The sequence below is a fragment of the Staphylococcus caeli genome (assembly GCF_051413795.1).
In the GTDB taxonomy this organism is placed as follows: domain Bacteria; phylum Bacillota; class Bacilli; order Staphylococcales; family Staphylococcaceae; genus Staphylococcus; species Staphylococcus caeli_A.
The window spans coordinates 1-57671 of sequence record NZ_JBOIRQ010000013.1 but is presented as its reverse complement, the minus strand read 5'-3'; the positions used below and the strand labels follow the sequence as shown (position 1 = coordinate 57671).

The window sequence follows — 57671 nt, the reverse complement described above, 5'->3', positions numbered from 1 at the left end:
TTTAAAATTTGTGCGCAAAGGTGTGTTGTTTCCGTTGTCATATTATGATGGTGATTGGTATGAAAATGAAGCAGTTGCTTCTAGATTTGGTTGTATATGGCATGCAGAGAACAAATCTGAAGTTGAAAATTTAGAACAACAATTTTTACAAGAATTAAAAAGTAATCATGAAATCAGTTAGTTAATAGGTATTAGGAATGGGAATAGAAGTTGCTATAGTAAAGATACGAAATTAAATTGAAATTTCGAATGTCATTTTTACTAATGCGCTCTATTTCTTTTTTAATTTATACTATGAAATTCGTTGATTGACTAGAACTTTACAGTCATTTATATTTTATAGGTAGGTAATTATAATAAATGAATTGAAGGTGTTAGTATGTCTTACAAAGAAAGTTCATTTTATCAAGATATTTTAATTAATGAAGTGTTTTATATTGCGACTAAGTCAAAACGTTTAGTTAGACAATCAGTATCAGGGAAAGATGTTGTAGTTGCATGGACGGATGAAGCAAAAGCTAAGGATTATCTTAATAAAGAAGGTATTGAGTTTGATAAAATTAAAAAGCTTGATATCGATCGATTTGTAACTTATGAAATTGACGATGTGTTTGACGAAAATGACGAAGTTTTAATGAATCCAACAACAGGTAAAGATGGTGAATTAATAAACATTGTAAAAGCATCAAATGCGTTGATGTCAGATTTAGATAATATTCGTTTGAAAGAATTCGTAAAAGATGTGGCTAAGGAAGACGCAGTGTTTGGATTAACGAATAAAGATGTGAAGCAATTTTTAATGATTAGTGATGAAGCGCATCAAAAACCTAACATCATGCCAGTATGGAGTATTAAACGTAGAGCTGAAAAAGTAAGAGATGAAGACTTTGAAGAGTGTGATATTATTGAAATAGAAGGTGAAGTATTTGCAGAGTGGTTAGATACTTTACGTGATGATGATCATGCTGTTGCTATTGATTTAAAATCAGGTGTCGTTGGGACAGTAGTACCCGCGCAAAAAGTCATTAATCAACTTACATTTTAAGTTTTAACATATGTATTATAAAAATATATTCATGTTTTAATAATTATGTTTAATTAAAAAGGCAAGAGCCTGAGACATCTATTTATGTCCAGGCTCTTGTCTCTTTTTAAAGAATTTATAAATGTATCGAACCTAATGCACCAGAAAAGGCACCATGCTCTATATAATAAGGTTTGAATCCACGAAGGACAGTATAATCTTTAACTACTTCTTTTAATAAATCATTGTTGTGGAACGAGGAACCAATATAGGCTACATGTTCAGTTTGATGTTCTCTTGCAACGGTGATAGACATCGTCGTTATTACTTCTCCAACCACTCCAATCACAGAGGCTAACTTATCGGCATCGGTAAAATCCTTGTCCAAATTATGTAGCACGTGTCCGAAATTTGCTGCGGTTAAATCACCCGAAATAGGTGGCTCGCTATCTTTGTAAATATGTTTTACTTTTAAGTCAATGATGTCACGATTACCATGTTGAGCAGTGTCAGTGAGTGTTTGATAATCATTAATACCAGTCAATAAATAACCAAGTCCTTGAATCATACCACCGCCAGCACCTATACCACCAACACGCTGTTGTTGCTTACCATCAGTATAATGCAGAGAAGTACCAGTACCAACATTTGTAAATATGTAATTATCTAGAAAATGTCCTTGCTCCTCAAGTAACATTTCTAAGCCTTTAGCTGCAGCATCAAATTCTACAAATACCTGTGCTTTACAGTTCAGTTTTTCATTGATTCTTGCTGCGTGTCCCCCTGTTAGGCTGATGTTATTACAGTCTTGTTGATTGAGCCATGCAATAACATCATCGATTTCTGTTGTTAATCGCGTGTTATATGTACGTTTGCCATCGTTTTCTTGGACTATTTTAATGAGCGTACCACCAGCATCGATGCCAATCTTCATCGTCTATTCCTCCTAAGATATTTTCATTATAACTAATAGTATAATAAAATGGAGGAAAATCAAATATCAATTTAAGGGAGTATAAATTTATGATGCAATTAAGTCCTTTTATAAAAGTAGATGACGTGAAACAAGCAATCAACTTTTATCAAAATGCTTTTGGTGGAGAAGTTAAAATTTTAAATGAAAAAAACGAGCAATGGTTACACGCAGAATTACACATTAGTGAAGCAACAGTGATACATATAGCGAGTACATATGGTCGAGAATGGCATAATGATAATACGAATATTATATTGACGTTTGATCAATTAGAAACGCAACAAAAGGTTTACGATGCATTAAGCGAATGTGGTAATCCACACATGCCAATTGAAAAAACATTTTTCGGTGCAATGCATGGTCAAGTAAAGGATAAATATGAAGTGAATTGGCTAATGAATTGTTTTTTGAAATAAATAGTTATTTATAGATTATACTTGATAGAATAGTGGTATTAATAAATAATTAATACGTTTTAAATAGGGGATAGTGAAAATGTTTATTAAGAAAAATTTTGAAAATATTACGGTACAAGTATATGAACCACAATACAAGGATGCACTTTATGATTTTAAATTAAGTGAAAGACAACAAATTTATTCGTCATTACCAAAAGATGTATTACAAGACGCAATCGATGATGAAGATCGAATTGCGAACATCGCGCTAAATGAACAAGGCGATGTAGTTGGGTTCTTTGTATTACATCAATACTATCAACACGAGGGCTATGATACGCCAAATCAAGTTATTTACGTACGCTCGCTATCAGTGAATGAAGATTTTCAAGGGTATGGCTATGGTACAAAAATGATGATGTATTTGCCTGAATATGTCCAAGCTTTATTTCCAAACTTCAATCATTTATATCTCGTAGTTGATGCTGAGAACAAAGGTGCATGGAATGTATACGAACGTGCAGGCTTTATGCATGCTGCTACAAAAGAAGAAGGGCCAATTGGTAAAGAGAGATTATATTATTTAGACTTGGATTCAAAACATGTGTCATCTTTGAAGCTAAAACCTAATACAGATGAACAACCGTACAACATTCATATTATTGATTTAATAAAAGATGAACGGAAAGTTGGATTTCTTGCAATCGAACGCCACGACCAGCGCATGAACATTTCCTCTGTAGAAGTAAATAAAGAGGAGCGTCACAATGGTATAGCTGAAAGTGCCTTGAGACAGCTATCAACTTATGTAAGAAAACATTTTGATGGTGTAGAATTAATAACAATTACATTATATGGGGAAAATAATGAGCTAAAACCATTATGTATCAATAGCAATTTTGTAGAAATTGATGCGGCTGATGATTATATTGTGTTTGAAAAATATATAAATTATTAAATCCGATTGCGAAATCAGACATTGTCATTTATAATTTACATTTGTTAATATTACTTATGTTAAACTTAGTACTGGTTTGTATAAATGCCTTTGAAAGGAAGAATAAATAATGAGAATTCAAGATTATACTAAAGAGATGGTTGATGAGAAATCATTTATCGATATGGCTTACACGTTATTAAATGAAAAAAATGACACAATGAATTTATATGATATCATTGATGAGTTTAAAGCACTTGGTCATTATAAAGATGAAGAAATTGAAAACAGAATCGTACAATTCTACACGGATTTAAACACAGATGGTCGCTTTTTAAATGTTGGCGAAAACATTTGGGGTCTACGTGATTGGTATTCAGTAGCTGATATTGAAGAAAAAATTGCACCAACAATCCAAAAATTTGATATTTTAGATGACGATGACGAAGAAGACAAAAACTTGAAATTACTTGGCGAAGATGATGCGGATGACGATGATGATATTCCAGCAGTAACAGATGACCAAGAAACTTTGAATGATCCAGAAGATCCAGAAGAAGATGACGTCGATGAAGATTTAAATGAAACAGATATTGTCATCGATGAAGACGATGAAGATTTAGATGATGAAGAAGAAGATGAATTTGACGACGAAGAATCTGAAAAATAATTCTGTGAGATTTAATTGACTTTTTGCGTGAACATGATAAAATTTTATTCGGGCTCCTTTAAATAGGACGACGTGTAAAAATATTATACGCTCCCCCTTACAAACATGTGAGAGGGAGCGATTTTTTTATTTAATTTACGATATCAATTGAATTTTAATTTTTGATTTTCAGTAAATATTTGTTCAAACATTATTTACATAATGAAACTTAAAGTGCGTGTGTAAAAGTTTGCAACATAAATGAAAGAGCCACTGAATGAGTAAATGTCAATCAACTGTATTGAATGAAAATACTGTTTTAATAATAGGAGGCAGAACATGACAAAATTTATTTTTGTAACTGGTGGAGTTGTATCTTCATTAGGTAAAGGTATCACGGCAGCATCTTTAGGAAGATTATTAAAAGATAGAGGATTAAAAGTAACAATCCAAAAATTCGATCCATACTTAAATGTCGATCCTGGTACAATGAGTCCATATCAACATGGTGAAGTATTTGTCACTGATGACGGTGCCGAAACGGATTTAGACTTAGGACATTATGAAAGATTTATTGATATTAACCTTAATAAATATTCAAATGTAACTGCTGGAAAAGTATACTCACATGTTTTGAAAAAAGAACGTCGTGGTGATTACTTAGGTGGTACAGTGCAAGTCATTCCACACATAACAAATGAAATCAAAGAACGTTTATTATTAGCTGGTGAAAGTACCAACGCTGATGTTGTAATAACAGAAATAGGTGGAACTACAGGTGATATTGAATCATTACCATTTATCGAAGCGATTAGACAAATTCGTAGTGATTTAGGCCGCGAAAATGTGATGTACGTTCATTGTACGTTACTACCTTACATTAAAGCAGCTGGTGAAATGAAAACTAAACCAACTCAACATAGTGTGAAAGAATTACGTGGATTAGGTATTCAGCCTGATTTAATCGTTGTAAGAACAGAATATGAATTAACTCAAGATTTAAAAGACAAAATCGCATTATTCTGTGATATAGATAAAGCTAGTGTAATTGAGTGTCGTGACGCAGATTCATTATATGAAATCCCGTTACAGTTAAGTAAACAAGATATGGACGACATCGTAATCAAACGCTTGGAATTAAATCCAAAATATGAGACGCAACTAGATGAATGGCAATATTTATTAGACACAGTGAATAGTCTAGATGGCAAAATAACTATAGGCTTGGTCGGTAAATATGTGAGCTTACAAGATGCTTATTTGTCTGTAGTTGAATCATTGAAACATGCTGGTTACCCATTCAAGAAAGACATCGAAGTTAGATGGATTGATTCAAGCGAAGTTACAGATGATAATGTATCAGAAATATTATCTGACGTTGATGGTATCCTAGTACCAGGTGGATTTGGCTTCCGTGCCAGCGAAGGGAAAATATCTGCAATTAAATTTGCACGTGAAAACAATGTTCCTTACTTTGGAATTTGTTTAGGTATGCAATTAGCAACCGTAGAATTTGCTAGAAATGTACTAGGTCTAGAAGGTGCACATTCTGCAGAACTTGATCCAAATACACCACATCCGATTATTGATTTACTACCTGAACAAAAAGATATTGAAGATTTAGGTGGCACATTACGTTTAGGCTTATATCCTTGTCACATTAAAGAAGGAACATTAGCAAATTCAATTTATAATGAAACTAAAATTGAAGAACGTCATCGTCATCGTTATGAATTTAACAATGAATATAGAGAACAATTAGAAGCTAAAGGCTTAGTATTCTCAGGTACAAGCCCAGATGGTCGCTTGGTAGAAATGGTAGAAATTCCTGAAAATGACTTTTTCGTTGCATGTCAATTTCACCCAGAATTCTTATCAAGACCAAACCGTCCACAACCAATCTTCAAAGCATTTATTGAAGCAGCTTTAAAACAACAATCAAAATAATTTAAAAATATATGCGGGATGGGACACTAAATGTTGTCTCATCCCGTTTTTATGTTTATAAAATAATGTATTGTCTGAAATATACATTGTATCGAGGGCAAGATAAGGGTTAATTTTTCAAAGAAATTAAGCAAAAAATATGAAAATTAGGTGAATAGAGTAAAAAAAATCAAATAAAAACGCTTACAAAAATGTTGAAGAATGCAAAAGGTATATGACTTTGATATAATTACATTGTAAAAATATGTGCTTAAAGCACCAAGGAGGAACTTTCATGCCTTTAGTTTCAATGAAAGAAATGTTAATAGATGCGAAAGAAAATGGTTATGCAGTAGGTCAATATAACCTAAATAACTTAGAATTTACACAAGCGATTTTAGAAGCGTCTCAAGAAGAGAACGCGCCTGTAATCTTAGGTGTATCTGAAGGTGCTGCTCGTTATATGGGTGGTTTCTATACAGTTGTGAAAATGGTTGAAGGCTTAATGCACGACAAAGAAATTACAGTACCAGTTGCAATTCACTTAGACCACGGTTCAAGCTTCGAAAAATGTAAAGAAGCAATTGACGCTGGTTTCACTTCAGTAATGATTGATGCGTCACACGAATCATTTGAAGACAACATTGAAATCACTTCAAAAGTTGTTGAATATGCACATGAACATGGTGTATCTGTAGAAGCTGAATTAGGTACAGTAGGTGGACAAGAAGATGACGTTGTTGCTGAAGGCGTTATTTATGCAGATCCTAAAGAGTGTCAAGAACTTGTTGAAAAAACAGGTATCGATACTTTAGCACCTGCATTAGGTTCAGTACATGGACCATACAAAGGTGAACCTAAATTAGGATTTAAAGAAATGGAAGAAATTGGTGCGTCTACTGGCTTACCATTAGTATTACATGGTGGTACTGGTATCCCAACTAAAGACATTAAAAAAGCAATTCCATTTGGTACTGCAAAAATTAATGTAAATACTGAAAACCAAATTGCTTCTGCGAAAGCAGTTCGTGAAGCATTGGATAAAGATCAAGAAATGTATGATCCTCGTAAATATTTAGGTCCAGCACGTGAAGCGATTAAAGCAACAGTAATCGGTAAAATTAAAGAATTTGGTACATCAAACCAAGCAAAATAAATTGAGTATCAATATTGTGGAAGTTGAGGCACGAAATCAAATGAGAAGTCTTTGATTTCTGTCTTGCTTCCATTTTTTTATGTTATAATTTGTTGAGTTTTGTGAATTATCAAGGAATCAATTTATAGATCATAGCATCACGAACGAAAAGTGATATATAAATGCACGGTTGATAATAAGTAGGCACTCTAAATGAACACATTGAAAATAATTTTTTTAAATGAACTTTTGCTTGAAGTAGTGAAGTTATAGGAATTGATAGCTATAGAAAAGAATTATTGTGTGAATATAGTACATATTTTCACCGAAAATATGTTTTAGAAAACTGATGTGCTTTGCAAACTGTAATAATTTAATTTATAATGCAAATGATGTAACAGAAGAGGAATACTGATTGAAAGGCAAAGGAGAACAAGCGAATGGCTCAAGAAGTAATTAAAATTAGAGGTGGTCAAACACTTAAAGGTGAAGTGAACAACCACGGTGCTAAGAACAGTGCAGTAGCAATCATACCAGCAGCAATTTTGGCTGAAGATAAGGTAACAATTGAAGGCCTTCCAGAAATCTCTGATGTAGAAACGTTAGTGAGTTTACTTGGGGATTTAAACATTAAAACAGAATTAGACGGCATGACATTAAACGTTGATCCTAATGAAATTGAAAATGCACCATTACCGAATAATAAAGTGGAATCATTGCGTGCGTCATATTACATGATGGGGGCAATGTTAGGTCGATTTAAAAAATGTGTTATTGGCTTACCAGGCGGATGTCCATTAGGACCAAGACCTATCGATCAACACATCAAGGGCTTCAAAGCATTGGGCGCTAAGATTGATGAATCTAGCACTACTTCAATGAAAATTGAAGCTGATAAATTAGTAGGTGCTAATATCTTTTTAGACATCGTGAGTGTAGGCGCGACCATTAATATTATGTTGGCAGCTGTTCGTGCAGAAGGTCAAACAGTGATTGAAAATGCGGCTAAAGAACCAGAAGTGGTAGATGTAGCGAACTTCTTATCAAGTCTTGGTGCAAATATTAAAGGCGCTGGTACAAGTACTATCAAAATTACTGGCGTAGAACATTTGCATGGTTCACATCACCAAGTCATTCCTGATAGAATCGAAGCCGGTACATATATGTGTATTGCAGCAGCTTGTGGTGAAGATATTAAGATAAACAACATTATTCCAACACACGTAGAACCGTTAACTGTTAAATTAAAAGAACTTGGTGTTGATATCCAGGTGAATGATGACAGTGCTGTTATTAGACGCAGTACACCTTATTCAAGTGTAGATATTAAAACGTTAGTGTACCCAGGATTTGCAACAGATTTACAACAGCCTATCACACCGTTATTATTTATGGCAGACGGCGTATCATTCGTAACCGAAACAATTTATCCAGCAAGGTTTAGACATGTAGATGAATTGAAAAATATGGGCGCAAATATATCTGCAGATAATGGTACAGCGACAATTAAACCGTCAACATTAACTGGTGCGGAAGTATATGCTAGTGACTTACGAGCAGGCGCATGTCTTATTGTAGCTGGTCTATTAGCAGAAGGTGTTACAACAATTTATAACGTTAAGCATATTTACCGTGGTTATACGAATATCGTTAGTACACTTAAATCTCTAGGTGCAGATATTTGGACTGAAGAAGTTTAAAAAGTGTGGTATACTAAATATACTTAATGGTAATTGACTATGGAGTTTGAAAAAATTTAGTATAAAATCGGTAATGAGGTGATGACCATGAAGGTTTGCCCTTATCTAGAAGAGACCTTTAAAATAGTAGGCAGAAGTTGGAATGGTCTTATTATTAATTACTTATCAAGATGCACGGAAAAATCTGCACATTTTTCAGATATGAAGCGTGATTTAAAAACAATTACGCCCCGTGCTTTAAGTATAAAATTAACAGACCTAAGTGAATGGGGACTTGTTGAGAAAAAAGTTGTGTCAACGAGCCCTATGAATATTCTGTATCAACTTACAGATAAAGGTGATGCTTTAGCAGCGGCATTAGAACCAATGGAAAAATGGGCTCAAGAGTACATTGAGCTCGAAAATAAATAAGATTTACATTTTTTTAAGAGGCTAGGACATATATTGTTCTGGCCTCTATTTTTGTATAGGCATATTTTCGTGGTGGGACTAGGAAGCTTTTAGAAAAATTAGATTCCTCTCTCACTCACTTTAAAAAATTGAATTGTAATAATTATTATTAATTAACATGATGATTGAGTTGACAGTCTTTACTATAACATTATTAATCATAGGGGATCATTTTCACCAAAGACTGTGAGCAGTAATGTTTAAAAATTTTAGATGTCGGTTAGAATGTAACTATCAACTTAACTTAAGGAGTGAATGATTAATGAGAAATTTCACTAAACAATATATTAATGGCGCATGGGTTGAAAGCACTAGTGGTGAAACACTTGATGTGATTAATCCTGCTACAGAAGAAGTTGCTGGTACAATTGCTAAAGGTAATAAAGAAGATGTAGAAAAAGCAGTAGAAGCAGCAGATAACGTCTATTTAGAATTTAGACATAGTTCTGTAAAAGAAAGACAAGAACTATTAGATAAAATCGTAGAAGAATATAAAAATAGAAAAGATGACTTAATCGAAGCCATTACTGATGAGCTAGGTGCACCATTATCCGTTTCAGAAAACGTACATTATCAAATGGGCTTAAATCATTTTGAAGCGGCAAGAGATGCTTTGAACGATTTTCAATTTGAAGAACGTCGTGGCGATGATTTAGTTGTAAAAGAAGCGATAGGTGTTTCAGGATTAATTACACCTTGGAACTTCCCTACAAATCAAACAGCATTAAAATTAGCAGCAGCCTTTGCAGCTGGTAGCCCAGTAGTATTGAAACCATCAGAAGAAACACCATTTGCAGCAGTTATTTTAGCTGAAATTTTTGACAAAGTTGGCGTACCTAAAGGTGTATTCAACTTAGTAAATGGTGACGGTGAAGGCGTCGGCAATCCTTTAAGTGAACACCCTAAAGTAAGAATGATGTCATTCACTGGATCTGGTCCAACAGGGTCAAGCATAATGAAAAAAGCTGCAGAAGATTTCAAAAAAGTATCGCTTGAATTAGGTGGTAAATCACCATATATCATTTTAGACGATGCTGATATCGATGGTGCAGCAAGTGCGGCGGCTAATAAAGTCGTGTTCAATACTGGACAGGTTTGTACAGCAGGTACAAGAACATTAGTGCCGGAAAGTATGAAAGCTGAGTTTTTAACAGCTGTAAAAGAAAAATTTAGCGAAGTAAAAGTTGGTAATCCGAGAGAAGAAGGTACGCAAGTCGGTCCAATTATTAGTAAAAAACAATTTGACCAAGTACAAGATTATATCGACAAAGGTATAGCAGAAGGTGCAGAATTACTTTACGGTGGTCCTGGTAAACCTGAAGGCTTAGATAAAGGCTACTTTGCACGCCCAACTATTTTCAACAATGTTGATAACAGCATGACAATTGCTCAAGAAGAAATATTTGGTCCAGTTATGTCTGTAATCTCATATAATGACTTAGATGAAGCTATCCAAATCGCTAATGATACAAAATATGGTTTAGCTGGTTATGTATACGGTAGCGACAAAGATAAACTACACAAAGTAGCGCGTGCTATTGAAGCAGGTACAGTAGAAATTAATGAAGCTGGACGTAAGCCTGACTTACCATTTGGCGGTTACAAACAATCTGGTTTAGGCCGTGAGTGGGGCGATTACGGAATTGAAGAATTCTTAGAAGTTAAATCAATCGCAGGTTACTACAAATAAATAACATATGTGAATGATTTAATGAAAATGCGTCTAACCGTACTATAAAATTAAATATTTAGATTAAATGAAGTGTGTAGATAAGTGATATCAAATTTTGAATTTGTATTACTACCTGCACACTTCTTGTTTTGTGTAGAGGGAAATACGTTTTGTAATTAAATAGGAAATTTGCTATAGTTATAAAAGTAAGTAGCGTAGTGACTACGTTATTTAAAAACTTATTTATGAAATGGGTGCAAGATAATGCCTGACAAAGTACGAACATCACCTCAGTATGAGTCGTTCCACGAATTGTACAAAAATTATACTACTAAAGATCTCACTCAAAAAGCAAAATCACTAAAATTAACAAACTATAGTAAGCTAAATAAGAAAGAGCTTGTGTTAGCCATTATGGAAGCGCAAATGGAAAAAGATGGTAACTATTATATGGAGGGTATTCTTGATGATATCCAACAAGATGGTTATGGTTTTTTAAGAACAGTAAATTATTCTAAAGGTGAAAAAGATATTTATATTTCTGCTAGTCAAATTCGTCGTTTTGAAATAAAACGCGGAGATAAAGTGACTGGTAAAGTTAGAAAGCCTAAAGATAATGAGAAATATTATGGTTTACTACAAGTAGATTTTGTAAATGGTGAAAATGCTGAAGAAGTAAAAAAACGACCGCATTTCCAAGCGTTAACGCCTCTATATCCAGAAGAGCGTATTTTATTAGAAACAAGTAAACAGAATTTCTCAACTCGAATTATGGATTTGGTTACACCAATCGGGTTAGGACAACGTGGTCTGATTGTTGCACCGCCTAAAGCTGGTAAAACATCATTACTTAAAGAAATAGCTAATGCAATTGCAACAAACAAGCCTGATGCGAAATTGTTTGTACTATTAGTAGGTGAAAGACCAGAAGAGGTTACAGATATAGAAAGATCAGTTGAATCGGCTGAAGTTGTACATTCCACATTTGATGAACCACCACAACATCATGTTAAAGTGGCAGAACTACTATTAGAACGTGCAAAACGTTTGGTAGAAATTGGCAAAGACGTCATTATTTTAATGGATTCAATTACAAGACTTGCACGTGCATATAACCTTGTAATTCCGCCTAGTGGTCGTACACTATCAGGTGGCTTAGATCCTGCTTCATTACACAAGCCTAAAGCATTTTTCGGTGCAGCTAGAAACATTGAAGCTGGTGGCAGTATGACGATTTTAGCAACTGCACTTGTTGATACAGGTTCACGAATGGACGATATGATTTACGAGGAATTCAAAGGTACAGGAAATATGGAACTTCATCTAGATCGTAAACTAGCTGAGAGACGTGTATTCCCAGCAATAGATATAGGTCGAAGTTCAACGCGTAAAGAAGAATTATTAATTGATGCAAAAGAGTTAGAATCATTGTGGCAATTGAGAAATATGTTTACAGATTCAACAGATTTTACGGAACGATTTGTTCGTAAACTAAAACGTACTGATAATAATAAGGAATTTTTCGAACAATTACAAAAGGCAGCGAGAGAAAGCACTAAAACGGGCAAACCGATTATTTAATATCTATTTATCACATAGTTATTGAATCAATATGCGATTTAGGGTTGCGTTTTAGAATTAAAGCCATTATAATTATCAAGTATTGGGGTAAAAAACTCAGAAATAACTCTGTTCCAGATGGTCCAGGGCAAAGGAGCTGAAAATAATGAGACAAAATATTCATCCTGAATATCACAAAGTTATCTTTTTAGATACAACTACTGATTTTAAATTCTTAAGTGGTTCTACTAAATCATCATCAGAAACAATGGAATGGGAAGATGGTAACGAATACCCAGTTATTCGTTTAGACATTTCATCTGATTCACATCCATTCTACACAGGACGTCAAAAATTCGCTGCTGCGGATGGTCGTGTGGAACGTTTCAACAAGAAATTCGGAATCAAATCAAACAACAACAACTAATTGTTGGCAAAGCGCATTCTCATTCGATGAGAATGCTTTTTTGTTTTTATATAACGTATTTAATGTACTTAATGGCATTTTAAAAGTTGATTGTAGCTCACTAAGTAAATAGCTATATAGCGTTATTTTAAAACAGAATAATAACTGTGTAGATTGACATGAAGCTAGTTATTTATAATTTTAAAATGCAGATACATAAATTAACCAAATAACTTGGAAATATATCCCATTTCAATGAAAAAAATATGATATAATGAATCGATTATGTTTTGAAAAAGGTGGAACGCATGATGTATGAAACTTATCATTCCGGGTGGATTGAATGTATTACTGGAAGTATGTTTAGTGGCAAATCTGAAGAACTTATTCGTCGACTAAGACGAGGACTTTATGCTAAACAAAAAGTAGTTGTTTTTAAGCCGGCTATAGATGACCGCTATCATAAAGATAAGATTGTTTCTCATAATGGTAATGCAATAGAAGCAATAAATATTTCAACGGCAGCTGAGATATTAAAACACGATTTATCTGAAGTTGATGTTGTGGGTATTGATGAAGTTCAATTTTTTGAACATACCATTGTTGATATTGCTGAACAATTAGCTGAAAAAGGACACAGAGTTATTACTGCTGGTCTTGATATGGATTTTAGAGGGGAACCATTTGAGCCTATGCCACAACTTATGGCAGTAAGTGAAGATGTTACGAAGCTTCAAGCTGTATGTGCCGTTTGCGGTGCATCATCAAGTCGTACACAAAGACTCATTGACGGTAATCCTGCCAAAATAGATGATCCAGTAATATTAGTAGGCGCGAATGAAAGCTATGAACCAAGATGCAGAGCACATCACATTGTTGCTCCAAGTAATTCTGAGAAGGAGGAATTGTAGTGTTTGATCAATTAGATATTGTAGAAGAAAGATATGAACAACTAAATGAATTATTAAGTGATCCTGACGTAGTTAATAATCCTGATAATTTACGTAATTATTCCAAGGAACAAGCAGAGTTACAAAAGACTGTAGATGTATATCGTGAATATAAACAATCTAAAGAAGATATTACTGAAATAGAAGAAATGTTAAGTGATACAAAAGATAGTGAAGAAATTGAAATGTTGAAAGAAGAGCACCAAACGCTTCAAAACAAAATCCCTAAACTAGAGGAAGAATTAAAATTCTTACTTATACCGAAAGATCCGAATGATGACAAAGACGTTATCGTTGAAATCCGTGCAGCTGCTGGTGGTGATGAGGCAGCAATTTTCGCAGGTGATTTATATAGAATGTATTCAAAATACGCAGAAGCATTAAATTATAAAACGGATATTGTTGAAGTGACCGAAAGTGACCATGGTGGTTATAAAGAAATCAGTTTTTCAGTATCAGGTAATGGAGCCTTTAGTAAATTAAAATACGAAAATGGTGCGCATCGTGTACAACGTGTACCTGAAACAGAGTCAGGCGGCCGTATTCATACATCGACAGCTACAGTTGCTGTGTTACCAGAAGTAGAAGATGTTGAAATTGAAGTGCGTAATGAGGATTTGAAGGTGGATACATACCGCTCAAGTGGTGCAGGTGGACAACACGTCAATACTACGGATTCAGCGGTACGTATTACGCATATCCCAACAGGTGTGATCGCTACTTCATCTGAAAAATCTCAAATTCAGAACCGTGAGAAAGCATTAAAAGTTCTGAAAGCACGTTTGTTTGATATGAAATTGCAAGAAGAGCAACAAAAATATGCAGCACAACGTAAATCTGCAGTAGGTACAGGTGATCGTTCAGAACGTATCAGAACGTATAACTATCCGCAAAGTCGTGTAACGGATCACCGCATTGGACTAACTTTACAAAAATTAGACCAAATTATGGAAGGCAAGTTAGACGAAATTATCGATGCGTTGACGTTAGCGGAACAAACAGATAAATTGAAAGAACTTAACAATGGTGAACTATAAAACGTTACTTAATCATGCAAAAGATCAGTGCAAGCGTCATAATATCGAAACAATGCGAGCAGAATGGTTAATGCTTGATTTATTCGAATGGACTAAAGCGGATCTACTAATGCATATGCAAGATACGGTGCCAGAAGCACATGTGACCATTTTTGAAGTGGCGACAAAAAGAATGTTAAAAAACGAACCGATTCAATATATTGTTGGTAAGCAATCGTTTTATGGCGAGACATTCAAAGTGAATGAACACTGCCTGATTCCAAGACCTGAAACAGAAGAAGTCATGTTGCATTTATATAAGCAACTACATACTGGAGATACGATAGTTGATATTGGTACAGGTAGTGGGAATATCCCCATTACACTTAAAAAACTAGATGCTTCATTTAAGGTGTATGCTACTGATTTATATGAAGCGCCACTTTTAGTAGCACAAGAAAATGCTAAAACACATCAAGTTGATATATCCTTTTTACAAGGTGATGCTTTAGCACCACTTATCGAACGTGGTATCAAGGTGAATGGACTGATATCTAATCCGCCTTATATTGATGATAGTGAAGCAGTATTGATGGATGAGCATGTGTTGAAATATGAGCCTCATACCGCATTGTTTGCACAAGACAAAGGTTATCGTGTTTATGACACAATATTAGATCAATTGCCATATGTGTTATTGCCACAAGCGAAAGTAGTATTCGAAATTGGTTTTAATCAAGGTGAAACTTTAAAACGTAAAATTTTAACCAAATATCCTAATTTAGAAGTTGAAATCGTTAAAGATATTAACCAGAATGATCGCATTATTTCATTCGTTTGGTAACGCAAAGATATGTATTGTACATGAGCTATTCATGTGCGTGCATATCTTTTTATTTTGTTTTAAAATAGAAAGCAAGTATGAAAGGACGTGTCAAATGAATACGAAAATATGGGATTTACGTCAAGAACATCAAACGACTGAAGAATTAGATGCGCTCAAGGAAATGAAGAGAATTTTTGAAAATGACGGACTAATCGCACTGCCTACAGAAACAGTCTATGGTTTAGGGGCGGACGCACGAAATGAACAAGCTATTCACAAAGTATATGAAGCCAAAGGAAGACCATCTGATAATCCTTTAATTGTCCATATACATACATTGGATCAGTTGGAAGCATTTACTAGCGGGATAACTGAGGAAATAAAAAAACTTATGAAAGCATTTTGGCCAGGTCCTATTTCATTTATCTTACCTTTAAAGAAAGGATATTTATGTCATAGTGTGAGTGGTGGATTAGATTCTATTGCAGTTCGAATGCCGAGTCATCCAATTGGACGACGCATTTTACAATTTGTAGATTTGCCGATTGCTGCACCGAGTGCAAATTTGAGCGGGCGACCATCACCGACAACGTTTGATCATGTATATCGTGATTTAAATGGACGAGTAGATGGCATTGTTAACGGAGACCAAAGTGAGGTTGGACTTGAAAGTACAGTGTTAGATTGTACTCAATTCCCATTTAGAATCGCACGACCTGGATCGGTTACGCAGTCTATGATTGAAGATATTATACCAAATTGTATTACGACACAAGGGACGTTAGATATTGATAAACCAATCGCTCCTGGTATGAAGTATAAACATTACGCACCGGATACACCCGTTAAAATTATTGAAGTACTTAATCAACCTCCAAGCTCAGATAAAGATTGGAGTAAGACCGCCTTTATCCTTCCACGCAGTAAGCAAAATTTAGTGCCTGATGAAGCTACATTTATTGCTTTATGTAAAGATGAACAAGATATCAAAACTGCCAATCATAAGTTATATCAAATATTGCATCAACTTGATCAAGATGAACACATTGAGCAAGCGTACATCTTAGGGTTTCCTATCAATGACCAGACTACAGCGATTATGAATAGAATGATGAAAGCAGCAGATCAAGTAATAGTAAAAGGAGAGAAACTATGAGAATTATATTTGTTTGTACAGGTAATACTTGTAGAAGTCCAATGGCGGAAAGTATTGCTCAAACAAAATTGCCAGAACATGATGTTGCGTCTCGAGGTATATATGCAATGGACGGTCAAGCCATTTCAGCGCACTCTAAAACTATACTAATTGAAAATCAATTGCCCGTACCAAGAAGTGCAACGTCTTTTACAGAACTAGACCTAGAAGCGGATCTTATTTTGACAATGGGGCAATCACATAAAATGGCGATTCAGCAACAATATGGTTCCCCATCAAATGTATTTACTTTAAATGAATATGTTGAACAAAGCGGTGAAGTTACTGATCCTTATGGTGGGAGCAAAGCAGACTATCTTAAAATATTTAATGAATTAAATATACTGATTGATAGTTTAAAAAATAAAATATTAAAGTAATAAATTAGTGAAATTAGTATGAGACACTTCGTAAATAAGTTATAATAGTAACGTGTAGCAAATTTGCTATCAGTCAATTTTGTATGTTTTAGCGCAACACATATGTCGAGTTTGTTTATGTCAATTGATATAAAGGGGTGGACAAATGGAAGAATTAAATTTGTTATTAAATGAATTGAAAGCAAAGGATTTTTTCAAAGAAAATGAATTATGCGTTATTGGTTGTTCGACTTCAGAGGTCATTGGTGAACGTATTGGTAGTGTAGGATCTATGGAGGTAGCTCAAGAAATTTATGAGGCTTTAAGAGCGATTGAAGACGAAACAGGGGTTTCATTTGCCTTTCAAGGTTGTGAACATATTAATAGAGCAGTGACAATTGAAAAAACGCAATTCAATCCATTAACGATGGAAGAAGTTACCGTTGTCCCAGATGTTCATGCAGGTGGGAGCTTAGCAACATATGCCTATCAACATATGCGCGCCCCCATTGTAGTAGAATACATATCAGTTCCTAAAGGTATTGATATAGGACAAACACTAATCGGCATGCATATCAAGCACGTTGCAATCCCTGAACGTACAAGTGTTAAGCAAATTGGTGAAGCAATTGTAACAATTGCGTCTTCGAGACCTAAAAAAATTGGTGGCGAACGAGCAAAATATAACTAATACAGAAACGAGGGAATTACCAATGTCATTTATTCAAAAGCAAGATAAAGAAATATATGAAGTGATTCAAAATGAGTTTAACCGCCAAAATAACAATATTGAATTAATTGCTTCAGAAAACTTTGTTTCAGAAGCGGTGATGGAAGCACAAGGATCAGTATTAACAAATAAATATGCTGAAGGCTATCCAAACAGAAGATATTATGGTGGTTGTGAATATGTGGATGTGTCAGAAACGTTAGCAATCGAACGTGCTAAAAAGTTATTTGGTGCTGAGCATGTCAACGTTCAACCACACTCCGGTTCTCAAGCAAACATGGCTGTTTATCTCGTAGCATTAGAACACGGTGATACTGTATTAGGTATGAATTTAAGTCATGGTGGTCATTTAACACATGGGGCACCAGTAAACTTTAGTGGTCAATTTTATAACTTTGTTGAATATGGTGTAGATAAAGAAAATGAACAAATTGATTATGATGAAGTCTTGAAAGTAGCTAAAGAGCATAAACCAAAATTAATTGTTGCAGGTGCGTCTGCTTATTCTAGAAAAATTGATTTCAAACGTTTCAGAGAAATTGCTGATGAAGTCGGTGCAAAATTAATGGTAGATATGGCTCATATCGCTGGTTTAGTTGCAGTAGGTTTGCACCCAAATCCTGTGGAATATGCTGACTTTGTAACGACAACAACACATAAAACTTTACGCGGACCTCGTGGTGGTATGATTTTATGTAAAGAAGAATACAAAAAGCAAATTGATAAGAAAATATTCCCTGGTATCCAAGGTGGACCATTAGAGCACGTGATTGCTGCTAAAGCTGTTGCATTTGGTGAAGCATTGCAAGATGACTTCAAAGTGTATCAACAACAAGTGATTCATAATGCGCAAACACTTGCTAAAACATTGACTGAAGAAGGATTTAGAGTAGTTTCTGGTGGTACGGATAACCATCTTGTATCAGTAGATGTTAAAGGTTCTGTAGGTATTACAGGTAAAGTAGCAGAAGAAACGTTAGATGCTATCGGTATTACATGTAATAAAAATACAATTCCATTTGATCAAGAAAAGCCATTTGTTACAAGTGGTATACGATTAGGCACACCAGCAGCAACTACACGTGGATTTGATGAAGCTGCTTTTGAAGAAGTTGCTAAAATCATCAGTTTGGTATTGAAAGATCCAGAAAATAAAAAAGCATTAGAAGAAGGAAAAGAACGAGTTAAAAATTTAACTACAAAACATCCTTTGTATAACTAAAATTGGAGGAAATTATTAATGGGTAAAGTACATGTTTTTGATCATCCACTTATTCAACATAAATTAAGTTACATTCGTGACGTGCATACAGGCACTAAAGAATTTAGAGAGCTTGTTGATGAAGTAGGTATGTTAATGGCATACGAAGTGACAAGGGACTTAGAACTACAAGATGTTGAAATTGAGACACCTGTAACTAAGATGATAGCTAAAAGACTTACAGGTAAAAAATTAGCCTTTGTACCAATTTTAAGAGCGGGCTTAGGTATGACACAAGGTATCTTAACATTAGTACCTGCAGCTAGAATTGGACATGTTGGATTATATAGAGATCCAGAAACACTTGAAGCTGTAGAATATTTTGTGAAATTACCACAAGATATTGAAGAAAGAGAGATTGTAGTTGTTGATCCGATGTTAGCAACAGGTGCTTCAGCAATTGAAGCCATTACTTCATTGAAAAAACGTGGTGCCAAGAACATTCGTTTCATGTGTTTAATTGCAGCGCCAGAAGGTGTAGAAAAATTACAAGAAGCACATGAAGATGTAGATATCTTTATCGCAGCATTAGATGAGAAACTTGATGATCATGCCTATATTACACCAGGCTTAGGTGACGCAGGAGACCGTTTATTCGGTACAAAATAGTATTGCCTAGGAGTGTAATATAATGAAAAAAATAATGACTGTATTCGGCACGCGACCTGAAGCTGTGAAAATGGCGCCGCTCGTGCAAGCATTAAAGCATGACTCGGCATTAGAACCGATTGTCGTCGTTACAGCGCAACATCGAGAAATGTTAGATTCTGTATTGAACAGCTTCCATATTAAGCCTGATTATGATTTGGATATAATGCAGCAAGGGCAAACTTTATCCGAAATTACTGCGCGTATATTGACTCGACTCGATAATGTCATCAAACAAACACAACCAGATATGATTCTTGTTCATGGCGATACAACATCGACATTTGCTGGCAGTTTAGCTGCATTATACAACCAGATTCCAATCGGACATGTTGAAGCAGGTTTAAGAACATGGAATAAACATGCACCATTTCCAGAAGAGATGAATCGTCAAATGGTAGGAGTCATGGCAGATTTAAACTTTGCACCAACGAAGAATGCAGCACGCAATCTCATAGCAGAAAATAAAGCAGAAACCTCGATAGTGGTGACTGGAAATACAGCGATAGATGCTATGAAAACAACAATACATGGACATTATCATTCTGACATCATTGAGCGACATAAAGATAAGCGCATTATCTTACTAACAGCACATAGACGTGAGAATATTGGGGAACCAATGTCACGTATATTTAAAGCAATCAGACAAATCGTTGATACAAATGAAGATGTCGTAGTTGTTTATCCGATGCATAAGAATCCAAAAGTCAGACAAATTGCAGATGAATACTTAGCACAACATCCACGTATTGAGTTGATTGAACCATTAGAAGTTGTAGACTTTCATAATTTTGCACATCAATCATATTTGATACTTACTGATTCAGGTGGTGTACAAGAAGAGGCACCATCACTTGGTAAGCCGGTGCTTGTGTTAAGAGATGCAACGGAAAGACCTGAAGGTGTTGAAGCAGGTACGCTTAAAGTAGTTGGTACAAATGAAAGTGATATTATTCAGGCTACACAACAATTACTTGATTCATGTGAGTTATATGAAGCAATGAGTCACGCACGAAATCCTTATGGTGATGGTCATGCTTCAGTAAGAATTTGTGAGCATATCAAATATTATTTTCAGTTAATTAGCAGTAAACCTGAAACATTTAAATAGTAATGGGGTATTATGTGTCAGTTTTGTGACATTTATGTAAAAAATTAAACTACATTTTGTATAGAATTGACACGTTAACTACCCTATATTATTATTAAAACTGTATGATTGAAATGGTTTTCATAATTGAAGGAATAAGATGAAGTGAGGCACAGTCATGAAACGTTTCAACATCATTTTTAACACGTACATCAAGTATTATCTGATGGGTATTTTTGTACTGTTAATTGTGTTTATTTTCACATACTCACCATTTGTTTTGGGCCTTATAGTAGGAACCATTGGATCGCTAATCAATACTTTTACTTTTGAATATTATTTATCAAAAGCTAAAGCGCATGACAACATACATATTTCAACGGGTAATATATGGAGATATTTGATAGCGATACTAGCGTGTTGTATTTGGTACCTATATAAGGATGAAATAAATATCTTTGGTGTAGCCATTGGTTTGATGGTTTCTTATGTATTAATGATTTTCAAACCATTTTTAAGCAAGAATTAAAATAATTTAATGAAAGAGGTGAGAATAAATGCAACATGATCATCCTCTAGTCAGTTGGAATGTATTTGGTCTAGACATCGTATTTAACTTGTCATCTATTTTGATGTTGGTTATTACAGCGATTATTGTTTTTGTCATAGCTATTATTTGTACACGCAACCTCAAAAAACGACCAACTGGCAAGCAAAATTTTATAGAGTGGGTTTTTGATTTTGTAAGAGGTATTATTGAAAGTAACCTGGCTTGGTCCAAAGGTGGTCAATTCCATTTCTTAGCTGTTACTTTGATTTTGTTTTTATTTGTAAGTAATATGATAGGTTTACCTTTTTCAATTATTTCAGGGCATACTCTATGGTGGAAATCACCTACAGCTGATGCAACTGTTACTTTAACTTTATCTACATTAGTAATTCTGCTTACGCATTTTTACGGTGTTAAAATGAAAGGTACAAAAGGTTACTTCAAGAATTACACAAAACCAATTTTCTTATTACCGATTAATGTCTTCGAAGAGTTCACTTCAACACTGACATTGGGGTTACGTCTTTACGGTAACATCTTTGCTGGTGAGTTATTATTAGGACTCTTAGCTGGCTTAGTAACAGGTGACTCTACAAGAGCCTGGGGTTGGATTATTGGATTGCCAGGTTTAGTGATTTGGCAAGGTTTCTCAATATTCATTGGAACAATTCAAGCATATATCTTTATAGTGTTAACTATGGTTTATATGTCTCACAAAGTGCAAGATAGTCATTAACTAAATTAATTTAAAGAAAACTAGGAGGATTTTATAAATGAATTTAATCGCAGCAGCAATCGCAATCGGTTTATCAGCATTAGGTGCAGGTATTGGTAACGGTCTTATCGTTTCAAGAACAGTAGAAGGTGTCGCTCGTCAACCAGAAGCACGTGGACAATTAATGTCAATTATGTTTATCGGTATCGGTTTAGTTGAGGCATTACCTATCTTAGGTCTTGTTATTTCATTCATCGTAATGTTCATGTAATTTATATTTATAAAAAGGCGAAGTCTGAACGACTTTCGCCGTTCGTTTTTATCAATAATGTCTTATGATTATAATGAATGAAAGGAGTGTCTATGTAAGTGACTGCTACGACAAATATGTTCGTACTTGGTGCAGCTGGCGGTGGCGTTGAATTCGGAACAATAATTGTTACACTTATAACTTTTATCGTTCTCTTAGCTTTATTGAAAAAGTTCGCCTGGGGACCATTGAAAGAAGTAATGGACCAACGTGAACGTGATATCAATAAAGATATTGATGATGCTGAACAAGCAAAACTTAATGCACAAAAGTTAGAAGAACAAAATAAACAAACACTAAAAGAAACACAAGAAGAGGTTCAAAAGATTTTAGAAGATTCGAAAGTTCAAGCACGTAAACAGCATGAAGAAATTATCCATGAAGCGAATATCAGAGCTAATGGTATGATTGAAACGGCTCAAAATGAAATCAACAGTGAAAAAGAGCGTGCCATTGCTGATATCAATAATCAAGTTTCAGAGCTTTCTGTATTAATTGCTTCTAAAGTATTGCAAAAAGAAATTTCAGATAAAGATCAAAAAGCATTAGTTGAAAAGTACATAAAAGAGGCAGGCGATAAATAATGGCTAAAGTTGCAAAAAAATATGCCAAAGCATTGTTTGATACTGCCAAAGACGCAGGTAACCTTGATAACATGTATGAAGAATTTTCAACAATTAATGAAGCAGTTCAACCTGAAGTGAAAAAATTGCAAGAATTAGATGCTGATCCTCAAAAAGATGTTGATCAACGTCGACGTTTTGTAACAATTGTATTTGGACATACAAATCAATATTTACAAAATATGTTGACAATACTTGCAACTAATCGTCATTTAGGATACATCCATAACATATTTACTGAATTTGAAGCATTGTATAATCAACTTCATAATCAAGATTATGCTGTTATCGAATCTGTTTATGCATTATCAGATGATGAACTTGCGAGCATTGATGAGATTATAAAAGCACGTACAAACCTTTCTAAAATTATGATTACGAACAAAATCAATCCTGAACTTATCGGTGGTATCAGAGTTAAAGTTGGTACAAAAGTGATGGATGCAAGCATTAAAAATGATCTTGCACAACTTGAAAAACAGTTTATTAGAGTGAAATAAAATTTGAAGGAGTGACATAGATGGCCATTAAAGCTGAAGAAATCAGTGCATTACTTCGCTCACAAATCGAAAATTATGAGTCGGAAATGGCAGTTACTGATGTAGGTACAGTACTACAAATTGGTGATGGCATTGCATTAATCCATGGATTAAATGATGTTATGGCTGGTGAGTTAATAGAATTCAAAAGCGGCGTTCTAGGTTTAGCACAAAACTTAGAAGAGTCAAATGTCGGTGTTGTAATATTAGGACCATACGCTGATATTAAAGAAGGGGACGAAGTAAAACGTACTGGACGTATTATGGAAGTTCCTGTAGGTAATGAACTTATTGGTCGTGTTGTTAATCCATTAGGACAACCTGTTGATGGTCAAGGTCCTATTAATACTTCGAAAACAAGACCTGTAGAGAAAAAAGCCACAGGTGTTATGGATCGTAAATCTGTAGATGAACCATTGCAAACAGGTATTAAAGCAATCGATGCACTTGTACCAATTGGACGTGGACAACGTGAGTTAATCATTGGTGACCGTCAAACTGGTAAAACAACAGTTGCGATCGATACAATTTTAAACCAAGCTGATCAAGATACAATTTGTATATATGTTGCTATCGGACAAAAAGATTCAACTGTTCGTGCAAACGTTGAAAAATTACGTCAAGAAGGCGCATTAGATTACACAATTATCGTTTCAGCATCTGCAGCTGATCCAGCACCAATGTTATATATTGCACCTTATGCTGGTGTAGCAATGGCAGAGGAATTTATGTTCGATGGTAAAGACGTATTAATCGTATATGATGATTTAACAAAACAAGCGGCAGCTTACCGTGAATTATCACTATTATTACGTAGACCGCCAGGCCGTGAAGCATACCCAGGTGACGTGTTCTACTTACATAGTAGATTATTGGAAAGAGCAGCGAAATTAAACGATGACCTTGGTGGTGGTTCAATTACTGCTTTACCAATCATTGAGACACAAGCAGGAGATATTGCTGCATATGTGCCAACGAACGTTATTTCGATTACTGATGGACAAATCTTCTTACAATCAGACTTATTCTTCTCTGGTGTAAGACCAGCGATTAACGCAGGACAATCAGTTTCTCGTGTTGGTGGTTCAGCACAAATTAAAGCAATGAAAAAAGTTGCTGGTACACTACGTTTAGATTTAGCATCATATCGTGAATTAGAATCATTCGCTCAGTTTGGTTCAGATTTAGATGAATTTACTGCACAAAAATTAGAACGTGGTAAACGTACAGTTGAAATCTTGAAACAAGATAAAAACAAGCCACTACCTGTAGAAAACCAAGTGTTAATTATTTATGCTTTAACTAAAGGTTATTTAGATGATATTCCTGTTGAAGATATTACACGTTTTGAAGATGAATTGAATCAATGGGCAAAATCAAATGCGACTGAATTATTAAATGAAATTAAAACGACGGGTGCATTACCAAAAGACGATGCATTTAAGTCTGCAATTAATGAATTTAAGAAGAGTTTCAGCAAATCAGAAGCGTAACCGATAAAGCTAAATAAAAGGTGGTGAGATAATGGGGTCTCTTAAAGAGATTGATACACGCATAAAATCAACCAAAAAGATGAAACAAATTACGAAAGCAATGAACATGGTATCAAGTTCAAAATTGCGTCGTGCCGAAAGTAACACGAAACAATTCAGACCATATATGGAAAAAATGCAAGATGCGATTACAGCAGTTGCAGGTGCCGATAAAAATTCACGCCATCCAATGTTGCAACAACGTGAAGTGAAGAAAAGTGCCTATCTTGTGATTACAAGTGATAAAGGGCTTGCAGGTGCTTATAATGCCAATGTTTTAAAACATCTTATTAAAGATATTGAAGCAAAACATACAAGTAAGGATGATTATTCAATTCTTGTATTAGGGCAAACTGGTGTTGATTTCCTGAAAAATAAAGGTTATGAAATTCGTGAATCATTGGTTGAAGTTCCGGATCAACCTTCTTTTAAAGAAGTACAAGCCATAGCTAAAAAGGCAATTGATTTGTATAGTGAAGAAGTTGTTGATGAAGTTAAAATTTATTTTAGTCATTTCGTGAGTGTATTAGAAAATACACCTTCTACAAAAACTGTGCTTCCATTGTCTCCAGAAGACTCAAGCTTAGGCCATGGTCAAATGTCATCTTATGAGTTTGAACCAGACAAAGAAGCGATATTGAGTGTAATCTTACCTCAATATGTAGAGAGTTTAATTTATGGAACGATTTTAGACGCAAAAGCAAGTGAACATGCTACACGTATGACTGCAATGAAAAATGCATCAGATAATGCATCAGAAATTATTGATGATTTATCTATTCAATATAACAGAGCTAGACAAGCAGCAATCACGCAACAAATTACTGAAATTGTCGGTGGTTCAGTAGCGCTTGAATAATCATTAAAGGAGGAAAAAAACATGGGATTAGGCCGTGTAACACAAGTTATGGGTCCAGTAATTGATGTTCGCTTTGAGCACAATGAAGTTCCAGAAATTAACAATGCCTTAGTTGTTGATGTTGAAAAAGACGAAGGTACCGTATCGCTTACATTAGAAGTTGCTTTACAACTTGGCGATGACGTCGTTCGTACGATTGCAATGGATTCAACGGATGGTGTTAAACGTGGTACAGAAGTACGAGACAGTGGTAAGAGTATTAGTGTTCCAGTTGGTGATGTTACTTTAGGACGTGTATTCAACGTATTAGGTGACACTATTGATTTAGATGAAGACATTGATAACTCTGTACAACGTGATCCAATTCATAGAGAAGCACCTGCATTCGATGAATTATCAACTAAAGTTGAAATTTTAGAGACAGGTATTAAAGTTATCGACTTACTTGCACCATATATTAAAGGTGGTAAAATCGGTTTATTCGGTGGAGCCGGTGTAGGTAAAACTGTATTAATTCAAGAATTAATTAATAACATTGCACAAGAACATGGTGGTATCTCAGTATTTGCCGGTGTCGGAGAACGTACACGTGAAGGTAATGATTTATACTACGAAATGAGCGATAGTGGTGTTATTAAGAAAACAGCAATGGTATTTGGTCAAATGAATGAGCCACCTGGTGCGCGTATGCGTGTTGCCTTGTCTGGTTTAACAATGGCTGAACACTTCCGTGATGTACAAGGGCAAGATGTTTTACTATTTATTGATAATATATTCAGATTCACGCAAGCTGGTTCAGAAGTTTCAGCATTATTAGGCCGTATGCCTTCAGCAGTTGGTTACCAACCTACACTTGCGACTGAAATGGGTCAATTACAAGAACGTATTACATCAACAACAAAAGGTTCTGTAACGTCTATTCAAGCAGTATTCGTACCTGCCGATGACTATACTGACCCAGCACCTGCAGCAGTATTTGCGCACTTAGATGCAACAACTAACCTTGAACGTAAGTTAACAGAAATGGGTATTTACCCAGCCGTTGACCCGTTAGCATCTACTTCAAGAGCGTTAGATCCTGCAATCGTTGGTCAAGATCACTATGAAATAGCACGTGATGTACAATCTACATTACAAAAATATAGAGAATTACAAGATATTATTGCTATTTTAGGTATGGATGAATTATCTGAAGAAGATAAACAAACGGTTGAACGTGCACGTCGTATCCAGTTCTTCTTATCACAAAACTTCCATGTTGCTGAACAATTCACTGGTCAAAAAGGATCATATGTACCTGTTCAAAAAACTGTAGAAGGCTTCAAAGCTATTTTAGATGGCGAGTATGATCATATTCCTGAAGATGCATTCCGTCTTGTAGGTAGTATGGAAGAAGTAGTCGCTAAAGCTAAAGATATGGGTGTTGAAGTTTAAAAATTAGGAGGTATGGATAATGAACACATTAAGCCTAAATATTGTCACTCCTAATGGTTCTGTTTACGACCGAGCAGATGTTAATCTTGCAGTCTTACAAACTACTGCCGGTGAGATTGGTGTCATGTATGGACATATCCCAACCGTTGCAGCACTTGAAATTGGCTATGTCAAAATTAATTTTGATGGTGGTTCAGAATATATTGCAGTGAGTGAAGGTTTTGTTGAAGTCAGACAAGATAAATTATCGATTATTGTACAAACAGCAGAACCAGCAAGAGAAATAGATGTAGCTAGAGCCGAATTAGCGAAATCTAGAGCAGAATCTCATTTAAATAATGAAGAAGACAATAGCGACATTAATAGAGCGAAACGCGCTTTAGATAGAGCGAATAACCGTATTCGTGTTGCGAGTCTACAATAAAGAGTATAAAAATGAAGTTTCCTTATAGGGAACTTCATTTTTTTGTTATCATAAAACATTCTAGTCATGCACTTCAATGTTTCATAGATTGTTGTTTATGAAGAAGATTTGGCAATGAAGTATATATCATATAAATGATGCATATGTTGTGAGTAAAAAGGGAAATGCCAGAGATAGAGATGTTAACAATAATTTTAAAAAATAGCATTGCTAAGTATCTTTTAAATCATAATTCGTGTAAAATAAATAAACAGTGTAAAACGAGGAGCATGATTTATGGAGTATTTAGGGCAATTTTCAATTGTACATCTTATGCTACATGTTATTTGTATTTGCATTGCATATTGGGCACTCAATGCTGTGAGATTAGAACAGTTATTTAAGAAAGGTTATCCAGTACACGTTCAAGTATGTATGATATTTTTAGCCGTATTACTGGGGACAGCTGTTAGTAATTTTATTGTAGATTTGCTTCAATTTTCAACGCAAATTAAATATTTAGCACAATAATTCAAATACTGTATATTTTTTTGGATTATAGATATAATAATTTATAAGTACATATAAAATGTAGGTTTAAACTGAAATATAAGTAGTTAAGTGGAGGATTTAAGATGGACATGATAGAAATTAATGGTGGAAACAGATTAACTGGTGAGGTCAAAGTATCAGGTGCAAAGAATGCAGTATTACCAGTGTTAACTGCTTCGCTATTGGCATCAAAAGGTGTTAGTAAATTAATGAATGTACCGGCATTAAGCGATGTTGAAACAATAAATAATGTGCTTTCAACCTTAAATGCAGACGTTTCTTATAATAAAGAAGAAGAATCAGTAACTGTTGATGCTACAAAAAAATTAAATGAAGAAGCACCTTATGAATATGTGAGTAAAATGAGAGCAAGTATACTTGTCATGGGTCCATTATTAGCACGATTAGGACATGCAAAAGTTGCTTTACCTGGTGGTTGTGCGATTGGATCTAGACCTATTGAACAACATATTAAAGGTTTTGAAGAATTAGGCGCAGAAATTCATATGGATGGCGGTTTTATCTATGCAAGCACTGCAAATGGATTGAAAGGTACTACAATCCATTTAGATTTTCCAAGTGTGGGCGCTACTCAGAATATTATTATGGCTGCGTCACTTGCAGAAGGAAAGACAGTATTGGAAAATGTCGCAAGAGAACCTGAAATTGTTGATTTAGCAAATTATATCAACGAAATGGGTGGTAACATTTCTGGTGCTGGTACAGATACGATTATTATTCACGGTGTAGAAGCTTTGCACGGTGTTGAGCATGCGATTATTCCAGACAGAATTGAAGCTGGAACATTACTTATTGCAGGTGCCATTACACGTGGTGATATACTAGTCAATGGTGCAATTAAAGAACATATGACTAGTCTTGTATATAAATTGGAAGAAATGGGCGTAAATTTAGATTATCAAGATGATGCAATTCGTGTCAGTGTTGATGGTGAATTGAAACCGGTTGATGTGAAGACATTACCACATCCTGGCTTCCCTACAGATATGCAATCACAAATGATGGCTTTATTACTTACAGCTGAAGGTCATAAAGTAGTTACAGAAACTGTATTTGAAAATAGATTTATGCATGTGGCAGAATTTAAACGTATGAATGCTAAGATTTCAGTTGAAGGCAGAAGTGCTAAAATTGAAGGTAAAAGCGAGCTACAAGGTGCACAAGTTAAAGCAACCGACCTTCGAGCAGCTGCAGCATTAATATTAGCTGGATTAGTAGCTGATGGTACAACACAAGTTACTGAATTGATTCATTTAGATAGAGGATATGTCGATTTACATGGCAAACTTAAATCATTAGGTGCAGATATAAAACGTAAACAAGGTTAATATATTAAATGACTATCATAAATACAACGTTAGAAGATTTGGAGGAAGTTAATGATGGAAACAATTTTTGATTATAATGAAATTAAGAACATAATACCGCACAGACAGCCTTTTTTATTAATTGATAGAGTGGTTGAATACGAAGCTGGTACACGATGTGTGGCAATTAAACAAGTTTCTGGTAATGAACCATTTTTCCAAGGTCATTTTCCAGAATATGCTGTAATGCCTGGCGTTTTAATCACGGAAGCACTTGCACAAACTGGTGCAGTTGCGATATTAAATAGCGAAGGTAATCAAGGTAAGTTAGCATTATTTGCTGGAATTGATAAATGTCGATTTAAAAAACAGGTTACGCCTGGTGATACATTAATGTTAGAAGTGGAAATCACAAAAATGCGCGGTCCTATCGGTAAAGGTACTGCCAAAGCCACAGTTGATGGCGAAATAGCTTGTAGCTGTGAATTAACGTTTGCAATTCAAGATAAATAATAAAAAACCTCAAGACTTATGTGTTTTTACATCCACAGGTCTTGAGGTTTTTTTATTTTTCATTTTTTTCATCTTTAAGTCGTGGTTTAGACTGCATCATACGGTTAAAGGATTTTTTCAACGCTTCGCCAGTTAAACCTTCGTCAATCAATTGTTCTAATAAACTTTCAGCATAAACTTGTCTGAGCGTGTATATATGACATTCAAAAACAACGGAAATAGATTGCTCAAGTCGACTAATGTTTTTAATTGTTGCATCAAAAAGCGCCGGATCATTTGCTGGACGTGTAATAACAACACGAATATCTAATAAAGTTTCATCATCCATATATTGTTTCATCGTTTCATAATGGTAATCGGAAATAACTATTTCAAGTAACCATCCTGTGCCACTATTTTCTTTATTAATTATGACACCATCTTCTATTTCATATTCAGTTACGCCACCACTATCCGATACAATTTGAAAGCGAACAGCTTTAAATGATTTCATAGTCTCACATCCATCTAATAATTTTAAAATCTACAGTATTTACAATTATATTATCATTATAACGTAATTTTAAACCAGAAAGGTGAATTTTATAGAAATTAGCATTCTCTAATCGTTGGAAATTATAGAAATTGAATTTTGACGCAGTATTAAAAAGTACATAAAATAAAGTTACAAAGGAGGTGACATATGATTAACAACATTGTTATTGTAGGGCGACTCACAAAAGACCCTAAAATTTTTGAAAAGGAGGGAAATAAGCGAGCAACGTTTTGTGTTGCTGTTACAAGAAATTATAAAGATAAAGACCAAAATCCAATATGTGATTATTTGTTTTGCAAAGCATTTGGTAAAATGGCCAGTAATATAGAACAGTATATTAATAAGGGCTCACTTGTCGGTATTACAGGTCAAATGCAATCTCGTAAATATGAAAAAGAAGGGCAGACACATTTTGTATCAGAAATTAATATTGAAACAATTAAATTCATGTCTCCGCGTAATAAACAAGATAGTGATTTATCCTTTGAGCCATTCCCTATAGCAGAAATACCAGACTCCCACGTCTCATTTAATGAAATCAACTTACAAGAAAATGATTTATACGAATCTGTTTAATTCCCACCCTAAATCTACCCCTAAATCTAACAATCCAGTTTAATATACATTAAATCCTACTTTCAATTATACTTCTTCAGGCTATTCCTCTTCCCATATCCCAGTGAAGAGGGATAGCTAATAAATTAAATAATATACATATAATAAGAGAATTAAAAGATAGAACATAAATAATTGATGATGAGATAATAGAAATAGTCAAAAACTCACCGGTAATTATCAGATAAATTACAAAAATATTACAACGTTATAATTATGTAAATGCTCGAAATTACTTTCGTTATAGTCATGAAGGTGAATATTGCTAGAATGTAATAAGCGTTTGTATGTAATTTCAATGTAAAAAAGAACCTGTTATTTTTATTTCACTGTAACCTACATTGAGTTTATGAATGTTATATTGGTATTTGCAAATTAATCATAAATAAATCAATTATTACCTTATAGGAGGAATTTTTACAATGAAAAAAACAGTAGTAGCTTCAACATTAGCAGTAGGTTTAGGCGTAACAGGTTTCGCAGCAGGCAACTCAGCAGACGCGTCAGAACAAAGTGTTGACAAAGCACAATTAGCACAACAAGCACAAACAAATCCAGAATCATTAAATGCAGCGCCAGTACAAGATGGTGCTTATAATATAAACTTTAACTATGAAGGTTTAAACTATAACTTTGAATCAAATGGTGAATATTGGACTTGGAGCTATGGTGAAGGATCAAACGCTTCAGCTCAACAAGTTGAACAACCACAACAAACTGAGCAAGCACAAGCGCCAGTTCAACAAACAGAAGCTCCACAAACTGAAACAACACAACAACCACAACAAGAAGCAACTACACAAGCTTCTTCAAGCTCAAATGAATCAAGTGCAAGCGAAGGTTCATCAGTAAATGTTAACGCTCATTTACAAGCAATCGCGCAACGTGAATCAGGTGGCGACCTTAAAGCTGTAAACCCATCATCAGGTGCAGCAGGTAAATACCAATTCTTACAAAGTACTTGGGATTCAGTAGCACCAGCAGAATATAAAGGTGTTTCTCCAACAGAAGCTCCTGAAGCAGTACAAGACGCAGCAGCTGTAAAACTTTACAACACTGCAGGCGCTTCACAATGGGTAACTGCATAAGCATCGTAAAGCAATAATTTACGTTATAATTAAAATAATGAGATGAATGTCTCTAGTATACAAAACACGGCAATTTCTATTGAAATAAAATAGAAATTGTCGTGTTTTTTTGAAGTTTTAACTGTATTCATATAAAGATTCTAGGGTAGGAGCAATGATATTTTCCAAGTCACTATCAAAGTTAAATATTTAAAAGCTCCATTTATTAAATAACTAGTGATTTCAGAAAGGCTGTTGTTTTGCAAACGCTTAATAAATTTGATATATTTTAGTTAAATAAATATATTGAAAATCTACTAGGGGAGCCAATTGGCTGAGATGAATCTATTCAGACCCTTACGACCTGATTTGGTTAATGCCAACGTAGGAAAGTAGTTTCATTTTTGGCGAATTGTGATACTTTGCTATGAATAAACTACGTTTCCATCAGGGAACGTAGTTTTTTATGTATAGGAGGATTTTTGATGTTATTTTCAGAACAACTTAAACAAGAGTCACAACCAATTATTGATGAAATTTATAAAGACCCGTTCGTACAAGGTATGTTACATGGTGACTTGCCTAATGATGCAATAAAGTTTTATTTGAGAGCTGATGCTTCTTATTTAAAAGAATTTGCGAATATATATGCTTTGCTCATACCGAAAATGAAACAGTTAAGCGATGTACAATTTTTAGTAGAACAAATTCAATTTATTGTAAATGGTGAAGTAGAGGCGCATGAAATATTAGCTGATTATGTTGGTGAAGTTTATGAAGATATAGTGCAAGAAAAAGTATGGCCACCAAGTGGAGATCATTATATTAAACATATGTACTATAATGCGTATGCTAAAGAAAATGCAGCTTATACTATTGCTGCAATGGCACCTTGTCCTTATGTATATCAAATCATTGCCCAACGAGCTATGAAAGACAATGATTTAAATAAAAATTCTCCTTTAGCGAAATGGTTTGAATTTTACAACACTGAAATGAATGAATTAGTCGTTATATTTGATGCACTTATGAATCAATTAACTGAACAATGTTCGGATTCAGAGAAAAATGAAATCAAACAATGTTTCTTACAAAGTACAATTCATGAAAGTCGATTCTTTAATATGGCGTTTAATGAAGAGGCATGGGACTATGGAGGTGTGTATCATGCATAAACCTAAGATTGCTTTGACTATTGCCGGTACTGATCCAACAGGAGGTGCAGGGGTGATGGCAGATTTAAAATCATTTCATGCATGTGGCGTTTACGGCATGGCAGCCATTACAAGTATCGTTGCTCAAAATACTAAAGGTGTACAACATATTCATAATTTAGAAACAGATTGGTTGTCCGAACAATTAGCCAGTGTATTTGATGATGAATTACCACAAGCACTAAAAACAGGGATGATAGCTTCTAGAGAAATGATGCAGCTTATTCAATCATATTTGAAACAATATCCTGAAATACCATATGTCATTGATCCAGTGATGTTAGCAAAAAGCGGTGATTCATTAATGGATGATGATGCGAAAGCAGATTTACAACGCATCCTATTACCATATGCGACGGTTGCTACACCAAATCTACCTGAAGCAGAAGAAATTACACAGTTGAAAATCGATAGTGAAGCAATGATTTATAAGGCAGGTCATATGTTTATTAATGAAATTGGAAGTAAGGGTGTCGTTATTAAAGGTGGGCATGCTGAGGATTCAGAATATGCTAAAGACTATTTATTTACAGAAGAAGGTGTGTTTACCTTTGAAGAACCACGCTATGATACTAAACATACACATGGCACAGGTTGTACATTTTCTGCGGTGATTACAGCTGAACTTGCTAAAGGAAAATCAATTTATGAAGCCGTTAAAAAAGCAAAACATTTTATCTCATTAAGTATAAAACATACGCCAGAAATTGGAATGGGCAGAGGTCCTGTAAATCATTTTGCATATATGAAGAAAGTAGGTTTAGATGATGAATAGACTAGACACAATAAGAGCACAGCATCCACTTGTTATTTGTTATACAAATGATGTAGTTAAAAATTTTACGGCAAATGGACTTCTAAGTTTAGGTGCGAGTCCCGCAATGAGTCAAGCACCTGAGGAAGCAAAGGATATGTTGACGCCTGCGAATGCCTTGCTTATAAATATAGGTACATTAACCAAAGATAGAGAAGACGATATATTAAAAATTGCTAAAACTGCCAATGCAGTAGGCACACCGATTGTTTTTGACCCAGTTGCAGTTGGTGCATCACAGTATCGTAAAGAATTTTGTAAAACATTTTTACAAGAAGTCAATGTTTCTGTTATTAAAGGAAACGCATCAGAAGTGTTAGCTCTGATAGATAATGAAGCAACAATGAAAGGGACAGACAGTGACCAAGATTTGGATGTAGTTTCAATTGCTAAAAAAGCCCATGAAGTATTAAATTGTGCCATTGTTATAACTGGAAAGATAGATGTCGTTATACAAGATAATCAAATATTTAAACTATACAATGGTTCGCCATTACTAGCTCAGGTCACTGGAGCTGGCTGTTTATTAGGAGCGATAGTTGCTAGCTTTATTGATGACAACTTGAAAGTAGATATCGAATCATTGATTCAGGCAGTTGCATTTTATAATATTGCAGCGGAAAATGCAGAACAGTTAACTAGTGATAAAGGACCTGGATCGTTTATGATCGCGTTACTAGACAGTTTAGCTCAAGTTTCAGAAGATGATTATTTACATCACTGTAAAAAACAAGAGGTGGAGTAATGTTTGATAAAAATAATCTAAAACTCTATTTTATTTGTGGAACACAAGATATTCCAGAAAACAAAAACATAGTAGAAGTTGTAACAGAAGCATTGAAAAATGGTATAACAATGTTTCAATTTAGAGAAAAAGGAACAAATGCTTTAACTGGGAAAGCCAAAGTGCAATTAGCACAACAATTATTGACTTTATGTCATTCGTATAACGTTCCGTTTATTGTTAATGATGATGTAGCACTGGCGAAGGAAATTGAGGCTGATGGTATACATGTAGGGCAAGATGATAAAGATATCAAATCATTTGCGCATGAGTTTAACGGAAAGATTATTGGTTTAAGTATTAGTGATATTGATGAATACGAAAAGTCAGATTTGACACATGTAGATTATATAGGTGTTGGCCCGATGTATGCAACGACATCAAAAGATGACGCGAATCAACCTGTTGGACCAGAAATGATACCTAAATTAAGAAACTATATTAATGATTTTCCAATAGTTGCGATTGGTGGCATTCATATCGATAACACACCAGCAATTATGGAAGCGGGAGCAGATGGTATTTCTGTGATTTCAGCGATTACTAAGAGTGAATATATTGGCGATACTGTACAAAAATTCTTACAAAATATTGAATAACGCTTAAAAATTACTTTTTTTGTTTTCTACTTCACTTGGAATATGATAGAATGAATTCTATGTGAATATATCATTAGAGGTGGAAAAATGAAAAAGAAAGCGCTACTACCTTTATTATTAGGTGTAATGGTCTTCTTAGCAGGTTGTGACTATTCTAAAGCTGAAAATAGAGACGGATTTTTCTTTAATACGTTCTACGTACCAATGGACAACTTAATTCATTGGTTGGGATCGAGTTTTAATAATGACTATGGCTTAGCAATTGTAGTACTTGTATTGGCAATACGTATTGTATTGTTGCCATTCATGTTATCTAACTATAAGAACAGTCATATGATGCGTGAAAAAATGAAAGTCGCTAAACCGGACATTGATGCAATTCAAGAAAAAGTTAAGCGTTCACGTACGCAAGAAGAGAAAATGGCAGCAAACTCAGAAATGATGGAAGTTTATAAAAAATATGATATGAACCCGATGAAGAGCATGTTAGGTTGTTTACCAATTCTAATTCAAATGCCAGTTATCATGGGATTATTCTTCGTATTGAAATATCCATCAAGTGGTGGTTTTACAGATCATCCTAATTTCCTTTGGTTTAACTTAGCTAAACCAGATATTTGGATTACAGTGATTGCGGGTATCTTATACTTCTTACAAGCTTATGTATCAAGTAAAAGTATGCCAACTGAACAACGTCAAATGGGTTACATGATGATGATTATTTCACCAATTATGATTGTGTGGATTTCATTCACATCTGTTTCGGCATTAGGACTTTATTGGTCAGTCAGTGCCGCATTCTTGATTGTACAAACTCAAGTAGCGAATATGTATTATTCAAAACTTGCACAAAGAGAAGTTGCACCTATGATTGAAGCGATGGAGAAGAAGAAATCTGAAGCTTCAGGTAAAGGTAAAAATACCCAAGTTGTTTCTAAGAAAAGCAAAAAGAAATAACAACCATACGAATTGAATAAACAAAAAGCCCAATCCGGTTAACTCGGATTGGGTTTTTTGTATAGAACTTAATGTTCAAAATACCATTCGTCAAAAAATTGATTAATATAGTGACACATAAATTGATGCCTTTGTTCAGCGAGTTGTTTCGCAGTAGGGGTATGCATTAAGTCTTTTAATTTAAACAATTTTTCATAAAAATGCTTAACAGCTGAAGGCGCCCAATCATCATAATGCGTAATTGTATTATTATCGATGGGTTGTGTATCATTTTCAATCCACATCGGTTCACCGAAATGACCTGCAAATTGAAATGTACGCGCAATTCCTATCGCACCTATTGCGTCTAATCTATCAGCGTCCCTAACTATTTGACCTTCAATAGATAGGTCGATAGCGTTGTTGTTACCATTGCTGTAACTCATATATTGAATAATATGAAGGATGTGTAGTTGTTGCTCCTCTGGCAAGTTTAATTTTTGTAAAAATAATGTTAAACGTTGCATGGCTTGGTCAACATCTGTGAGTTTGTGGTCAACTGTATCATGTAATAAACTAGCCAATTTTATAGTTAGTAAATCAGTAACACCTTCACATTGAGCGATATAAGTTGCTAAATGTAAGACACGATTAACATGTGCAACATCATGTCCCGTGGCATCTTTTTTATGAAAGTCATGCATATAATCATATGCGAGTGATAATCTTTCTTCATTATTCAAAGCGATACACCTCTTATTTAGAAATTATAAAAATAATAGAGCTACGTAATAGAATATTTATCATTACGTAAGGTCTAACATTATTTTAAAGTATTGGAGATAATAATCTCGAGATACCTTCTTTAAATTTAATCCATAAACTTCGTTGCGCATAAAGTTCAGGTGTTAAACGATAAGATACATTGAGGTCTTGTTCAAATGCAGCTCTCAACTCTTTGGCAATATGTGTATCATAGATAAATGCATTAATTTCAAAATTTAACGTAAAACTACGATGATCCATATTTGTAGTACCTACACTTGCGACTTCATCATCAATGACGAGTGTTTTAGAATGTAGGAACCCGTTATTGTATTGGAAGATGTTGACGCCTGCTTCTAATAAAGAGGCGACATTGTTATAAGTCGCCCAATAAACGAAAGGATGATCAGGTTTATTCGGAATCATAATATTAACGTCAACACCACCAAGTGCTGCAATTTTCACGGCATCTAAAAAGGCTTGATCAGGTATAAAGTATGGCGATTGGATGTAAATCGAATGTTTTGCAGAAGCAATCATTTTTAAATAACCATATTTGATTTGTTCCCATGTTTCATCAGGACCACTCGATGCAATTTGGACACCAATCGTACCACCAGAATTCACATCTGGAAAATAGCGTTCAGCGTATTTTAAATTATCACGTGTAGATTGAGAATTCCAATCTATCATAAAACGTAATTGTAATGCATTGACTGCATCACCTCTGATACGAAGGTGAGTATCTCTCCAATAACCAAATTTTTTCTTTAAACCTAAATATTCATCGCCGACATTAAAGCCACCAACATAACCGATATGACCATCAATGATGACTATCTTTCTATGATTACGATTATTCATACGTAAATTGATGAGTGGTAGTTTAGATGGGAAAAATGCTTCGACGTGACCGCCTTTTGTCCTGAATGATTTAAAGTCTTTAAGAGATAAGCTTCTCGACCCCATATCATCATAGAGCATTTTGACTTCGACACCTTCGTCTAATTTTGCTTCAAGTGCGGTTAAGATTTTTTTACCTAAAGTATCATTTCTAAAGATGTAGTATTGAATATGTATATAATCTTTTGCTTCATCGATGTCTTTGAGTAAGGTATTAAATTTTTCTTCACCATCAGTGAAAATATCAATTTTATTATCAGTTGTTAAAAATGCTGCGTTGTTATATAACAACATTTGTACCATATCTTTAAATTTCACAATTTGATGGTTGCCTTTTGAAAAGTCATCATTCTTTAAGGCTTCTAGTTGTTCATTTACAATCATTTCTATGCCAACTTTATCTTCTTCATCCAAAGAAAAAATATGGTCACGCTGAATTTGTCTGCCTATAAAAAGATAAATAATAAAACCTAAAATAGGTATCAGTACTAGTACTAAGAGCCAAGCCCAAATAGAACCAGCTGAGCGACGTTCCATGAAAATAATTGTAAACGCAAAGATTAGGTTTAATATAAACGCACCAATCAATATAATATTAATGACAACGTTTGTGTAATTGAATGTAACTGAAAAAATATCTATCATATTAAACCTCCATGCTAATCCATAATTAAAAACATACTAAATTCCTAACCATTGTAACACGGAAGTTGCTTTTTATCACTTGACTAATACCTACAAGGGGTATATTATGAGCATGAAATATGAAGGGGGTCTTAAGATATGACTGAAACTCAAAAAGCGCATCATTCAGAGCAAATTAAATCAAATTTAAAATCAAGATTAAATAGAATAGAGGGTCAAGTGAGAGCGATAAATCGTATGGTAGATGAAGATGTATATTGCGATGATGTACTCACACAAATTAGAGCGACGAGATCCGCTTTAAATAGTGTAGCCACAAAACTCTTAGATCATCATATGAAAAGCTGTATCATGGACAAAGTTGTGCATGGTCAAGAAGAAGAAGCAATGGAAGAGTTATTAGTAACATTTCAGAAATTAATGAAAGATTAGGGAAGGTATAACACATGAAATCAGAAATCATTTATATAGCTGGTATTGAGTCTGAAACTCAAAAAGCACAAATTGAACAACACTTACATGCATTCCACGGTGTCCAAGAGGTAGTAGTTGATATTTTGCATGGCGAAATAAGAATCAAGTTCGAAACACCAGCAAGTTTAAATAATTTAGAAAAAGAAGTTTATGATCTTGGTTACGAAATTCTATATTAACTATTAATCATCATACAAAGTGATAACGTATTAAACTGTTTTTAATATGTTGTAGATGCATGAAATTCTAATTGTTAAAATAAATTGAAAGATTTGAATATAATTTAGTATTTTACCTATAAATGGGGTAAGATGTAATAGAAGCAAGTATTTAGGGGTGATGATATGAGTAAGGATAACGAAAAGATTCAAAACGTAGTTAAACTATTATCATCATTAGGGGTAAACATAAAGAAAACCAAATCAAGATTAGAAGTTATGCATACTTTACCAACAAATGTAAAAACCGCTAACGAGTTGAAATAGTCAAGTTACCCAATTAAGTGATTAGAGCTAATAGTTCTGGTCGCTTTTTATTTATTTGAAGTTTAATGTTGAATAAAATACAATATGTACATAATACAAAAGAGGTATGCTTCCATTTCGAAGCATACCTCTTATTTTGCATTTAATTTGAAGTTAATTTTTAGAACGAACCAATGTTTTATCTGGTGAATACTGCTTGGATTGATGATAAGTAATAGATAATAAGACGCCAATACCACACATCAAGCTCCATAGTGAACTACCACCATAACTAATAAATGGTAATGGAATACCAGTAATTGGTAAGAGTTGTATCGTCATTCCAACATTTTGTAATACGTGGAATAATATTAATGATGCATAACCAATGATAAACAATTTACTAAATGGCAAATCACTTGTAGTTGCGAGTCGAACTAAATGGAAAATAAATGCTAAAAATATTAAAATGATAAACACTGAACCAATAAAGCCAAATTCTTCACCGATGACAGAAAAAATAAAGTCAGTGTGATTCTCGGGTATATATACTTCGCCATGATTAAATCCTTTACCAAATAGTTGACCAGAACCAATGGCTTTCAGTGACTCTGTTAAATGATATCCGTCTCCATTACTATATGTGTATGGATCTAGCCAAGAGTTAATACGACCGAGTTGATACGTCTTGATGCCTAAAGTGTTTTCAATCAATGATGGTTTATAGATAATAGATAATATAATTGTGGATGCAAATACGATTGCGGCAATAAATAATGGTGCCAATATTTTCCACGAAATACCACTGACAATCATGACACCAACGATGATAGCGCAAATCACAAGTGTCGTTCCTAGGTCATTTTGTAATAAAATTAGTCCCATTGGAATAATTGAAATGCCGATAATTTTAAACAATAGTTTAAAATCAGTTTCCAGTGATTTGTTAAAAGTAAATTGATTATGTCTAGAAATTAATTTGGCTAATGCTAGAATTAAAACAATTTTCATAAATTCTGAAGGTTGTACACTGATTGGGCCAAATTTATACCAACTTTTGGCACCGTTGATAATCGGTGTAATCGGTGTTTCTGGTATGATAATCAGAATAAATAGACCGATACATAGAATAAAATAAAGTAAATATGTATATTTCATTAGTTTTTTAGGAGATACAAGCATAATTAGTAGTGCGATAATGCCACCTAATACATAATATAAAATTTGTCTGATGCTAAAGTTGGCACTATACTGACCGCCGCCCATAGCCGAATTGATAACCGTAACACTTATAATTGCTAACAATACGAGGATACCTATGAGAATCCAGTCTATCCGCTGTACCCAATGATTATTTTTTAATTGACGTGAAGTACTCATTTCTTACTCCTTTAAACTACTTAAATTTCTCTATCTTTGATATTATATATAGATTTTACCGAACTTTAACACATTTTGCTAGAAGTAGGGTGTGGTTTTAGGAAATTCCTATTTAACTACTAAAATTAAAGAATTTACAAACCATTCATGTAATTCAAAAATAAATGTTTTTTATACACTTTACAAATGCAAAATCATATTAAGTCGTGATATGATGTAGTTTAAGAATTGTATATGGAGGCTAAAAAATGGCTAAAGAAAATGTATGTATCGTATACGGAGGAAAAAGTGCAGAACACGATGTTTCTATATTAACGGCACAAAATGTCTTAAACGCAATTGATAAAGAACAGTATCAAATAGACATTATCTACATAACAAATGATGGTGCATGGAAAAAGAAAGAAAACATCGTAGACACTATTAATGATATAGACTCGTTACGATTACCAGAAATTGAAGCGGGTGAAATTTCAACCTTATTAAGTGTTGGAAGCACAGGTCATGCCTATAGTGCAGTATTCCCATTATTACACGGACCTAATGGTGAAGACGGTACGATTCAAGGTTTATTTGAAGTGTTAGATATACCGTATGTAGGTAATGGTGTTTTAGCTGCCTCAAGTTCTATGGATAAATTGGTAATGAAGCAATTATTTGCACATAGAGGTCTACCTCAATTACCATATGTCAGCTTTTTAAGAAGTGAATATCAAAAATATGAAAGCAATATTTTAAAATTAGTACATGACAAATTAGAATATCCAGTATTTGTGAAACCGGCTAACCTAGGTTCAAGTGTGGGTATCAGCAAATGTAATAATGAAGAAGAACTTAAAACAGGGATTGCAGAAGCATTCCAATTTGACCGCAAATTAGTTATCGAACAAGGAATTGTAGCCCGTGAAATTGAAGTTGCAGTACTTGGTAATGATTATCCAGAAACGACTTGGCCTGGCGAAGTTATTAAAGATGTGGCGTTCTATGATTATAAAGCGAAATATAAAGATGGCAAGATTAAATTAGATATACCAGCTGATTTAGATGAAGATGTTCAAATGACATTAAGAAATATGGCTGTTGAAGCATTTAAAGCGACAGATTGTTCAGGCTTATTACGTGCCGATTTCTTTGTTACTGAAGATAATCAAATCTTCATAAATGAAACTAATGCAATGCCTGGTTTTACAGCATTCAGTATGTATCCAAGTCTTTGGGAAAATATGGGTGTTTCTTATTCTGAATTAATTAAAAAATTAATTAAATTAGCTAAAGAAAAGCATAATGATAAAAAGCAAAATAAATACAAAATTGACTGAGGCGAATAAATAATGATCGAAGTAACGTTAGAACAAATTAAAACATGGATTCCGTGCGAAATTGAAAATGAATATATGGATCACGGTATAAAAGGTGTTTCTATTGATTCACGCGAAATTAATAATCAGAATTTATTTATTCCATTTAAAGGTGAACACGTAGATGGACACAAATACGTGGCTCAGGCATTAAAAGATGGTGCAGGCGCAGCATTTTATCAAAAAGGTGTACCTTTAGATGAAGCAGTTTCAGGACCAATCATTTGGGTTGACGATACATTAACAGCGTTACAGCAACTTGCACAAGCTTATTTAGCATTTGTGAATCCGCAAGTGGTAGCAGTTACAGGTTCAAATGGTAAGACAACGACTAAAGATATGATTGAAAGTGTACTAAAACCACAGTTTAAAGTTAAAAAAACACAAGGTAATTATAATAATGAGATTGGTTTGCCATTGACTATTTTGGAGTTAGACATAGATACAGAAATTTCAATTTTAGAAATGGGTATGTCTGGATTTCATGAAATTGAGTTACTTTCAAATTTAGCGCAACCAGATATTGCAGTCATCACTAATATAGGTGAATCTCATATGCAAGATTTGGGTTCAAGAGAAGGTATCGCTAAAGCAAAATCTGAAATAACAATTGGTTTGAAAAAAGGGGGTCTGTTTATTTATGATGGCGATGAACCTTTATTAGAACCACACGTGAATGGATTGCACGATGTCGATTTAGTAAGTATAGGAAAGCATACTGAAAATACGCTCGTCGCTACTATTGATACAATTGCAGATGAAGGCATTTCCTTCTATATAAATGGTGAAGAGCGCTATAAGTTACCGATTCTTGGTGAACATAATATGAAGAATGCCACGATTGCTATAGCGGTAGGCAAGAGATTAAATTTAGCCTATGAGACAATATTTGAAAATTTGCGCCATGTCACATTAACAGGCATGCGAATGGAACAACACCACACACATGATAATCAATTAGTTATTAATGATGCTTATAATGCGAGTCCAACTAGTATGAAAGCAGCAATTGATACGTTAGCTGGTATGCAGGGTAGAAAAATCCTCGTACTCGGAGATGTGCTTGAACTCGGTCCTGACAGTCAAGCGATGCATGAAAGTGTAGGACAATACTTAGCTGATAAAGGCATTGAGGTATTGTTTACCTATGGTGAAGAATCAAAATATATTAGCAAAACTGGTAAAAATTTTGTTAAACAAGCAAATCATTTTGAAGATAAAGATGCATTAATCAACACATTAAAATCCGATTTATTGCCAGAAGATAAGATTCTAATCAAAGGCTCTAGAGGTATGAAATTAGAAGATGTTGTAAATGCACTCATTTAACCAATAAGAACTTAGCTGTATAAAATGAATAAGTTTGATGATAGGGAGTAAGTTTAAGTATCCAAATTAGTTTTGGACTCTAACTTGCTCCTTTTTGGTGATATTTTAACTATGCCAAATTATTGAGAGAATTAGATTACTAAGATTAAATAGTCAATAAGTATTTCATTTAATATAAAAAACGAAATTCGTTACTTTTAAGAAAAACAATCTCAGTAAATAACTGAAAAAGCTAAGTAACAAATTTTTTTCAGATTATATATAGAAGCAGAAGGAAATAAAATTAAACGCTTACAACCTATATGATTCGCTAGTTTAGACATAATGAAATCCGATGATTGCGAGTAAATCACGCCATATAATCTAATTTGGTTTATTGCGATTATACACTTGAGGTGGTACTATAAAGAAGTTGAAGAAACTTAAGTGAACATATATGTATAGAAATACAGATAAATAAAGGAGAATTATATTGCAAAATTTTAAAGAATTAGGGATCTCAGATAAGTTGGCAGAAACCCTACAAGCTATGGGGTTCGATGAGGCCACTCCTATTCAAAAAGAGAGTATCCCTCTTGCCTTAGAAGGTAAAGATGTTCTTGGTCAAGCACAAACAGGTACAGGTAAAACAGGTGCGTTTGGTATACCATTAATAGAAAAAGTCGCTGATAAAGAAGGCGTACAATCACTCATCCTTGCACCAACAAGAGAATTAGCAATGCAAGTTGCTGAATCATTAAAAGCATTTGCTAAAGGACAACGCATTCAAGTTGTTACAGTATTTGGTGGAATGCCGATAGATCGTCAAATCAAGGCACTAAAAAAAGGTCCACAAATTGTTGTAGGTACACCAGGACGTGTCATTGATCACTTGAATCGTCGCACATTGAAAACAAATGATATTCACACGCTTATTTTAGATGAAGCTGATGAAATGATGAACATGGGATTCATCGATGATATGAAATTTATCATGGACAAAATTCCTGCTGAACAACGTCAAACAATGTTGTTCTCTGCTACTATGCCAAAAGCAATTCAATCATTGGTACAACAATTCATGAAATCACCAGTTATTGTTAAAACAATGAACAATGAAATGTCAGATCCACAAATTGAAGAATTTTATACAATCGTTAAAGAATTGGAAAAATTCGATACATTCACAAGCTTTATAGATGTACACCAACCAGAACTTGCTATCGTTTTTGGTCGTACAAAACGTCGTGTTGATGAATTAACAAGCGCGTTAATCTCTAAAGGTTACAAAGCTGAAGGTTTACACGGAGACATTACTCAAGCGAAACGTTTAGAAGTATTGAAAAAATTCAAAAACGATCAACTTGATATCTTAGTTGCAACAGATGTTGCTGCTAGAGGACTTGATATTTCTGGTGTAAGTCATGTTTATAACTTTGACATTCCACAAGATACTGAAAGTTATACTCACAGAATTGGCCGTACAGGACGTGCTGGTAAAAAAGGTGTAGCAATCACATTTGTAAATCCAATTGAAATGGACTATATTCGTCAAATTGAACAAGCAAACAAACGTCAAATGACTGCTTTAAGACCACCGCACCGTAAAGAGGTACTTAAAGCGCGTGAAAACGACATTAAAGGCAAAGTTCAAAACTGGATGTCTAGAGATAACGAACCAAGACTACAACGCATCGCTAAAGAATTAATTGAAGAGTATGATGATGTGAATTTAGTAGCAGCATTATTACAAGAATTGGTTGAATCAAACGATGAAGTTGATGTTCAATTAACATTCGAAAAACCTTTATCTCGTGGTAAAGGACGTCAAGGTAAAGGTGGCAACCATAAACGTGGTGGTAATCACAAACGTGGTGGTGGCAAGTTTGATAACAAAAATCGTCGTTCTGGCAAAGGCGGTTTCAATAAGAAGAAAAATGATAGACCTTCTTCTGATAGAAAAAACAACAAGCAATCAATGAAAGGTCGCACATTCGCAGACCATAAGAAATAAAGTCATTTATCATATATGAAATTTAGGTTTGATCATCCCAATTATTTGGGGTGATTTTTTTATTTCAATTCAATATATATAAAATTAGAATGTACATATGTAGTCTATTAGTAGGGATGTAGTGAATATAATGCCTATGTTATAATTAAAGAAATATTAGTAGAGGAGTGTGTTTATGGAAAACGACCAGCTATTAAAGAAAAGTCCGGTGCAAGCTAAAAAATATTATTATTTAATAGAAGGACTAGAATTTATAGTGAATTTGATCGTTACTATCGTCTTAATATTTTTATGGAGTCACTTTCATTGGTGGCATTTTTTAATTTATATATTTATAGGACTGTTAATAGTTGACTTAATATATGCTTTGATTGGGCCGTGGATTAAATATAATTATACATATTATCGAGTGAATAAAGATTATATCGAAATTAAACGTGATTTTTTCTTCAAAAAACAAGAAATTGTTAAATTTGAAAGAACACAATTTATAGAACAAAAATATAACCCCATACTTAAGAAATTATCTTTGGTTAAGCTATCATTAGTGACTGCTGGTCATCATGTGAGTTTCCCGCTAATACATACGGAAGATGCAAAAACATTTGAAACAACGACATTCGATTATTTGAGAGGAGCTGATTTTGATGTATAGTCCTCAAAAATTACATCCTATTTCTTATGTGACAGGTATTATTGAAGCGATTAAGCAGAATATTGTACTGATTATTATATTCTTTGTATTTAATATTAGAGATTTTGATTTCACTAATATTTATGCTTACATCTTTCCAGGTATTATCACGTTGATCTTTCTATTTTCATTTATTACCCAAGTATTGAAAGTTTATAATACACATTATTGGATTGAAAATGATCACTTTATATTAGCAACAGGTATTTTTACAAAGGAACGTAAAGAGCTAAACATTCGTAGAATACAAACATTAGATACCTCACAAGGCATTGTTAACCAAATTGTTGGTGGTGTGAAGCTACAAATTAAAACACCGAGTGATGGTTTAGAGTTAGATACAGTTTCTAAAAAACAAAGTGATTTTATTCAAAAAGCAATAAAAGAAAAGCAAAGTGAGCTATCAGTTGAACACAACCAAGCAACCAATCAATCGGATATCCACTTAGAAAATCAAAGCGAAGCATCCGATACAGCTACAAATATACAGTCGGAACCACAAGCAGTTTCTTTATACAAACTGAACTTTAAAGAATTACTACTCATGGCATTGACTAGTGGTGCAATTGGTGTTGCCTTTGCCACACTTTCCCCGATTATTGGTGGGCTTTCTGATGTCATACCGTGGCATTGGTTTACGGATGAATTTTCGCAAATATCACAAGCAATTTCTGTGATTGTTCTACTTACAATTTCTGCCATAGTACTCATCAGTTACATTGTAGGGACTCTAATTGTTATTATTCGTAATTTCAACTACACAGTTACTAAAAACGGGAATCAGTTGAATATTAAGTACGGCCTGTTTAATGTTAAAAGTATTACAGTTCCAACAAATCGTGTTCAAGCTGTTGTTGAAAAACAGTCGTTTCTCAGAAAGATTTTTGGCTATACCTCATTACACTTTGTTATAACAAGCGATATGGATGACCTTGATGGAGACGATGTTACATTAAATGGAAATGTAATGATTTTACCGTTTATTAAACGTGGAAAAGCCTATGACATTATTACAGGATTGATGCCTAATATGGCATTTGAAGATGCAAAAACAGGAATGCCTTGGAGTGGATTTCATAGATATTTTTGGCAACCCTCTGCCGTATTGATTATTATTGCACTAGTTATTAATCACTTTTGGAAACCATGGGTTTTTCTAATTGCCGCGATTTTAATTTTACTTTTAATCATCCGGAGTTTTCTAGTGATTAAATATTCTGGATTGAAAATTAAAGCGGACGAACTTGTAGTACGCAACGTAACACTATTCGGCTTTAAAAATTCATACTTTAAGCATGATAAAATTTTAGGAATGGAAGTTAAACGTAATCCATTTTTAATTAATAGCGGGCTAACCAACTTTAATTTTATAATAGCGAAGGCTGCTGGTAGTGAAGCTATAGGTTTGAAATTCAATCCGAATCAGCATGTTGATATGCTTCAATCTTGGTATTTAAGGGGTGATCATCATCAATAATTATAGATATATGCACAATTCTGGAAAGACAGTTATGCGTATTTCAGCAACGATTACAACGGTCATTTTATGTTTAATATTGATTGCGTTTTATGTAGTGAATGCATTATGGCTGGAATTGTTATCTAATGATTCACAAAACTGGGTAATTGTGATAAGCATTGCGATTATCTTGATATATATTGTGATAGGTATCATTGTTATTCCAACATATAAATATAAAATATTTAAGTATAAACTTGAAAATAATGAGATAACAGTTAGAAGTGGCTTGTTTTTCGTGAAAGTAGTACGCATACCATTATTTAGAATTCAAAATGTTGATACACACGAAGGTTTGTTAATGAGGAAATATAAACTTGCAAATTTAACTTTATCTACTGCTGGTGGTAATGCAGATATCAAACTCATTGATAAGGAAATTGCAGCCAGTTTGAAAGTTCATATCAAAAATGGTGGTTCAGAATTTATAAATGAAAATACACATGTTGCTGATTTGAATGATAAATAAGTAATTCACGATTGTTGTAGGATATTGATGAGGTGAAACAAATGATATATGGTATTGGTGTAGATTTGATTGAAATTGAAAGAATAAAGCGACTTTATCAAAGGCAAGGAGAAAAACTTGTCGAGCGCATATTATCCGAGAGAGAACAAGAAACATTTTATCAATTTAAACATGAACAACGTAAAATGGAATTTCTTGCTGGTAGATTTGCAAGTAAAGAAGCATTTAGTAAAGCTTTAGGTACAGGTTTAGGTAAAACAATCGCCTTCAATGATATTGATTGTTGGAATGATGAAAATGGTAAACCTTGTATCCACTTTGAGGGTTACATTGTACATGTTAGTATATCGCACACAGAGCATTATGCTACGTGTCAAGTTGTCTTAGAAGTATAGTTATCGCACAAAAAAGCGATAATTTGGATATCTTTTTAAGAATATTATAAAATTAGGGAGTAGGATAGAAATCAAATGCTTTAATATAGATTTCGTAGTCCAAACTTGGCAAGGATGGCTAGGTTTGAAAAAGTTTACCTGAGCTGAAACTCATGCATAAGTCTCACTAACTTAATGAACTAAGCAGTGAGACTTTACATATTCAATTCAGTCATCTTCTGCCTAAGTGAACAAGAACCTGAGATATCTACTTTTGTCTCAGTCTTGCTTTATTATAGGAGGTATTGCCTTAATGTCCGATAAATATTATAGATATACCTACGTTAACGTAGATTTGAATGCTATTGTGTCAAATTTTCAAGTTTTCCAAAAATTACATCCTCATAAAACAGTTATGCCAGTAGTGAAAGCGAATGGCTATGGATTGGGAAGTATAAAAATTGCACGCCAACTCATGGAATACGGCGCAGAATTTTTTGCAGTTGCAACTTTAGATGAGGCGATTGAACTACGTATGCATGGAATCACTGCCAAAATTTTAGTGCTAGGCGTTATTCCAACTGATAGTATCAGTAAGGCAATTCAGCATCGAATTGCTATTACCGTCCCATCAAAAGAGTGGTTACAACAAGCCATTCAAGAAATATCAGAAGCTAATGAAAAAGATTTATGGTTACATCTTAAATTAGATACTGGTATGGGAAGATTAGGAATCAAATCTGGTGATGAATATAAGGATATCATTGACCTTATTCACCAACATGAGCATCTAATCTTTGAAGGCGTGTTTACACATTTCGCATGTGCAGATGAACCTGGTGATTCTATGAACCAACAACAAGCTCAATTTGAAGCGATGGTGTCACAAGCAGAACAACCTGACTATGTTCATTCTCAGAACTCTGCGGGAGCATTGATGAAAGACACGCAATTTTGTAATGCGGTGCGTGTAGGGATTTCGCTATATGGTTATTATCCGTCTGAGTATGTTCAATCAAACGTCAAAGTTCATTTGAAGCCTAGTGCACAGTGGATTAGTGAAATTGTGCAAACTAAATGGTTACAACCTGGAGAATCTGTGAGTTACGGTAGTGTATATACAGCAGAAGTCACTACTAAAATAGGGATTATACCGGTTGGATATGCAGATGGCTATCCTCGATTAATGAAAGGTTTCTCTGTAAACGTAAATGGTCATCAATGCGAAGTAATTGGAAAAGTGTGTATGGACCAAATTATTATCAAAGTACCTGAATCTATCCAAGCAGGTGATAAAGTTATTATTATGGATCATCATAATGATAGCCCTCAATCAGCAGAAGCATTGGCATATCAACAACAAACAATCAATTATGAAGTGTTATGCAAACTGAGTAGAAGGCTTCCTCGAATTTATCATGGGTCTGAAGACCTAGAAATTCGCAATGAATTACTGAAATAGTATAGTCACTCCTTTGAAAATTTGTTATGATAAGGCTAACAACCAAACTCGACTTATTATATTTTAGTCACATGGAGGTCTTTATTCATGGCAAGTTTTAATCAAAGTAGAAATCATAGCATTGAACAGTTATTAAAAGAAGGCTATTCACAAATGGCCGATTTAAACCTCTCCCTTGCAGCAGAAGCATTTCCTTTTGAGTGTGAAGCTTGTGATTGCAATGAAGGCTACATTAGTTCTAAGAATAATAATGAATGATGAGAAGAGGCGACGTTTATTTAGCTGATTTATCACCAGTTCAAGGGTCTGAACAAGGGGGAATAAGACCTGTCGTTATCATTCAAAATGACACTGGTAATAAATATAGTCCTACCGTGATTGTGGCAGCAATTACCGGTAGGATAAATAAAGCTAAAATTCCTACACATGTAGAAATAGAAAAAAGTAAGTATAAATTAGATAAAGACTCTGTCATATTATTGGAACAGATTAGAACATTGGATAAAAATAGGTTAAAAGAAAAATTAACATATCTTTCAGATGAAAAAATGAAAGAAGTTAACAATGCCATAGATATAAGTTTAGGATTACATAATATTAGAAATCAAAAGTCCTGATTAACCAAGGTTTTACAACATAAGTAAATTAAATAGTGAGTTATAGACATCCATGCTCTATAGCATGCAACAACCATTTAAATTAGTAATTAACACAAGTTGCTTAAAATTTGGATTTTTAGCGATGGTTGCTACCTTGGAAAACAATGTCTAATTTAAAAGCTTTAGGGTCTCCTAAAGCTTTTTTAGATATTTAAGTATTTTAAACATAATTTAAGCAGAGCAGTAGAGAGATTAAAAGTGCATGAACTATAATCATGAAATTAACATACATACAGACATATCAATATGTTATATCAAATGTATGCGATTTATATTTGCATTTTGAGGAGGTATTATTGCGTGGAAGCATTCAAAAATCAATATAAAGCGCTCATTGACGAGAGTTTACACACAGAAGATACAAGCGATTTAATAAAGAAGTGTGAAGGATTTACAGCAGAAGTTATAAAAAAAGATTTATTACCAGAAGACATTGTACAAATACATAAAGACTACATTAAAGTTTTAAATTTAGATGAAACACAAATTTTGAAAACATTTAGTGTATTAAAAGAAATAGTTAAAGGTTTTGGATATAGTTATAAAGACTATAAACACCTTGTAGATCGTATGCAGTATCACGACAAAGAGATAGACTTGGCGTCACGTTTACAACAAACGATGTTAAAGACTGATATTCCTCAATTTGATAGTATTCAAATCGGTGTGATTTCAGTAGCAGCACAGAAAGTAAGTGGAGACTATTTTAACCTTATTGATCACAAAGATGGAACGATGAGTTTTGCTGTAGCAGATGTTATTGGTAAAGGGATACCAGCAGCACTTGCCATGAGTATGATTAAATTTGGTATGGATTCCTATGGGCATTCTCAATTGCCAAGTGATGGATTAAAAAGACTTAATCGCGTTGTGGAAAAAAACGTGAATCAAAATATGTTTGTAACGATGTTCTATGGATTGTATGAAGAACTCAACCACTTACTGTATTGTAGTTCAGCTGGACATGAACCGGGTTATGTTTATAGAGCAGAAACTGAAGACTTTGAAGAAATAAATGTACGTGGCAGAGTACTTGGTGTAAGCCAACAAACGCGATACAAACAACAAGAAATTCCAATATTTATAAATGATTTAGTAATTGTATTTACAGATGGTGTGACAGAAGTCAGAAACGAAGCTGGGGATTTCCTTGATAAACAATATCTGTTGAATATGATTCATAAATATAAACATATGCATCCGCAAGATATCGTCCAATTATTGTATGAAGCGATTTTAAAAATCCAGAATCCTGATAAGAGAGACGACCTTACGATATTGATTATTAAGCGAGTAAATTAATTTTAATAGTTAAGATTTAAATTTAAAATTTAAGGGTATAAAAGTTATTAATGAGACTATAATTAGGAGTGTAATGTTATGAACCTTAATATTGAAACTGTGACTCATGATTCGCATTATGAGGTGAAAGTTGGTGGTGAACTGGATGTTTATACAGTTCCTGAATTAGAAGAAGTCCTAGTTCCAATGAGACAGGAAGGTACGCATGATATCTATGTAAATTTAGAAAATGTGAGTTACATGGACTCAACGGGCTTAGGATTATTTGTAGGTACATTAAAAGCATTAAACCAAAATGATAAAGAATTATATATATTAGGTGTTTCAGATCGCATTGGACGTTTGTTTGATATAACTGGATTAAAAGATTTGATGCATGTTAATGAAGGAACGGAGGTCGAATAACATGCAACATAAACAAGATTATATTGAAATGCGTTTACCAGCATCTGCAGAATACGTGAGTTTAATACGATTGACATTATCTGGAGTATTTTCACGTGCAGGCGCATCATATGATGATATCGAAGATGCAAAAATTGCAGTGAGTGAAGCCGTTACGAATGCCGTAAAACATGCATATAAAGATGATCCAACCGATGTAGGGATGATTAACCTGTGTTTTGAAATATTTGAAGATAGGATTAAAATTATCATTTCAGATCAAGGTGAAAGTTTTGATTATGAAGAAACGAAAGCACAATTGGGGCCATATAAAGAAAATGAAAGCATAGACTTCTTAAGAGAGGGCGGTCTTGGACTGTTTTTAATTGAATCTTTAATGGATGAAGTCACAGTCGACAAACAATCTGGTGTGACAATCAGTATGATAAAGTATATTAAAAAAGAGCAGGTGCGAAATAATGGCGAAAGAGTCGAAATCAGTTAATGATGTATCACCTGAACAAATAAACCAATGGATTATGCAGCATCAGAATAATGAAAATAACGATGCGCAAGATAAACTTGTCAAACATTATAGAAAGTTAATCGAATCCTTGGCGTATAAATATTCTAAAGGTCAATCTCATCATGAAGACCTTGTTCAGGTTGGTATGGTAGGTTTAATCGGTGCAATTAATCGATTTGACTTAGCCTTTGATAGAAAGTTTGAAGCCTTTTTAGTACCAACTGTAATTGGTGAGATAAAACGTTATTTACGTGATAAAACGTGGAGTGTCCATGTACCTAGAAGAATAAAAGAAATCGGGCCACGTATTAAAAAAGTCACAGACGAATTAACAAATGAATTAGAACGATCACCTTCAATCACGGAAATTGCTGAGCGATTAGAAGTGAATGAAGAAGACGTACTTGAGGCTATGGAAATGGGTCAAAGTTATAATGCACTTAGTGTAGATCATTCCATAGAAGCAGACAAAGACGGATCGACAGTTACGTTGCTAGATATCATGGGGCAACAAGATGATAACTATGATCTCACTGAAAAACGAATGATATTGGAGAAGATACTTCCAATATTAACTGAGCGAGAAAGACAAATTATTCAGTGTACGTTTATTGAAGGATTGAGCCAGAAAGAAACTGGTGAACGTATCGGTTTAAGTCAAATGCATGTATCACGTTTGCAACGAACAGCAATTAAAAAATTGCAGGAAGCTGCAAATAAATAGAACATAGATGTAAGCAGAGTTCCATATTTGTGGAATTCTGCTTTTATCATTTAATGAATTCAAAATAGTGAATACGATTAATTATGTTAAAATGAATAAGGTGAAGTTAAAAAATTTACAGATATATGTGAGCGGAGGATTCCATGGATAGTAATTTAATCGAATCAATTAGAAACAAATATAATTTTACAACAAAACAAATTAATGCTGTTCTATCTTTATTAGAAGAGAAAAATACAGTTCCATTTATTGCACGTTATAGAAAAGAACAAACGGGCGGTTTAGATGAAGTTGAAATTAAACAAATTGATGATGAATATCAATATATGGTTAACCTTCAAAAAAGAAAAGAAGAAGTTATACATAACATAGAGGAACAAGGACTGTTAACGGAAGATTTAAAAGCAGATATTCTAAAACAAACGAAATTGCAAAGAGTAGAAGATTTATATAGACCGTTTAAACAGAAAAAGAAAACAAGAGCAACAGAAGCAAAGAGAAAAGGATTAGAACCTTTAGCGAAATGGTTGCAACAAACTACTATTGATGAATCTGTTGAAGTGAAGGCGCAACAATTTTTAACGGATGAAGTTGCAAGTGTTGAAGAAGCAATTAAAGGTGCTCAAGATATCATTGCAGAATTAATTTCGGATGAGCCTAAATATAGAAGTAAAATACTACAAGATACATTCCAACATGGTCAATTGGTGACGCAAAAGAAAAAGAATGCTGAAGATGAAAAAGAAATATTTTCAATGTATTATGATTTTTCAGAGCCAGTGAACAAGGTTGCAAATCATCGAGTATTAGCTGTAAACCGTGGAGAAAAGGAAAAGGTACTTACAGTAAAAATCGAAATGGACACTCAAGGCGTAGAACAATTTATTCGTAAAAAAGAAATTCAATCTCAACATGAGGGTGCGAAGGTTATTGAAGCAGCCATAAAAGATAGTTTGAAAAGATTGATCATGCCATCAATTGAAAGAGAAATCAGAGGCGATTTAACTGAAAAAGCTGAAAATCACGCAATCGATGTCTTTAGTGAAAATTTAAGGAATTTATTATTACAACCACCTATGAAAGGAAAACAAATTCTTGGTGTAGACCCTGCATTTAGAACAGGTTGTAAACTTGCTGTTATAAATCCGTTTGGTACTTTTGTTGCTAAAGGTGTTATGTATCCGCACCCACCGGTTAACAAAAAAGTAGATGCTGAAAATATTTTCGTGAAATTTGTTAAAGATTACGATGTGGCGTTAATAGCTATTGGCAATGGTACTGCTAGTAGAGAAACTGAACAATTTGTTGCTGAGATGATTCAAAAACATAATCTTAATGTACAGTTTATTATAGTGAATGAAGCGGGCGCATCTGTGTACTCAGCATCGGAAGTTGCACGCAGTGAGTTTCCGGATTTTCAAGTTGAAGAACGAAGTGCAGTATCTATAGGGAGAAGAGTTCAAGACCCATTAAGTGAACTCGTAAAAATTGATCCTAAGTCCATTGGTGTAGGTCAATACCAACACGATGTGAATCAGAAAGCGCTAGAAGGCGCATTAACATTTGTCGTTGAAACTGCAGTAAACCAAGTAGGCGTAGATGTAAATACGGCTTCACGTTCATTGTTGCAATATGTAGCTGGGTTAACGCCATCCATTGCTCAAAATATTATTGATTATAGAGTGGAAAATGGTGCAATAACGCATAATAAGGAAATTGCAAAAGTTAAACGCTTAGGAGCTAAGACGTTTGAACAAAGTATAGGGTTTATGAGAATTGTTGATGGTAAAGAACCATTAGACAATACTTCAATTCACCCAGAAAGTTATAAAGTTACTTATGCATTACTCTCTGAGATTGAAAAGACTGCTGCAGATTTACGTACACCTGAATTGAAATTAGCTTTAAACCAAATCGATATTGCTAGCATGGCTGAAAAATTAGACGTAGGACAACCAACATTAGAAGACATAATCAAATCTTTAATTACACCAAATCGAGATCCTCGTGATGAATTTGAAACACCACTTTTAAAATCAGATGTATTATCAATTGAAGATTTAAAGAAAAATATGAAATTAAGTGGTACCGTGCGAAACGTTGTAGATTTTGGGGCCTTTGTTGATATTGGTGTAAAACAAGACGGACTGGTACACGTTTCAAAGTTATCCAAGAAATTTGTAAAAAATCCAATGGACATTGTCAGTGTAGGAGATATTGTTGATGTTTGGATACTAGATATTGACGATAAAAAAGGTAAAGTATCATTAACAATGATTGATCCTAATGAATAATGAAAGCTTACAAAAGTTAACAGAATCAATATCAATCACATATTTCGATAGACCGTTTAAACATAGGGCTTATTTTAATAAGCGTTTAAGAACGACGGGTGGTAGATACTTACTCAATTCTCATGATATTGAAATTAATAATAAACAATTTATGGAGTACGGTGAAACTGCTATTATTGATATTATTAAACACGAATTGTGTCATTACCATCTACACTTACAAGGTAAGGGTTATAAACATAAAGACAAGGATTTTAAACTGCTCAGTCAGCAAACAGGGGCACCTAGATTCTGTTCTGCGATTGAAAAATATGAAGATCGTATAAATTATATATATCAGTGTAGACAATGTGGTAGTGAATTTCCTAGAATTAGGAAAGTGAATACGAGTAAAATGGTTTGTGGTAAATGCAAGGGTAAATTAGCTGAATTTAAAATAGCGTCACAAAAGTAAAATTATAATAGCGTATAAGTTTTGAATGGATCATTCGAAACTCATACGCTATTTTTGATTTGTAAATCATTATAATGAGTATTGCTTCATTAGTAAAAAGGTATAAATGGAATTGGATTGTTAAATTACTCTTTTTTATTAGTTGTTTTTGTTGACGAACAGTTGAATATATTATATGATATTAAACGTTGCGAAATTAATAGCTGCTTTCGTTAAGGCGAAGTTAATTTTGTTAAAATCATTTTAAAAAGTTATTGACATTACGTTAAAAATACATTACAATGTTATATGTTACTTAATGAACGAAGAAGTATATAACCGTTTTGCTAAGCGGCCGTGGCGGAACGGCAGACGCGCTAGGTTGAGGGCCTAGTGGGAGTATTCCCGTGGAGGTTCAAATCCTCTCGGCCGCATCAAAATACTTTAATTATTAAGCGGGTGTAGTTTAATGGCAAAACCTCAGCCTTCCAAGCTGATGTTGTGGGTTCGATTCCCATCACCCGCTCCAATAAGAATTTTAATGAACATTGAAAACTGAATTGCAATATGTCAACGTTAATTCCGAACGCAACATTAAATTGTTGGTTCAAAACAAGTGTTAGAGATAACACAAATTAGTATTTTATGAGCTAATCAAACATCATAATTCATTTATGGAGAGTTTGA

General features: G+C 34.0%; 64 protein-coding genes, 2 tRNA genes and 1 riboswitch (1 of these 67 running past the window's edge). Of the genes, 61 read left to right on the top strand and 5 right to left on the bottom strand.

The genetic code is table 11. The annotated features are described in order from the left end of the window. Positions 1 to 181 carry the 3' end of an L-aspartate--L-methionine ligase LdmS gene (ldmS, locus tag ACSULM_RS08240; RefSeq protein ID WP_436861998.1) on the top strand. The gene continues 1028 nt to the left of window position 1, outside the view, so the window shows 181 of its 1209 coding nt (coding positions 1029-1209); its start codon lies off the left edge, out of view; its stop codon occupies positions 179 to 181. A gap of 198 nt (positions 182 to 379) precedes the next feature. Further along, complete coding sequence (locus ACSULM_RS08235) at positions 380 to 1045, top strand: DUF2750 domain-containing protein (protein ID WP_436861996.1); 666 nt, start codon at positions 380 to 382, stop codon at positions 1043 to 1045. A gap of 115 nt (positions 1046 to 1160) precedes the next feature. Here the strand turns inward: ACSULM_RS08235 and coaW are convergent, their stop codons facing one another. Beyond that, positions 1161 to 1958, bottom strand: a complete 798-nt coding sequence (coaW, locus tag ACSULM_RS08230) for a type II pantothenate kinase (RefSeq protein ID WP_436861995.1) — start codon at positions 1956 to 1958, stop codon at positions 1161 to 1163. Positions 1959 to 2047: 89 nt separating this feature from the next. On the opposite strand from coaW, the gene ACSULM_RS08225 reads away from it, so the two are divergent. From ACSULM_RS08225 to fabZ, 31 genes are all read left to right on the top strand, one after another. Beyond that, a complete protein-coding gene (locus ACSULM_RS08225; RefSeq protein ID WP_436861994.1) occupies positions 2048 to 2416 on the top strand; it encodes a VOC family protein in 369 nt (122 codons plus the stop codon). A 79-nt stretch (positions 2417 to 2495) separates the two neighbouring features. Then, positions 2496 to 3356, top strand: a complete 861-nt coding sequence (locus tag ACSULM_RS08220) for a GNAT family N-acetyltransferase (RefSeq protein WP_436861992.1) — start codon at positions 2496 to 2498, stop codon at positions 3354 to 3356. 109 nt (positions 3357 to 3465) lie between these two features. Further along, on the top strand, positions 3466 to 4005 hold the full coding sequence (rpoE, locus tag ACSULM_RS08215; protein WP_436861991.1) for a DNA-directed RNA polymerase subunit delta: 540 nt from the start codon (positions 3466 to 3468) through the stop codon (positions 4003 to 4005). 318 nt (positions 4006 to 4323) lie between these two features. Continuing rightward, positions 4324 to 5931, top strand: a complete 1608-nt coding sequence (locus ACSULM_RS08210; protein ID WP_436861989.1) for a CTP synthase — start codon at positions 4324 to 4326, stop codon at positions 5929 to 5931. Between the two features lie 274 nt (positions 5932 to 6205). Further along, positions 6206 to 7066: a class IIb fructose-bisphosphate aldolase FdaB gene (fdaB, locus tag ACSULM_RS08205; protein ID WP_436855818.1), complete on the top strand. Its 861-nt coding sequence runs from the start codon at positions 6206 to 6208 to the stop codon at positions 7064 to 7066. Between the two features lie 419 nt (positions 7067 to 7485). Then, positions 7486 to 8745: a UDP-N-acetylglucosamine 1-carboxyvinyltransferase gene (locus ACSULM_RS08200; RefSeq protein WP_436861987.1), complete on the top strand. Its 1260-nt coding sequence runs from the start codon at positions 7486 to 7488 to the stop codon at positions 8743 to 8745. An 87-nt stretch (positions 8746 to 8832) separates the two neighbouring features. Beyond that, complete coding sequence (locus ACSULM_RS08195) at positions 8833 to 9156, top strand: winged helix-turn-helix transcriptional regulator (RefSeq protein WP_436855816.1); 324 nt, start codon at positions 8833 to 8835, stop codon at positions 9154 to 9156. Positions 9157 to 9457: 301 nt separating this feature from the next. Next, entirely contained in the window at positions 9458 to 10885 is a 1428-nt protein-coding gene (locus ACSULM_RS08190) for an aldehyde dehydrogenase family protein (protein WP_436861984.1), read from the top strand. Positions 10886 to 11131: 246 nt separating this feature from the next. Continuing rightward, the gene (gene rho / locus ACSULM_RS08185; protein WP_436855814.1) at positions 11132 to 12448 is read left to right on the top strand and encodes a transcription termination factor Rho; all 1317 of its coding nucleotides are present in this window, start codon (positions 11132 to 11134) and stop codon (positions 12446 to 12448) included. 145 nt (positions 12449 to 12593) lie between these two features. Then, positions 12594 to 12854, top strand: a complete 261-nt coding sequence (locus tag ACSULM_RS08180; RefSeq protein ID WP_069996396.1) for a type B 50S ribosomal protein L31 — start codon at positions 12594 to 12596, stop codon at positions 12852 to 12854. Between the two features lie 290 nt (positions 12855 to 13144). Then, the gene (locus tag ACSULM_RS08175; RefSeq protein WP_436855813.1) at positions 13145 to 13744 is read left to right on the top strand and encodes a thymidine kinase; all 600 of its coding nucleotides are present in this window, start codon (positions 13145 to 13147) and stop codon (positions 13742 to 13744) included. Then, positions 13744 to 14820, top strand: a complete 1077-nt coding sequence (gene prfA / locus ACSULM_RS08170; RefSeq protein WP_436861982.1) for a peptide chain release factor 1 — start codon at positions 13744 to 13746, stop codon at positions 14818 to 14820. Before ACSULM_RS08175 ends, prfA begins: the two co-directional genes overlap by 1 nt. Beyond that, the gene (gene prmC, locus ACSULM_RS08165; RefSeq protein ID WP_436861980.1) at positions 14807 to 15643 is read left to right on the top strand and encodes a peptide chain release factor N(5)-glutamine methyltransferase; all 837 of its coding nucleotides are present in this window, start codon (positions 14807 to 14809) and stop codon (positions 15641 to 15643) included. The genes prfA and prmC overlap by 14 nt, the downstream gene beginning before the upstream one ends. A 94-nt stretch (positions 15644 to 15737) precedes the next feature. After that, positions 15738 to 16781 (top strand): L-threonylcarbamoyladenylate synthase, encoded by a 1044-nt coding sequence (locus ACSULM_RS08160; RefSeq protein ID WP_436861978.1) that lies wholly within the window; start codon positions 15738 to 15740, stop codon positions 16779 to 16781. Continuing rightward, a complete protein-coding gene (locus ACSULM_RS08155; RefSeq protein ID WP_436861976.1) occupies positions 16778 to 17200 on the top strand; it encodes a low molecular weight protein arginine phosphatase in 423 nt (140 codons plus the stop codon). The genes ACSULM_RS08160 and ACSULM_RS08155 overlap by 4 nt, the downstream gene beginning before the upstream one ends. Before the next feature lie 145 nt (positions 17201 to 17345). Next, complete coding sequence (locus tag ACSULM_RS08150) at positions 17346 to 17870, top strand: TIGR01440 family protein (RefSeq protein WP_436861975.1); 525 nt, start codon at positions 17346 to 17348, stop codon at positions 17868 to 17870. A 22-nt stretch (positions 17871 to 17892) separates the two neighbouring features. Beyond that, entirely contained in the window at positions 17893 to 19131 is a 1239-nt protein-coding gene (gene glyA / locus ACSULM_RS08145) for a serine hydroxymethyltransferase (RefSeq protein WP_436861973.1), read from the top strand. 18 nt (positions 19132 to 19149) lie between these two features. Next, on the top strand, positions 19150 to 19779 hold the full coding sequence (gene upp, locus ACSULM_RS08140; protein WP_436855806.1) for a uracil phosphoribosyltransferase: 630 nt from the start codon (positions 19150 to 19152) through the stop codon (positions 19777 to 19779). A 22-nt stretch (positions 19780 to 19801) separates the two neighbouring features. Continuing rightward, positions 19802 to 20932 carry a non-hydrolyzing UDP-N-acetylglucosamine 2-epimerase gene (gene wecB / locus ACSULM_RS08135; protein WP_436861972.1) on the top strand — a complete coding sequence of 377 codons (1131 nt, stop codon included), beginning with the start codon at positions 19802 to 19804 and terminating at the stop codon, positions 20930 to 20932. A gap of 157 nt (positions 20933 to 21089) precedes the next feature. After that, a complete protein-coding gene (locus ACSULM_RS08130; RefSeq protein ID WP_436855804.1) occupies positions 21090 to 21440 on the top strand; it encodes an ATP synthase subunit I in 351 nt (116 codons plus the stop codon). Between the two features lie 28 nt (positions 21441 to 21468). After that, complete coding sequence (gene atpB / locus ACSULM_RS08125) at positions 21469 to 22197, top strand: F0F1 ATP synthase subunit A (RefSeq protein WP_436861970.1); 729 nt, start codon at positions 21469 to 21471, stop codon at positions 22195 to 22197. Positions 22198 to 22234: 37 nt separating this feature from the next. After that, the gene (gene atpE, locus ACSULM_RS08120) at positions 22235 to 22447 is read left to right on the top strand and encodes a F0F1 ATP synthase subunit C (RefSeq protein WP_002510315.1); all 213 of its coding nucleotides are present in this window, start codon (positions 22235 to 22237) and stop codon (positions 22445 to 22447) included. A 98-nt stretch (positions 22448 to 22545) separates the two neighbouring features. Then, complete coding sequence (locus ACSULM_RS08115) at positions 22546 to 23070, top strand: F0F1 ATP synthase subunit B (protein WP_436855801.1); 525 nt, start codon at positions 22546 to 22548, stop codon at positions 23068 to 23070. Continuing rightward, positions 23070 to 23609: a F0F1 ATP synthase subunit delta gene (locus ACSULM_RS08110; RefSeq protein ID WP_436855800.1), complete on the top strand. Its 540-nt coding sequence runs from the start codon at positions 23070 to 23072 to the stop codon at positions 23607 to 23609. Before ACSULM_RS08115 ends, ACSULM_RS08110 begins: the two co-directional genes overlap by 1 nt. 20 nt (positions 23610 to 23629) lie before the next feature. Beyond that, complete coding sequence (gene atpA, locus ACSULM_RS08105; RefSeq protein WP_436861968.1) at positions 23630 to 25141, top strand: F0F1 ATP synthase subunit alpha; 1512 nt, start codon at positions 23630 to 23632, stop codon at positions 25139 to 25141. 31 nt (positions 25142 to 25172) lie between these two features. Further along, positions 25173 to 26039, top strand: a complete 867-nt coding sequence (gene atpG / locus ACSULM_RS08100) for an ATP synthase F1 subunit gamma (protein WP_436861967.1) — start codon at positions 25173 to 25175, stop codon at positions 26037 to 26039. Between the two features lie 21 nt (positions 26040 to 26060). Further along, positions 26061 to 27473 (top strand): F0F1 ATP synthase subunit beta, encoded by a 1413-nt coding sequence (gene atpD, locus ACSULM_RS08095; RefSeq protein WP_436861965.1) that lies wholly within the window; start codon positions 26061 to 26063, stop codon positions 27471 to 27473. Between the two features lie 19 nt (positions 27474 to 27492). Then, positions 27493 to 27897, top strand: coding sequence for a F0F1 ATP synthase subunit epsilon (locus tag ACSULM_RS08090; RefSeq protein WP_436861964.1), 405 nt, complete (start codon positions 27493 to 27495; stop codon positions 27895 to 27897). Positions 27898 to 28173: 276 nt separating this feature from the next. Beyond that, a complete protein-coding gene (locus ACSULM_RS08085) occupies positions 28174 to 28407 on the top strand; it encodes a DUF1146 family protein (protein WP_436855795.1) in 234 nt (77 codons plus the stop codon). 104 nt (positions 28408 to 28511) lie between these two features. Further along, a complete protein-coding gene (murA, locus tag ACSULM_RS08080) occupies positions 28512 to 29777 on the top strand; it encodes a UDP-N-acetylglucosamine 1-carboxyvinyltransferase (protein ID WP_436861962.1) in 1266 nt (421 codons plus the stop codon). A gap of 54 nt (positions 29778 to 29831) precedes the next feature. Further along, entirely contained in the window at positions 29832 to 30269 is a 438-nt protein-coding gene (gene fabZ / locus ACSULM_RS08075) for a 3-hydroxyacyl-ACP dehydratase FabZ (protein WP_436855861.1), read from the top strand. Between the two features lie 52 nt (positions 30270 to 30321). Here the strand turns inward: fabZ and ACSULM_RS08070 are convergent, their stop codons facing one another. Then, a complete protein-coding gene (locus ACSULM_RS08070) occupies positions 30322 to 30762 on the bottom strand; it encodes a YwpF-like family protein (RefSeq protein WP_436855793.1) in 441 nt (146 codons plus the stop codon). Between the two features lie 189 nt (positions 30763 to 30951). On the opposite strand from ACSULM_RS08070, the gene ACSULM_RS08065 reads away from it, so the two are divergent. The 7 genes from ACSULM_RS08065 (at position 30952) to yidC (ending at position 36854) form a co-directional block, all read left to right on the top strand. Then, the gene (locus ACSULM_RS08065) at positions 30952 to 31380 is read left to right on the top strand and encodes a single-stranded DNA-binding protein (protein ID WP_436861960.1); all 429 of its coding nucleotides are present in this window, start codon (positions 30952 to 30954) and stop codon (positions 31378 to 31380) included. 461 nt (positions 31381 to 31841) lie between these two features. Beyond that, positions 31842 to 32507 carry a transglycosylase family protein gene (locus ACSULM_RS08060; protein WP_436861959.1) on the top strand — a complete coding sequence of 222 codons (666 nt, stop codon included), beginning with the start codon at positions 31842 to 31844 and terminating at the stop codon, positions 32505 to 32507. Between the two features lie 288 nt (positions 32508 to 32795). Next, a riboswitch (TPP riboswitch) is annotated at positions 32796 to 32894 on the top strand. A gap of 77 nt (positions 32895 to 32971) precedes the next feature. Next, positions 32972 to 33661 (top strand): thiaminase II, encoded by a 690-nt coding sequence (gene tenA, locus ACSULM_RS08055; protein ID WP_436861957.1) that lies wholly within the window; start codon positions 32972 to 32974, stop codon positions 33659 to 33661. After that, positions 33654 to 34475: a bifunctional hydroxymethylpyrimidine kinase/phosphomethylpyrimidine kinase gene (thiD, locus tag ACSULM_RS08050; protein ID WP_436861955.1), complete on the top strand. Its 822-nt coding sequence runs from the start codon at positions 33654 to 33656 to the stop codon at positions 34473 to 34475. The genes tenA and thiD overlap by 8 nt, the downstream gene beginning before the upstream one ends. Continuing rightward, positions 34468 to 35259 (top strand): hydroxyethylthiazole kinase, encoded by a 792-nt coding sequence (gene thiM / locus ACSULM_RS08045; protein ID WP_436861954.1) that lies wholly within the window; start codon positions 34468 to 34470, stop codon positions 35257 to 35259. The genes thiD and thiM overlap by 8 nt, the downstream gene beginning before the upstream one ends. Next, positions 35259 to 35897: a thiamine phosphate synthase gene (gene thiE / locus ACSULM_RS08040; protein ID WP_436861952.1), complete on the top strand. Its 639-nt coding sequence runs from the start codon at positions 35259 to 35261 to the stop codon at positions 35895 to 35897. The genes thiM and thiE overlap by 1 nt, the downstream gene beginning before the upstream one ends. A gap of 87 nt (positions 35898 to 35984) precedes the next feature. After that, the gene (yidC, locus tag ACSULM_RS08035) at positions 35985 to 36854 is read left to right on the top strand and encodes a membrane protein insertase YidC (protein WP_436861951.1); all 870 of its coding nucleotides are present in this window, start codon (positions 35985 to 35987) and stop codon (positions 36852 to 36854) included. Between the two features lie 68 nt (positions 36855 to 36922). Here the strand turns inward: yidC and ACSULM_RS08030 are convergent, their stop codons facing one another. Together ACSULM_RS08030 and cls are read right to left on the bottom strand one after the other, a co-directional pair. Then, on the bottom strand, positions 36923 to 37576 hold the full coding sequence (locus tag ACSULM_RS08030) for an HD domain-containing protein (RefSeq protein WP_436861949.1): 654 nt from the start codon (positions 37574 to 37576) through the stop codon (positions 36923 to 36925). 85 nt (positions 37577 to 37661) lie between these two features. Further along, positions 37662 to 39146 (bottom strand): cardiolipin synthase, encoded by a 1485-nt coding sequence (cls, locus tag ACSULM_RS08025; RefSeq protein WP_436855784.1) that lies wholly within the window; start codon positions 39144 to 39146, stop codon positions 37662 to 37664. Between the two features lie 138 nt (positions 39147 to 39284). Between cls and csoR the strand changes: the two genes are divergently transcribed. From csoR to ACSULM_RS08010, 3 genes are all read left to right on the top strand, one after another. Beyond that, complete coding sequence (gene csoR, locus ACSULM_RS08020; protein WP_436861948.1) at positions 39285 to 39578, top strand: copper-sensing transcriptional repressor CsoR; 294 nt, start codon at positions 39285 to 39287, stop codon at positions 39576 to 39578. A gap of 14 nt (positions 39579 to 39592) precedes the next feature. Continuing rightward, on the top strand, positions 39593 to 39799 hold the full coding sequence (gene csoZ, locus ACSULM_RS08015; RefSeq protein WP_436861946.1) for a putative copper chaperone CsoZ: 207 nt from the start codon (positions 39593 to 39595) through the stop codon (positions 39797 to 39799). 165 nt (positions 39800 to 39964) lie between these two features. Further along, positions 39965 to 40105, top strand: a complete 141-nt coding sequence (locus ACSULM_RS08010; protein ID WP_142351597.1) for an Lmo0850 family protein — start codon at positions 39965 to 39967, stop codon at positions 40103 to 40105. Between the two features lie 153 nt (positions 40106 to 40258). Here the strand turns inward: ACSULM_RS08010 and ACSULM_RS08005 are convergent, their stop codons facing one another. Beyond that, a complete protein-coding gene (locus ACSULM_RS08005; RefSeq protein WP_436861945.1) occupies positions 40259 to 41464 on the bottom strand; it encodes an FtsW/RodA/SpoVE family cell cycle protein in 1206 nt (401 codons plus the stop codon). Positions 41465 to 41712: 248 nt separating this feature from the next. Here ACSULM_RS08005 and ACSULM_RS08000 point away from each other — a divergent pair, with 248 nt between their 5' ends. From ACSULM_RS08000 to ACSULM_RS07915, 18 genes are all read left to right on the top strand, one after another. Beyond that, on the top strand, positions 41713 to 42783 hold the full coding sequence (locus tag ACSULM_RS08000) for a D-alanine--D-alanine ligase (protein ID WP_436861943.1): 1071 nt from the start codon (positions 41713 to 41715) through the stop codon (positions 42781 to 42783). Between the two features lie 12 nt (positions 42784 to 42795). After that, a complete protein-coding gene (locus ACSULM_RS07995) occupies positions 42796 to 44151 on the top strand; it encodes a UDP-N-acetylmuramoyl-tripeptide--D-alanyl-D-alanine ligase (protein ID WP_436861941.1) in 1356 nt (451 codons plus the stop codon). Between the two features lie 472 nt (positions 44152 to 44623). After that, positions 44624 to 46144, top strand: coding sequence for a degradosome RNA helicase CshA (gene cshA / locus ACSULM_RS07990; protein ID WP_436861940.1), 1521 nt, complete (start codon positions 44624 to 44626; stop codon positions 46142 to 46144). Between the two features lie 175 nt (positions 46145 to 46319). Then, positions 46320 to 46799 carry a PH domain-containing protein gene (locus ACSULM_RS07985; RefSeq protein WP_436861938.1) on the top strand — a complete coding sequence of 160 codons (480 nt, stop codon included), beginning with the start codon at positions 46320 to 46322 and terminating at the stop codon, positions 46797 to 46799. After that, entirely contained in the window at positions 46792 to 48315 is a 1524-nt protein-coding gene (locus tag ACSULM_RS07980; protein ID WP_436861936.1) for a PH domain-containing protein, read from the top strand. The genes ACSULM_RS07985 and ACSULM_RS07980 overlap by 8 nt, the downstream gene beginning before the upstream one ends. Before the next feature lie 34 nt (positions 48316 to 48349). Beyond that, positions 48350 to 48826 (top strand): PH domain-containing protein, encoded by a 477-nt coding sequence (locus ACSULM_RS07975; RefSeq protein ID WP_436861934.1) that lies wholly within the window; start codon positions 48350 to 48352, stop codon positions 48824 to 48826. Positions 48827 to 48867: 41 nt separating this feature from the next. Continuing rightward, positions 48868 to 49221: a holo-ACP synthase gene (acpS, locus tag ACSULM_RS07970; RefSeq protein ID WP_436861932.1), complete on the top strand. Its 354-nt coding sequence runs from the start codon at positions 48868 to 48870 to the stop codon at positions 49219 to 49221. A 292-nt stretch (positions 49222 to 49513) separates the two neighbouring features. Further along, entirely contained in the window at positions 49514 to 50662 is a 1149-nt protein-coding gene (alr, locus tag ACSULM_RS07965; RefSeq protein WP_436861931.1) for an alanine racemase, read from the top strand. A gap of 87 nt (positions 50663 to 50749) precedes the next feature. Further along, entirely contained in the window at positions 50750 to 50920 is a 171-nt protein-coding gene (gene mazE, locus ACSULM_RS07960) for a type II toxin-antitoxin system antitoxin MazE (protein WP_436855771.1), read from the top strand. Beyond that, positions 50917 to 51279: a type II toxin-antitoxin system PemK/MazF family toxin gene (locus ACSULM_RS07955; protein ID WP_436855770.1), complete on the top strand. Its 363-nt coding sequence runs from the start codon at positions 50917 to 50919 to the stop codon at positions 51277 to 51279. The genes mazE and ACSULM_RS07955 overlap by 4 nt, the downstream gene beginning before the upstream one ends. A 300-nt stretch (positions 51280 to 51579) precedes the next feature. Next, a complete protein-coding gene (locus tag ACSULM_RS07950; protein ID WP_436862037.1) occupies positions 51580 to 52623 on the top strand; it encodes a SpoIIE family protein phosphatase in 1044 nt (347 codons plus the stop codon). Positions 52624 to 52701: 78 nt separating this feature from the next. Beyond that, complete coding sequence (locus tag ACSULM_RS07945; RefSeq protein WP_069996639.1) at positions 52702 to 53028, top strand: anti-sigma factor antagonist; 327 nt, start codon at positions 52702 to 52704, stop codon at positions 53026 to 53028. Position 53029: 1 nt separating this feature from the next. Continuing rightward, positions 53030 to 53512, top strand: coding sequence for an anti-sigma B factor RsbW (gene rsbW / locus ACSULM_RS07940; protein ID WP_436855768.1), 483 nt, complete (start codon positions 53030 to 53032; stop codon positions 53510 to 53512). Then, complete coding sequence (gene sigB / locus ACSULM_RS07935) at positions 53487 to 54257, top strand: RNA polymerase sigma factor SigB (RefSeq protein WP_436861929.1); 771 nt, start codon at positions 53487 to 53489, stop codon at positions 54255 to 54257. Before rsbW ends, sigB begins: the two co-directional genes overlap by 26 nt. Positions 54258 to 54400: 143 nt before the next feature. Next, the gene (locus ACSULM_RS07930; RefSeq protein ID WP_436861927.1) at positions 54401 to 56551 is read left to right on the top strand and encodes a Tex family protein; all 2151 of its coding nucleotides are present in this window, start codon (positions 54401 to 54403) and stop codon (positions 56549 to 56551) included. After that, positions 56544 to 57005, top strand: a complete 462-nt coding sequence (locus ACSULM_RS07925; RefSeq protein ID WP_436861925.1) for a SprT family protein — start codon at positions 56544 to 56546, stop codon at positions 57003 to 57005. The genes ACSULM_RS07930 and ACSULM_RS07925 overlap by 8 nt, the downstream gene beginning before the upstream one ends. A gap of 330 nt (positions 57006 to 57335) precedes the next feature. Beyond that, positions 57336 to 57418, top strand: a tRNA-Leu gene (locus ACSULM_RS07920). A gap of 21 nt (positions 57419 to 57439) precedes the next feature. Next, positions 57440 to 57513 (top strand) — tRNA-Gly (locus tag ACSULM_RS07915). Positions 57514 to 57671: the final 158 nt, after the last annotated feature.

Coding starts and splice junctions, on each gene's coding strand:
- ACSULM_RS08235 (WP_436861996.1), top strand. CDS start 380: ATGTCTTACAAAGAAAGTTCATTTTATCAAGATATTTTAATTAATGAA.
- coaW (WP_436861995.1), bottom strand. CDS start 1,958: ATGAAGATTGGCATCGATGCTGGTGGTACGCTCATTAAAATAGTCCAA.
- ACSULM_RS08225 (WP_436861994.1), top strand. CDS start 2,048: ATGATGCAATTAAGTCCTTTTATAAAAGTAGATGACGTGAAACAAGCA.
- ACSULM_RS08220 (WP_436861992.1), top strand. CDS start 2,496: ATGTTTATTAAGAAAAATTTTGAAAATATTACGGTACAAGTATATGAA.
- rpoE (WP_436861991.1), top strand. CDS start 3,466: ATGAGAATTCAAGATTATACTAAAGAGATGGTTGATGAGAAATCATTT.
- ACSULM_RS08210 (WP_436861989.1), top strand. CDS start 4,324: ATGACAAAATTTATTTTTGTAACTGGTGGAGTTGTATCTTCATTAGGT.
- fdaB (WP_436855818.1), top strand. CDS start 6,206: ATGCCTTTAGTTTCAATGAAAGAAATGTTAATAGATGCGAAAGAAAAT.
- ACSULM_RS08200 (WP_436861987.1), top strand. CDS start 7,486: ATGGCTCAAGAAGTAATTAAAATTAGAGGTGGTCAAACACTTAAAGGT.
- ACSULM_RS08195 (WP_436855816.1), top strand. CDS start 8,833: ATGAAGGTTTGCCCTTATCTAGAAGAGACCTTTAAAATAGTAGGCAGA.
- ACSULM_RS08190 (WP_436861984.1), top strand. CDS start 9,458: ATGAGAAATTTCACTAAACAATATATTAATGGCGCATGGGTTGAAAGC.
- rho (WP_436855814.1), top strand. CDS start 11,132: ATGCCTGACAAAGTACGAACATCACCTCAGTATGAGTCGTTCCACGAA.
- ACSULM_RS08180 (WP_069996396.1), top strand. CDS start 12,594: ATGAGACAAAATATTCATCCTGAATATCACAAAGTTATCTTTTTAGAT.
- ACSULM_RS08175 (WP_436855813.1), top strand. CDS start 13,145: ATGTATGAAACTTATCATTCCGGGTGGATTGAATGTATTACTGGAAGT.
- prmC (WP_436861980.1), top strand. CDS start 14,807: ATGGTGAACTATAAAACGTTACTTAATCATGCAAAAGATCAGTGCAAG.
- ACSULM_RS08160 (WP_436861978.1), top strand. CDS start 15,738: ATGAATACGAAAATATGGGATTTACGTCAAGAACATCAAACGACTGAA.
- ACSULM_RS08155 (WP_436861976.1), top strand. CDS start 16,778: ATGAGAATTATATTTGTTTGTACAGGTAATACTTGTAGAAGTCCAATG.
- ACSULM_RS08150 (WP_436861975.1), top strand. CDS start 17,346: ATGGAAGAATTAAATTTGTTATTAAATGAATTGAAAGCAAAGGATTTT.
- glyA (WP_436861973.1), top strand. CDS start 17,893: ATGTCATTTATTCAAAAGCAAGATAAAGAAATATATGAAGTGATTCAA.
- upp (WP_436855806.1), top strand. CDS start 19,150: ATGGGTAAAGTACATGTTTTTGATCATCCACTTATTCAACATAAATTA.
- wecB (WP_436861972.1), top strand. CDS start 19,802: ATGAAAAAAATAATGACTGTATTCGGCACGCGACCTGAAGCTGTGAAA.
- ACSULM_RS08130 (WP_436855804.1), top strand. CDS start 21,090: ATGAAACGTTTCAACATCATTTTTAACACGTACATCAAGTATTATCTG.
- atpB (WP_436861970.1), top strand. CDS start 21,469: ATGCAACATGATCATCCTCTAGTCAGTTGGAATGTATTTGGTCTAGAC.
- atpE (WP_002510315.1), top strand. CDS start 22,235: ATGAATTTAATCGCAGCAGCAATCGCAATCGGTTTATCAGCATTAGGT.
- ACSULM_RS08110 (WP_436855800.1), top strand. CDS start 23,070: ATGGCTAAAGTTGCAAAAAAATATGCCAAAGCATTGTTTGATACTGCC.
- atpA (WP_436861968.1), top strand. CDS start 23,630: ATGGCCATTAAAGCTGAAGAAATCAGTGCATTACTTCGCTCACAAATC.
- atpG (WP_436861967.1), top strand. CDS start 25,173: ATGGGGTCTCTTAAAGAGATTGATACACGCATAAAATCAACCAAAAAG.
- atpD (WP_436861965.1), top strand. CDS start 26,061: ATGGGATTAGGCCGTGTAACACAAGTTATGGGTCCAGTAATTGATGTT.
- ACSULM_RS08090 (WP_436861964.1), top strand. CDS start 27,493: ATGAACACATTAAGCCTAAATATTGTCACTCCTAATGGTTCTGTTTAC.
- ACSULM_RS08085 (WP_436855795.1), top strand. CDS start 28,174: ATGGAGTATTTAGGGCAATTTTCAATTGTACATCTTATGCTACATGTT.
- murA (WP_436861962.1), top strand. CDS start 28,512: ATGGACATGATAGAAATTAATGGTGGAAACAGATTAACTGGTGAGGTC.
- fabZ (WP_436855861.1), top strand. CDS start 29,832: ATGGAAACAATTTTTGATTATAATGAAATTAAGAACATAATACCGCAC.
- ACSULM_RS08070 (WP_436855793.1), bottom strand. CDS start 30,762: ATGAAATCATTTAAAGCTGTTCGCTTTCAAATTGTATCGGATAGTGGT.
- ACSULM_RS08065 (WP_436861960.1), top strand. CDS start 30,952: ATGATTAACAACATTGTTATTGTAGGGCGACTCACAAAAGACCCTAAA.
- ACSULM_RS08060 (WP_436861959.1), top strand. CDS start 31,842: ATGAAAAAAACAGTAGTAGCTTCAACATTAGCAGTAGGTTTAGGCGTA.
- tenA (WP_436861957.1), top strand. CDS start 32,972: ATGTTATTTTCAGAACAACTTAAACAAGAGTCACAACCAATTATTGAT.
- thiD (WP_436861955.1), top strand. CDS start 33,654: ATGCATAAACCTAAGATTGCTTTGACTATTGCCGGTACTGATCCAACA.
- thiM (WP_436861954.1), top strand. CDS start 34,468: ATGAATAGACTAGACACAATAAGAGCACAGCATCCACTTGTTATTTGT.
- thiE (WP_436861952.1), top strand. CDS start 35,259: ATGTTTGATAAAAATAATCTAAAACTCTATTTTATTTGTGGAACACAA.
- yidC (WP_436861951.1), top strand. CDS start 35,985: ATGAAAAAGAAAGCGCTACTACCTTTATTATTAGGTGTAATGGTCTTC.
- cls (WP_436855784.1), bottom strand. CDS start 39,146: ATGATAGATATTTTTTCAGTTACATTCAATTACACAAACGTTGTCATT.
- csoR (WP_436861948.1), top strand. CDS start 39,285: ATGACTGAAACTCAAAAAGCGCATCATTCAGAGCAAATTAAATCAAAT.
- csoZ (WP_436861946.1), top strand. CDS start 39,593: ATGAAATCAGAAATCATTTATATAGCTGGTATTGAGTCTGAAACTCAA.
- ACSULM_RS08010 (WP_142351597.1), top strand. CDS start 39,965: ATGAGTAAGGATAACGAAAAGATTCAAAACGTAGTTAAACTATTATCA.
- ACSULM_RS08005 (WP_436861945.1), bottom strand. CDS start 41,464: ATGAGTACTTCACGTCAATTAAAAAATAATCATTGGGTACAGCGGATA.
- ACSULM_RS08000 (WP_436861943.1), top strand. CDS start 41,713: ATGGCTAAAGAAAATGTATGTATCGTATACGGAGGAAAAAGTGCAGAA.
- ACSULM_RS07995 (WP_436861941.1), top strand. CDS start 42,796: ATGATCGAAGTAACGTTAGAACAAATTAAAACATGGATTCCGTGCGAA.
- ACSULM_RS07985 (WP_436861938.1), top strand. CDS start 46,320: ATGGAAAACGACCAGCTATTAAAGAAAAGTCCGGTGCAAGCTAAAAAA.
- ACSULM_RS07980 (WP_436861936.1), top strand. CDS start 46,792: ATGTATAGTCCTCAAAAATTACATCCTATTTCTTATGTGACAGGTATT.
- ACSULM_RS07975 (WP_436861934.1), top strand. CDS start 48,350: ATGCGTATTTCAGCAACGATTACAACGGTCATTTTATGTTTAATATTG.
- acpS (WP_436861932.1), top strand. CDS start 48,868: ATGATATATGGTATTGGTGTAGATTTGATTGAAATTGAAAGAATAAAG.
- alr (WP_436861931.1), top strand. CDS start 49,514: ATGTCCGATAAATATTATAGATATACCTACGTTAACGTAGATTTGAAT.
- mazE (WP_436855771.1), top strand. CDS start 50,750: ATGGCAAGTTTTAATCAAAGTAGAAATCATAGCATTGAACAGTTATTA.
- ACSULM_RS07955 (WP_436855770.1), top strand. CDS start 50,917: ATGATGAGAAGAGGCGACGTTTATTTAGCTGATTTATCACCAGTTCAA.
- ACSULM_RS07950 (WP_436862037.1), top strand. CDS start 51,580: ATGTATGCGATTTATATTTGCATTTTGAGGAGGTATTATTGCGTGGAA.
- ACSULM_RS07945 (WP_069996639.1), top strand. CDS start 52,702: ATGAACCTTAATATTGAAACTGTGACTCATGATTCGCATTATGAGGTG.
- rsbW (WP_436855768.1), top strand. CDS start 53,030: ATGCAACATAAACAAGATTATATTGAAATGCGTTTACCAGCATCTGCA.
- sigB (WP_436861929.1), top strand. CDS start 53,487: ATGGCGAAAGAGTCGAAATCAGTTAATGATGTATCACCTGAACAAATA.
- ACSULM_RS07930 (WP_436861927.1), top strand. CDS start 54,401: ATGGATAGTAATTTAATCGAATCAATTAGAAACAAATATAATTTTACA.
- ACSULM_RS07925 (WP_436861925.1), top strand. CDS start 56,544: ATGAATAATGAAAGCTTACAAAAGTTAACAGAATCAATATCAATCACA.